Origin of the sequence: Endozoicomonas sp. (assembly GCF_965196975.1) — a bacterium.
GTDB lineage: Bacteria > Pseudomonadota > Gammaproteobacteria > Pseudomonadales > Endozoicomonadaceae > Endozoicomonas.
In genome coordinates this window covers 2,533,831-2,591,501 of the sequence record NZ_OZ239981.1, presented here as the reverse complement: position 1 = coordinate 2,591,501, position 57,671 = coordinate 2,533,831, and the positions used below count along the sequence as shown (strand labels likewise).

Below are 57,671 nucleotides of genomic sequence, written 5' to 3'. Positions count from 1 at the left end.
CAGAGCGAAAATGCAGTCAAAATCCAAGTGCTCTCAGCCATGATAGTCTACCTGTTGCTGAGGCTTACCCAGATCACAACACACTGTAAATTATCACTACAGCAAATAGCCCGCAGAGTCGGCCTGAACCTAACCAGTCGCTGCTCGTTGTTAGAGTTATTCACCGATCCGCCAGAGAAAAACAAAGTCAATTTACACCATAATCAGGGGAGCCTGGAGCTGGTTTATGCTTAACCGGACAGTAGTGGCTGGTGGTGGTGATTTATCTGCCGTTGTCGTCGTTGGTGGTACGTAAGGCTGGGCAGTGGGGCCAAGAGATTACCTGGTGAGTTAATAATGAGCCCGAAGATCCTATGGTCTTCGGGTTTACAAGGGGCAGCGGTTAGGCATCCATTGAGCAACTGAAATAAGACCCATTTAAAAAAGGAAGGAATGACATTTTAGGGAGCGTGTTAGGTGGGGCATACTTTATTCTAAGTGGCTTCTGAACTATTTCTTATTTGTATCAAAAATGCTGGATTACGGCGAATATGTTGTTGACTAATAGTCGTGTATTTTTAACAATTTAATTGTTTATTGTTGCATTGCAGCATAAAAGATTTTCAGGAGAGATGTTATGCTTGAGCAGATCACTGAGCAGTATCAAAAATCCATGAAACCAATGAGCGAGCTGGCTGATATTAATGCCAAGGTGTGTGAGCAGTTGTTGCAGAAGCAGACAGGCCTAATAACCCGAATGATCAAAGGCTATGTTAATTATGCTCAGTCTGCGGGTCATCCTGACGATGTGTCTGGAGTTATGGAGGCTCAAAAAGCATACGTTGAGAGCCTGCAGGATAATATTGTCACCACTGCGAAAGATACCTATGCCGTGATAACTGAAGCTCAGGAAAAAGTAGGTGAATTGATGAAAGACGCTTTCACCGAAGCTAAGGAATCTGTTGCTGATGTGACATCCAAAGCCTCCAAAGCTTCACTCAAAACTACTGCTGCTACGAATCTTAAGGTATTCGAACAGCTAATGAAGCAGCAAGCCGATTGGCTGACAGGGATGGTTAAAGACAGTGCTAGCTTTGCTCAGTCTCTGGGGCGTCATGAAGATATGTCAGGAGTCATGGAGGCTCAGAAGGAATACACTGAGAATCTGCAGGAAAAAATGGTGAACACTGCAAAAAACACCTACGCAGTCATGTCTGAAGCCCAGGAAAAAGTGGGTGAAATGATGAAAAGTGCTTTCACTGAGGCCAATAAATCGGCGGTTGATGTGAGGGCTAAAGCGGCCAAGTCTACGACAAAAACTTCAGCGGCTACCAATAAGTAGTAAAGATCACCGTAGCTCTTCTCTGAAGGGCTTTTTAACTGGCTTCAAGCTGTTATGCCTGTCTAATAAAGGGTGACCTATGAGATACGAGGCATACGATTTCTATAATAAAAGTGCCAGCGCCATGCACAATATATATGGCCTTATACTGGATATTGGCACCCACCCACTCAATCCATACAGTCATACTCCCATTGGGCGAACGACCAACGCTGCGTTGGAGTTTGCAATGCGCCTGACCAAGAGTTATGAAAAGCTTGATTTTGATATTGATAGCGTGTTGATCAATGATAAAACTGTTCGCGTCCGAGAGGAGGTTGTGCTCTCAAAATCCTTTTGCGAGTTAGTCCATTTCAAGCGAGTAGGAAGGGAAGATAAAAACAAGGTCCTACTGGTAGCACCGTTGTCAGGCCATCACGCCACGCTGTTGAAGGGCACGGTGGAAGGACTCTTGCCCGATCATGAGGTCTACGTTACTGACTGGTTAGACGCTCGGGAAGTACCTTTAGATGAAGGAGCATTTACCTTTGACCTTCATGTCAGTTATCTGATCGATTTTCTTCAGTTCCTTGGTCAGGACGTTCATTTGGTTGCCATCTGTCAGCCAGCGGTGCAGGCACTGATTGCCACTGCCGTGATGGCGGAAGAAAAAAGTACCTCTACACCAAAAACCTTGACGCTAATGGCGGGCCCCATTGATGTCAGTAAAAATCCTACCCGTGTTAATAAATATTCCCAAGAGCACAGTATGGATTGGTTTCGTGGATTTGCCATTATGACGGTGCCGCCAGGTTACCCCGGTGAAGGACGCGAAGTCTACCCAGGCTTCCTGCAGTTGGGCGGTTTTTTATCGATGAATCTTGACATGCATATTTCTAAGTACCTGGGTTTTTTTCAGAACTTGCTTGAGGGCGATGAGGAAGACGCTGATTGTTTCCGAGCCTTCTACGATGAATATATGGCCGTATTAGACATCCCCGCAGAATTTTATTTGGAAACTATAGAACGTGTTTTTAAAGCTAATGCGTTGGCTCGCAACTCCATCACCTACAATGGCAAGTCCGTCAATTTTGGGGCGATCAATAATACGGCTCTACTGACGGTTGAAGGTGCTAGTGATGATGTCTGTGGCATAGGACAAACGCAAGCGGCGCACGCTCTGTGTAAAAACATACCCGAGACAATGCGCTGTCATCACTTGCAGGAGGGGGCTGGCCACTATGGGATTTTCAGCGGCTCCAGGTTTCGAAAGTATGTACGTCCTTTGGTGACTGAATTTATTCACGATTACAGTTGAGGGTGGAATAAACTCATGAGTTTGAGTGAGCAACACGCGAATAGGCCTGTCGCACTGGTGACCGGTGGGGCAAGTGGTATAGGTGCCGCTATTGCCAGAGAGCTAGCCCGCGATGGTTTTTATGTAGTGATCAGCGATATCGACCTGAAGGCAGCAGAGAGTATAGTCGCAACTATATGTGAGCATGGCGGTAGTGCATCAGCTTTGTATTTAGATGTTACCCATCAAGAAAGTATCGATGCTTGTAGAAAAAACATCAAGGGAGAATTTACTCGACTTGATGTGTTGGTCAATAACGCGGGCATTCAGCATGTGGCAAAGTTGGAAGAATTTCCTGTCGATAAATGGCAGCTGGTTATCGATGTGCTATTGGTAGGACCTGCCATGTTGACCCGCGCTTTTTTGCCAATGATGAAAGAACAAAAATATGGGCGCATTGTGAATATAGGCTCAATTCACGGTTTGATCGCATCACCCTATAAGAGCGCCTATATCGCAGCGAAGCACGGTCTGCTCGGTTTTAGTAAAACCATTGCGTTAGAAGTGGCCGAGTACGACATCACCATTAACACTATTTGTCCAGCCTATGTAAAAACGCCGCTAGTGGAAAAGCAGATTGCTGACCAGGCTAAGTACTACGGTATCAGCGAAGATGAAGTGATCAGTAAGATTATGCTGGCCCCGATGCCGAAGCAAAGTTTTATTTCTTTGGAAGAGGTTACTGGTAGCGTTTTGTTTTTGTTGAACCCAGTGAGCCGAAATATGACGGGGCAGACAATAGTGTTGGATGGAGCCTGGACCGCCCGCTAATTCATCGGCTTATTTTTCCTCATTATCTGAGTCTTGGTGGGTGAATTTTTGCCAAGTGTCGAGGTTTTGTTCCATGATTTTACTGATCATGCCGATAGGACCAGCATCAATCATATTTTTAAGCAAGCCTTGCATCGTATCCTGTTGCTTGAGGAAGTGGTTCAGACTCTGCTCCAGGTATTGACGTAAAAAAACTTGCATATCATCGCCGTAAAAACGAATCAGTTGTTTCAGCAACGTATCTGTAAGCAATGATTGCTCGTTACTACTCTCCTGTTCACTGATGATCTGCAGGAGAATGCTCTTGGTGATGTCATCGCCAGTTTTAGAATCAACTACTGCAAAGTCAATATGCTCCAGAGTTAATAATTTTACATAGTCAAGATTAACGTACTGACTCTGAGATGTGTCGTACAATCGTCGGTTGGGATACTTTTTGATTGTGATCAAAGCCAGCTCCTACATGGTGAAGGTTGAAGAAAACATTAAGGGAGCAGGTAACTTCAAAGTAGCGGTTCCCTCAATATCCCGTTGGAGGATAAATTCACAGCATAAAAAACCACGATTATGATGGATCGTGGCATTAATGAGAATACTGATTGGTCAATAATTACAGGCGATATCAATCTTGATATTGTTTTAAATCCGCACTTTTACATAGCTACCAGGAGCGGGTTCCAGCGCTGGAAAATCTGGATGTATCCCAACTTTCTGAGCATCGACTTTGTCACCTGAAAGGCCTGCCAGCCAATGATACCAGTCGCACCACCAGGAGCCCTCCACCTTGGTGGCCTCGTTTAGCCAAGCGTGGGGATCTTCCGGTAAACCTTCATTGCCGACACTGCTGTCGCAGGCCCAGTAAGGGTATTTACCCGATTCAGCGGGGTTGATAATGCCAGCAATATGGCCGGAGCCAGCTAAGATGAAGCGCTTCATGGCTGCCTGGCGGCTGATTCCGTCGCCAAGACGGCGAGCACTTTGGTAGGCGCTTTCCCAAAGAACAATGTGATCAGCTTTAGGGGCTACAAAGTAAGTGGGTAGGTTTATCGTAGACAGATTGATGGGTACCTCATTGAGGATCACGCTACCGGCCTCAACAAAGCAGTTGTTGAGATAGGCGTTGCGAATATAGAAGTTAAAGGTATTGGCGGGCAAGTTGGTTGCATCGCTGTTCCAGTATAAGATATCAAATGCGGAGGGTGTTTCCCCTTTGAGATAGTTGTTAATATAAAATGGCCAGTAGAGGTTATTTTCACGCAAAAGACTAAAGCTCATACCCAGAATACGACCATCCAGCACACCATGAGTGCCAGTCTCTTTTTCTAAATGGGATAATATTTGTTCGGAGATAAAATTTCCTATTTCTCCTGGCTCATCGTAGTCGAGAAGGGTCGTGAAAAATGTCATGCTGTTGATACGTTCGTCGCCAATATTTTGCAGGTAAGATTGCGTAGTGGCCAGCAGCATACCACCAACGCAATAACCAGCGGTGTTGATCTTATTCTCTCCCGTGATAGCTTCCACTGCATCAAGAGCTGCCACCGGACCTTGAAGCATGTAATCGTCAAACTGCTTATCAGCCATTTGCGCCGATGGATTGACCCAGGAAATCATAAAGACGGTGAAACCCTGTTTAACGAGCCAGTGCACCATCGATTTTTTATGATCGAGGTCAAGAATGTAGTACTTGTTGATAAACGGTGGCACAAACAACAGTGGTCGCTGTAGGCATTTTTTGGTATCCGGAGTGTATTGAATTAACTGCATCAGGTCATTTTGGTAGATCACTTCACCTGGTGTGGCGGCAAGATTTGTACCGAGTTCAAAAGCCTCAAGATCCGTTTGCAAAATATTCAAAGCATCGGCTGGGCTTTGTTTGAGGTCACGAACTAGATTTTCCATGCCTTTTAGTAAGTTGGAGCCCTTGCTTTTGAGGATTTCGCGGCAAACTTCCGGGTTACTGTATGCGAAGTTCGCAGGTGAAAGAGCACTGACAAACTGACGGGTGAAGAACTTCGTTTGTTGCTTGAATTGGGGATCTTTAAATTCAAACTGCTCGACGAGATCTTCCAGCATTTTTGCGTTTAACAGATAGGCTTGTTTTAAGAAGTAAAACACAGGCTCTGTGTTCCAGTCACTATCCTGAAAACGAGGGTCGCGCTCGCCCTCGTCAGTAAATTGAGACAGGGTCTGTTTTTTAAAAAAAGCCTGGCCAACTTGTTGCCAAAGCTGCCGCTGATTTTCCATAAAATCCATCTGAAGCTTAATCAGTTGAGCTGCGTCCATTTGTACGGGTTGCTCTCGCCACTGTTTAATCAGATTTTCGAGGATAGCCTTGGGGGTTAACCGGTCGTGCCGGTTTCGCATGGCATGGGAGAGACTATTATCCAGAAGGTTTAAGAACCCTTCAGCTACTTCTTTCACTAGGGGGCTGCTGAATAGCTGCTCGAAGTGATCACTCTGGTTTACCAACCTTACCTCCTCCCAATTAATGCCCCCCAAAGTATTGAGGTACTTAGGTGTCAGCGAATCAATAAGTATCGACTGTCGATTAGTACATGTGTTGGCCGCCGTTAACAGAGAGTGTAGAACCGGTGATAAAACCAGCGTCATCGCTGACTAAGAAGGCCGCTGCTCGGGCAATATCTTTAGGTGTACCCAGTCGACCAACGGGAATACTATCGGTGATTTTTTCCAAGATGGCTTCAGGTAACGCGCGAACCATATCGGTGTCAACATAACCCGGGGTGATGGCGTTGACGGTGATGCCTTTGGCCGCACTTTCAAGCGCCAGTGCTTTGGTGAAGCCCTGTATACCGGATTTTGCAGCGGCGTAATTGACTTGGCCGTATTGGCCTGACTGCCCATTGACTGAACCAATATTGACAATACGACCAAAATTCCTGGAACGCATATTTTCGATCACGGCCTTACAGGTATTGAAGCAAGAGGCAAGGTTGGTTTGAATGACGGCGTCCCACTGTTCGACGTCCATTCGGTGCATGGTTTTATCGCGTGTAATGCCTGCGTTGTTGATAAGGATATCAGTAGGGCCGAAGTCTACTTCGATCTGCGAGATACCCTTTTGGGTGGCTGCAAAGTTACTTACATCAAACTTAATAACAGGGATACCGGTACGATCCATAAATGCTTGTGCTGCTTGATCATTGCTTACGTAATTTGCAATAACGGTGTAACCTAGGTCTTTGAGGTGAGTACTGATTGTTTCACCAATTCCTCGAGTACCACCTGTCACGATCGCTATTTTGCTCAATTGTATCGCCTCCAAATCACGATAATAAATATCAAGTATTTATAGATAAAGCCAAATGCTATAAGCAAGTTTGCAATAAATCGGTTTAAGCGTGTTTTCGCCTATCCCTCTCTAGGGAGTTAACCAAGTAAAATCATATTTTCTAATTGAGTAAGGCTGGCTCACATATACAATTTCAGTTGGTTGTACATATTCTGTCAGTCCAGTGTACAAGCATTAACCAGTAAAAAATTCGTACTAAAAAATTATAGACGTCTTTAATCGTTTAGGTTCTATTTGATATACTTTCATATATATACTTACGCGATGTGCGACTTTGTCTGAAACTATCTCAAATTACTAGCCCGGATATTTCATAAACTGCCCCGAATCTCGGGCAGGACTTTGTCGCCCTAAGGGATTTTGTGAGGGAGTGCCGTACCGGGGAGTACGGTCGACCGAGCAAAACTCCCTTAGGGCGGCAAAGGACAAGCGAGAACGGGAGCACGTTTATGAAATATCCGGGCTAGCATGATGGTAAGTCCAAGTTGTATCTTCAAAATCACGCAATTATTTGCTTTCCGTTTTTTAATCTTCGGAAATAAGGTTCTCAAACTGTATTGCAGGACGACCAGCAATTATATTCAGATAAGAACCAATATTATGTGCCAGTAACTTCCGAGCGATACGTGATGTCATATGCCATCTATCTCGACAATGGCACTTTTCTATTTCAAAGCGCTCTGTCAATTGACCTATCACTGTTTCTATTCTCCGTCGTACCCGTAATACCAGCTTTACAAACGACTTCGGACGTTCATCTTGCATGTTTTTTCTCAGTGGCGTCTGAAGATCAATACCTAATTCCTGACAATCAGCTTTAAACTCAGGCCTTATATAGCCCTTATCGCCAAGCAAGAGGCCAGAAATGGTCTCGAGCATGTCATAGGCTGCATCACGCTCATCTACGTTCGCTGCGGTCAGAGTAAAACCCACAGGAATCCCTCGTGCTTCAACCAGCAAATGCCCCTGAAAGCCATAGAACTTCTTGTCCTTGGAAGCGCAGTAACCATAACCAGCCTCAGCTTTAAAGATACGGCTCTGTGGTGCACGGGTTCTGACGACAACATCAATCGGAAAACCATCGATTAAATGGATATCTGCATTATCTGCATGCATCATCTGGACTATACGAATTTGCAGTCGTTGTTTCACATGCCATAAGTTGGCGGCCTGTTTGACAAATGCCGAGCGTGAAGGAATGTCAGGAAACAGGTGTCGCCAGTGTCGGGTAAAATACTTCCAAATCTCAGTGTCCTTATGATGCCCAAGCCATTCACCGACAACTTCCATGGTGATCGCTTCACTATCAGTGAGCTTTGGTGGAAACCCTCGAAGTCGCAGTGGTACAGGAAAAAGCTCTTTTACCAAATCGTCGATCAAGCAGTAGACTGTAGTGATAAACTCTTCAACGGGCATGACTGAAACCTTCTTTGCTTTCTACTGCTTTTAATAGCAGAAAGCAGGATCAGTCATGTCTCCTTATGCAAACCTAAAAGTCGCACATGGCGTATATACTTACAATTTCTTTAAAAAAGTAGCATCTGGAATTTTCTGAAAATATCGAGAGAGTGAGTCTATAAAACAGAAGTCGGTAGTCGTATAAATAAAGTGCGAACAACCCAGTCCATTTCATAAGTTGATGGGTTAATCCTTTTCAAACTGGCCTGCTTCTCAGGTTTTGATGGAAAAGTCTCTAATATTCACACACAAATGGTAATATCTTACAGTTTTCGGGCGGGTCAACCCTATGCCCGAATCATTTGACCAAACCTGACGATATTCGCCAGCCCAAACAGTATTGCCAGCTTGTTGTCGTTTTTCTCAAGCCCTTTTTAGATGGCTTTCACAAAACCAAACTGGCATTTGATGATTCTGAAGGGATGCTCCAAAAATGCCCTGATACTGGCCTTGTTGTATTCCAATTTCAATGCATCATTATTCTTTCGAGGGTGCTTTTTCAGCTCTTTGAGCCGGGATGGAATTTCAGCGATAAACCACTCAGCAGACACATCCTGCAACTCGGGGCGTTGTTCTGCTCCATGGTAACCGGAATCACTGAATATAAACTGCTCAACCCATGGAGCAGTTCTCCTGTCTGATTGAGATCATGCTCATTGGCAGAAGTGGTTGTAAGACTATGAGTCAGCACGGTACAGGCATCAACGCCAATGTGAGCCTTCATACCGAAGTGCTACTGATTAACCTTTTTAGTCTGGTGCATATCAGGATCACGCTGCTTATCTTTATTTTTGGTCGACGTCGGTGCTTCGATAATGGTGGCATCCACCAGGGTGCCTTCTTTCAGGATGACACCAGAGTCCGTAAGCCAGTTATTAATCTCAGTAAAAATCGCTCGCCCCAGCTGGTGTTTTTCGAGCAAGTGCCGGAAGTTCATGATGGTTGTGCGATCAGGGATGGCTTTGTCCAGCGATAATCCGGCAAACAGACGCATGGATGAAATTTCGTGCAATGAATCTTCCATGCCCTCGTTGCTGAGACTGTACCACTGCTGGAGGTAATGAATACGAACCATCACCTCCAGTAGGTAAGGGCGACGACCATTACCAGGCTTTGGGTAATAAGGCTCAATGACACTGATAATTCTTTGCCATGGCACAAGCTTTTCCATTTTGGCAAAAAAGCGCTCTTTTCGGGTTGTTCTGCGTTTTTGCAAAAACTCACTATCTGAAAAACTGAGCTGACTCATTGATAGAAACCCAAGCTGGAAGCGGTAGAAATATTATCTCATGACCCGAGACTTATTCGCACTTTCCCTAACTTTATTCCTGATGCCGGTTCCAAAAATGATTTAACTCTATTTGCTACAATTAAGCGACAGATAATGAGTAAAGAGAGTAATTATGGCTATGAAAACTACTTATGAAAGCCCTGTTGCATTTGAAACCGACCTCTCTGCCGATTTGCTCAGCAAAGCCAGAGCGCTGCATGTGGATGTCCATGCCGTGATTCAACGAGCGGTGGCAGCACAAGCGAACCTTTCCGACATTGAACGACAGATCGCCCTTGCCTGTGAACAGCAGAGCAGTCAGATTTATCATCATTTGATTGACAGTTACCCCCTGAAAGAGGTCGGCATCAGGGACTGTTACCGAAAGAGCCGGTAACTTCATCAACATAGCCTGCGCCTCATTCAGTCACGGTATGCGTGCTGTACCGGTCTTTTTTGCTTCAAGTGATACCCAGGTTTGATTCGTTGATCATTTCACGGAGAGACTCGTTGATTGCCTTTCAGGCTACAGGCCTCGTGGGAGGCGTGCATTTGTATTCATGGAACCAAGGAGGCGGTTGTGTTGCCCTGCTGTCTGATCCGATCCGATGTCTTCTTTCTTCCTCTCTATCCATAACGGTGGGATGTCTACTATGTCCATTTTTGCGCAATACCAGCAACGGTATGAAGCGGTTCAACAGGAAGAGCTGAGTCTGCTGGACTATCTCAAACTCTGTAAAGAGGACCCGTCGGTCTATGCCAATGCGGCCGAGCGCATGCTGAAAGCCATTGGTGAGCCAGAAGTAATTGATACCGCCCGTGATCCGCGACTGAGCCGCATCTTCTCCAACAAGTTAATCAAACGCTACCCGGCGTTCAAAGAGTTTTACGGTATGGAAGAGGCCATTGAGCAGATGGTCTCTTATTTCAAACACGCGGCTCAGGGGCTGGAAGAGAAAAAACAGATACTCTACCTGCTTGGCCCGGTGGGAGGCGGCAAGTCTTCTCTGGCCGAAAAATTGAAGCAGTTAATGGAACGGGTACCGTTTTACGCCATCAAAGGCTCGCCGGTGTTTGAATCCCCGCTGGGGCTGTTCAATCCTGATGAGGATGGGGTTATTCTCAAGGAGGAATACGGCATTCCCGGTCGCTACCTCAATTACATCATGTCTCCCTGGGCGGTCAAACGCCTGAACGAATTTGGGGGCGACCTCACCCAGTTCCGGGTGGTTAAGCTCTACCCAAGCCGGCTGAATCAAATCGCTATTGCCAAAACCGAACCCGGTGATGAAAACAACCAGGATATTTCCAGCCTGGTGGGCAAGGTGGATATTCGCCAGCTGGAAGAGTATTCCCAGGACGATCCCGACGCCTACAGTTTTTCGGGGGCGTTGTGCCGGGCCAACCAGGGCATCATGGAATTCGTGGAGATGTTCAAGGCGCCCATCAAAGTGCTGCACCCGCTGCTGACCGCCACCCAGGAAGGCAACTACAACAGCACCGAAGGGTTGGGGGCGATTCCCTACGAGGGGATTCTGCTGGCGCACTCCAATGAGTCCGAATGGCAGTCCTTCCGGAACAACAAGACCAATGAAGCCTTCATCGATCGGGTCAACATCGTGAAGGTGCCGTACTGTGTCCGGGTCAGTGAGGAGGTGCACATTTACCAGAAGTTGCTGGAACACAGCTCGCTGAAGGCCGCGCCCTGTGCCCCGGATACCCTCAAGATGCTGGCCCAGTTTACCGTGCTGTCACGGATCAAGGAGCCGGAGAACTCTTCCATCTACTCCAAGATGAAAGTGTACGACGGCGATAACCTGAAGGACACCGACCCCAATGCCAAGCCATTGCAGGAATACCGGGATATGGCCGGGGTGGATGAAGGCATGAACGGGCTCTCTACCCGGTTTGCTTTCAAGATCCTGTCCAAAGTATTCAACTTCGATCCGACTGAAGTGGCGGCCAACCCGGTACACCTGCTTTATGTCCTGGAACAGCAGATTGAGCAGCACCAGTTTCCGGAAGAAATCCAGGACCGTTACCTCGCCTTTCTCAAAGAGTATCTGACCCCCAAATACATTGAGTTTCTTGGCAAGGAGATCCAGACCGCGTACCTTGAGTCATACTCCGAATACGGTCAGAACATCTTTGACCGCTACATTACCTACGCTGACTTCTGGATTCAGGATCAGGAATTCCGGGACCCGGATACCGGACATATTCTGGATCGGGGCGCCTTGAGCGAAGAGCTGGAAAAAATCGAAAAACCGGCGGGCATCGCCAATCCCAAGGATTTCCGCAACGAAGTGGTCAACTTTGTACTGCGGGCCCGGGCCAACCACGACGGCAAAAACCCCAGCTGGTTAAGCTACGAGAAGATGCGTACCGTCATTGAGAAGAAAATGTTTTCCAATACCGAAGACCTGTTGCCGGTCATCTCTTTCAATGCCAAAGGGTCGCAGGAAGACCAGCGAAAACACGCGGACTTCGTTTCCCGTATGGTGGTCCACGGTTATACCGAGAAACAGGTACGGCTGTTGTCAGAATGGTACATCCGGGTCCGGAAGTCTCAATGATTCCGCACTGACTGACCCGCCCTGTCGCGGACCCATCGCCAGCCCCTTCAGCGGGGCTGATCCACCGAGCACTGCAGCTATCGGGAGTGCGTTCATCATGAGCCTCATCATCGACCGGCGCCTCAATGGAAAAAAGAAGAGCACCGTGAACCGGCAGCGGTTTTTGAAGCGCTACCGGCATCATGTCAAAGCCGCCGTCCAGGATGCCATTGACCAGCGTTCCATCACCGACGTTGACAGTGGCAGTGACGTCACTATTCCCAGGAAAGACCTCAGTGAGCCGTTTTTTCACCACGCACAGGGGGGGCACTGCGGCCACGTGCATCCTGGCAACCACGAGTTCCACCGTGGAGACCGCATTCAGCGGCCACCGGGTGGCGATGGACAGGGCAGCGGTACGGGGCAGGCCAGTGATGGTGGCGAAGGGGCAGATGAGTTCGTCTTCCAGATCAACCGGGACGAGTTCCTGGAATATCTGTTTGATGACCTGGAGCTGCCCAACCTGCTGAGAAAAGAACTGAAAGACAGCACCGACTATCAACTCAAACGGGCCGGGTTTACCACCGCTGGTTCCCCGGACCGGCTGAATATTGTGCGCTCACTGCGGGCTGCCCATGCCCGTCGCATCGCCCTGTCCGGTAAAGACCGGAAAGTGATCCGAACCCTGAAGCGACAACTCAGGGCCATGGAAGTGAGTCCGGACCCTGCCGATCAGCAGCAGGCCACCGCTCTTCGGGAAGAGATCAAGTCGCTCAACAAGAAGCTCAAACGACTGCCGTTTATTGACGATTTTGACCTGCGCTTTAACAACATGACCAAGGTGCCCCAGCCCTCCAGCAAGGCGGTGATGTTTTGTGTCATGGATGTTTCCGGGTCCATGACGCAGGAGATCAAGGACATGGCTAAGCGCTTTTTCCTGCTGCTCTACCTGTTCCTGGAACGCAACTACGAAGCCGTGGAAGTGGTCTTTATCCGGCACCACAGTGAGGCGAGGGAGTGTGATGAGCACGACTTCTTCTACGCCCGGGAAACCGGGGGCACCATTGTCTCAAAAGCCCTGCTGCTCACCCATGACATCATTGAACGGCGGTACCCGCCCAGCCAGTGGAATATCTACATTGCCCAGGCCTCGGACGGGGATAACTGGGGCGAAGACTCCACAAAATGTTATGACATCATCCTGGACAAGCTGTTACCGGTTTGCCAATACTTCGCCTACGTAGAGATTACCGACCTGCACCACCAGAACCTCTGGTACGAGTACGCTACCATAGCCGAATCTTACCCGGATCACTTCGCCATGCAGCACATCCACAGCTATTCGGATATCTACCCGACCTTCCGGCGTCTGTTTGAAAAAAAGGAGGGCTCTCATGTTGGTCGCTGAAGCACCAGAAAAGCACACCATCCGGCGAAAACAACCGCTGTCCACCGGGTCTGAATGGACGTTCGAACTGCTGGACCTTTACGACCGCGAGTTTGCCCGGTTGGCGGATAAATTCCGGCTGGACACCTACCCCAACCAGATTGAAGTGATCAGCTCTGAACAGATGCTGGATGCCTACTCATCGGTGGGGATGCCCCTGATGTACAATCACTGGAGTTATGGGAAAACCTTTCTCAATAACCAACAGAACTATCAGCGGGGGCGGATGGGGCTGGCTTACGAAATCGTGATCAACTCCAACCCCTGCATTGCCTACCTGATGGAAGAGAACACCATGCCCATGCAGGCCCTGGTGATCGCCCACGCCTGCTACGGCCACAACTCCTTTTTTAAAGGCAACTACCTGTTCAGGCAGTGGACGGACGCCAGCGCCATCATTGATTACCTGCTGTTTGCCAAGCACTACATCGCCCAGTGCGAGGAGAAACATGGCGTTGCAGCGGTAGAGGAGATGCTGGACGCCTGCCATGCGCTGATGAACCAGGGTGTCAACCGCTATGTTCGCCCCGCCCCGGTCTCTGCAGAACAGGAACAGGCACGCTTGCGAGAGCGTGAAGCGTACATCCAGCGCAACCTGAACGATCTCTGGCGCACCATCCCGGTCAGCGAGCAATCACAGTCGCACCAAGATGAACGGTTTCCGAAAGACCCGGAAGAGAACCTGCTCTATTTCATCGAAAAAAACGCGCCGTTGCTGGAGACCTGGCAGCGGGAGATCATCCGCATCGTGCGTAAAGTGGCGCAGTATTTCTACCCGCAACGGCAAACCCAGGTCATGAACGAGGGCTGGGCAACGTTCTGGCACTATCACCTGATGCATGAAATGTACGATGAAGGGTTGATCACCGAAGGCTTTATCCTGGAATTTCTGCATTCACACTCCAGTGTCGTGTTCCAGCCGGCCTTTGATGATCCGCGGTACAGCGGGATAAACCCCTATGCTCTGGGGTTCAATATCTTTCGGGACATCCGCAGGATCTGCGAACAGCCCACGGAAGAGGACCGTGAATGGTTCCCCGATCTGGCGGGCAGTGACTGGCTGGACGCCGTGCACTTTGCCATGAAGAACTTCAAGGACGAGGGATTCATTCTTCAATACCTCTCCCCCAGGGTTATGCGGGACATGCGCCTATTCAGCATCGATGACAACGACATCAACCCCTATCTGGAAGTGGATGCCATCCATGACGAGCAGGGCTATCGGCAGTTGCGGGAAAACCTGGCCGCCTTGTACAACCTGGGCAACCGGGAGCCCAACATACAGGTGTACGACGTGGATGTCCGGGGTGACCGCTCATTGACCCTGCGCCATTACCTGCACCAGAATCGTCCGCTGGACAGGGACAGTACCCATGAACTGCTAAAACATCTGCACCGCCTGTGGGGGTTTGATGTCAAACTGGACTCGGTAGACCAGGATAACATCGTCCAGTACACCTTTATTACGAAAAACACCGGCAGCAAAGAACAGGTTAAGGTGACGTCAAAGAAGCGGATCAACCGCTAGAGCTCACAGGCAGGATGCGTCATAGTGGGGGGGGGTGCCCGGTGCAGGTTACACCGGGACTTGGTGCTCCAACGCAAAGGTATGTCGATGAACGACGGTAGAATCATAGTTCATCGACCAATAATCGCAACCCCGGTTCTCATACACCGTGCAACTTCCGAGATTGACCGGAGTTGGCACCGGGCAGACCAGTTCACAGGAGCGTAGCGATGCCTGAAGTTACCGCCAACATGCTGAGACATGCCGCCATGAACCTGATGGTGCAGAAAAATTACACTCACGACGAGCTGGCGCAAAAACTGTCTTATCTCTCTGATAACGATGAACTCATCCTTGATGTGCTTGACCGGCTGGAAAAAGAGCGGCTGTTGAGTAATGAGCGCTACGTGGAAGGCTTCATTCAGCACAGAGCGGCCAAAGGGCAAGGCCCTTCCCGCATTGCCCAGGATCTGGAAAAAAAAGGCATTGAGCCGGAGATGATTGTCGATGCCCTGAAAGCGTCCGGAATTAACTGGCAGGACCTGGCAAAATGGGCTCGTGAACAGAAGTTTGGTCACAAACACCCAGTATCCTCCCGGGAGATCAATGAGCAAAGAGAATTTTTGCACAGCCGGGGCTTCCCACCCGAACTGCTGGCCACCCTGTTTTGATGATCAAATGAGCAGTGTCGTTTTGTCTTGTCCGTCGACGAACACCGGGCATGATGCGCAGAAAACTGACTTAATACTTCCGGTTATGACAGGCCATGTTTTAGTAAAGCAATAATCTCAAAAAAAAAAAAAAATAATAAACGACATTGCTATAGTTAAATTCACTGGAATTACGATGGGATCGTGGTGTTATTCTGATGTCTCCGGTGGTCAACCTGCGATTTATCGGCGATGACCCACTTGGCGAGGGCCAGCGAGACCATCGGTGAGATCAGAAATAATGACCTGTCCATCGGATTCCGGTACCTAACGCTTGCCATTTGAGAGTATCGACATGACGGCCTCAACATTGAAAGAAGCGGCAACCGGCATCAAACCTGCCGAAAAAAACGAACTGGCCCAGAAACTGGTGGCTGCCTACAGTGAGCAGCAGGCTATTGTGAACCAGATCAAGGCGGCCCGGTGGAACAATCAGGGAGCTCGTGCTGCTGAGTTTGCGCAGCTGCTGGCGGCTGCGGCTCCGGAAGCGGCCTGCCAGCCCTCCCAATACCAGGCTCGACAAAACCAGACGGTACAACCCTTCCCACCATCGTATCAGATTGCTGAGCGTATCAGCGTGTTCGGGCGTCGTGTGCCGTCTGACTACAACGAATTGTTTGAGTACTCCCGTATTGAAGACCCTCAAACCCAGGAGACGTATCAGAACGCTGAAGCGATAGCGAAAGCCTGTGAAACGTTCGCTCAGACCGCCCGGCATACCATCAAGCTGGCCCAGCAGGCAGACGACCCGGTCACAGCGCAAGTCATGACGGCGCAACTGCAAACGGCCGAGCAGCTGGCGACGCAATTGAGACGATTTGAGTAATGACGGGTAAGACAGATTAGGGGTCAATATAGGTTCATAAGAGATTCCGGTGTTGGTCTGCAGTCCGCACCGGTTTTTTTTCCACCAAGGCGAATTGGCAAAAAACTCCAGATGCTCGGGGCGGGTCGTGTTGTACGCCCCTTTTTTATGTCTTTCCAATTTTCTCCCGCTATGCAAGTTCCTCGACTAGGTAAGACTTGGCGATGTGTTGGCTGGTATTGGCTTTTAAGCTTTGTATGTGGCTTGGCCGAGATGGCTCATGCCGCTTCACCTTTGACACCAGGCTACTTTAACAAGCAATTTAACCAGTTAATCCGAACCACCTACCCACACTGGTGGGGGAACTGGAATTTAAGCTCCAGCATAAAGGTGGGTGCCATCGGCATTATTGATGCCACAACGGGCACATTCAGGTATTCCGGTGTCGACATAGATGACCCTGAGATAGAGTCGATCCCACTGAATAAATCGTTGGTGCTGACCAAAGGTCACGTGCAGCAATCAGGCTTGAATCTGGGGGCTGAGCTTGACGCTGTTGAGGCTTCTGGTAACGCTCAGATGACCTGGGCATTTGCCAAACGCGGATCAATGGTTGCCCAGTGGGCACTTCAAGCTCAACAGGTGATGAGAAACCCTGTTGATACCCTGCATCGAGAAATGAACATACTGAAATCGGTGGCTCATAACAACAACATGCTGGTTGATAACGGAATTATTCAGGGGTTTGGTGTGATTACCAGTGTTATCATGGCCGACGCCGGACTGTCACTGGGCTCAGAATTGAATAACTCTGAATTTCAAATCAGCGGCAGTGCTGAACTACTCAAAGGACTAACAGGTCAGGGTAGTGTGTCTGCTGGTTATTATCAAACGCATGTGAGCGGGCAAGTTGTCAGTTTTATATGGCCTTCGGATCTGACCGATGTGGTTGAGGCTGTTCCCATCGCCTTCACCTTTTCATCCATTGATGGAGAGAGAGTCATCCCGAATTGGCTCAAGCCCATCTCATTTTTTGAAATTAAAGTTAATAACCACGGCAACTATTCCATTCACGCTGACCTTGATTATGAGTGTCCTGAGACTGGTAAAACGCATCGATCCGCCAGTATCTACGCCTATTCGGGGATAACTTTAGGTGAAATTCCATTGGATGCGACTAACGTTGATCTCATACTCAATTATCGAACCATATTTTAATAATTCGGAAACAAAAAAGCATTATTTCTGGAAATCTTTGTTGGGAATATGGCCTGTGGGCAACAAAGCTATCGATATCAGTGGGCACTGGCCGCATGATCTTGAATTTACCGAAAAATAGGCTGTCAATGCTTAGTTTAAGGTAACTAACGATAAACAACTGGGTGATTTGAAATGAACGTAACCTTGGTGTCTGGCATAGTGGCAACCAGTGCCATCCTGTATTCACTGACCGCTTCGTCCGCGGACTATCGTGTAGGTAACTTCAGTCGTTTATCAGGCATACAGGCTGAAGCCATGGATGTGAATGGCGGTTTGGATGCTTTGGAACTGGGACCCTATGATCGTCTTTATGTTGATCTTACCGGTGATGAAGACCCATATGCCGAAATCATGTCAGCCTTTAATGGTGGTGCAACAATCATTCTTTCCAGTCCGGACTTCGTTCAGGCAGGTCCTGCCTCCATACAGACCATGGAGCGGATACAAAATAAATTGATTCAGTTGACGGGGGTAGCGGTGAGTGCACCGTATGTCGTCCTCAGGTCGCAAAACGGTCAACCAGAGTTTAGACTGGCAAGCAGTTCTGAAGCCCTTCAGGCACTGATCGTTGATATGGAATCTGATCTACCCAGCGCCCTCACGCAAGCCAGAGACTACGAAATACCATTTTCCATGACATCTGCCAGGAGTGTTGGGAATCATGTCCCTTACATTCCCGAGAAAAATTTCAACCTCAAGTTAACTCGACGAAACATTCGCTGCAATTTGCACGACTCTAAAGACTTCAACGGAACCATGGATTATTGCCAAGGTGATGCCTCCATTGATGTCAATGTTAATGTATCCATGATCCGTTCAGTGGTTGCACCGAAACCCGATCACTCAGGTAACACACGAAATGTCAAACTGGTGAGATTTTCCGTTTCTGATGGGAATACCGGTGCCGGCATACATCTCAGGGATCGTTTACTTCAGGAGAATGCCTGGAAGCAAAGCAACATTCACAGACATACCCGTCTTGGCCCCTTTGCGCACTCTTATTCAATGAGCGTTGAGCCGGTCAGTGGTGTTCAACCGACAATTATGTCAGGGCTTCCAAGTAACGAAAATCCTGAGTATAACCACCAACAGGTCAGTACCGTCAGCATCGGTGTTAATGGTAAGGTCGGTGCTGAACTGAGTGCTGAAGGACCAAAAGGCTCTGCTGAAGTGGGTGCCTCCTTTGGACTCTCGATGTCACGATCGCTCTCCTGGGATACAAAGGAGTACCGAATCAGAAACAGCAGCAGTCAGAATAATTTTTCCGTTACTTGGGAGCGGAGTCTTGACGAATGTCAATTACTACTGAGGAATGAGTTGGGGTGCTATTTTACCGCCGGTATTGCCTGGGGCGGCAAGATGTGGGATGAAAACAAAATTAACCCTATAGCGTACAGCAACTTCGTACCTAACATGGACGTAGTGTATGAAGTATCGCCAGAGCAAAACGGCACCACCAAATTCCTTGTGACGGCGGCCACAAATATTAAGGCTCAGTTTGGCTATGTTGGCTGGGACTTTCTGTTTGGCTGGTACCAACCCGCAGGTGCTTCCAGCCTGACCCAGTCCACTCAGGCGTTTGTAACCGTTGATTGGTCTCACCCCATATTTGAGCCTGAAGCACATGTAAAACTTCGGTCACTGTATGCTGATAACCTTTGCCTGACAAACCAGAATGGACAGATTATCGCTAAGGCGTGCGTACCCAATAATCGCCATCAAACCTGGGGGCTTGATGCTAAAGAACGTTATAAAAGCCGAAGTGGCAACAACCAGTGTTTGGGTATAGATGATAATAACGGCCTTTATGTCGGCACCTGTAATGAAAATCTGAGTCAGAAGTGGTATTGGGAAGATGAAAAACTGGTCTCTCGTAAAATTGACGACCATGGTCATAATCTGGTTTTGCAATGGCACGGTGAAGAAAGCGATCAGATCGAAGTCATTTCTGAACCTTTGTCAGATGGCCTGAATTCGTCATGGCGAAATGAATTAAGTGTATTGATGTGACTGTGGCCTTTAACAAGTAGCTGGGCATATGGCATCGAATATTTCTGGTTATTTGATATGGTATTGTTTTTTGGGGTGAATGACCAAAAGAATAACTCTGTCTAATTTTTTGGCTCGTTCGTGTTTTCATTAATTATGGAAGTTAGGGGATAAAAAATTAGAGGCAACTGTCAAAACAGCGAATTAAACGGTAATGAATATAAGTTAACTTTTGGTGGGAATAATGCAGCTTCATAGTTATATAGGACTTTCGCATTGACAGGCAGCTGTAAAAATTGCTAGATCAGCAAAAAATAGCGGATGTCGTCGTGCGTAGAAAGATAACAAGACCTACAACAGCTGGGTGTGATTTGCCGAAATATACAGGGTTTCTATTGTGTGAGCCGAAATCAGCAACCTGTACTCGCCTTAGTGAGATCGGAGATATGTCACACCACAGCGTTAACCGTTTTCTACAACGTGAAGACTTTGCTCCCAATGACCTTTTCATGGAAGTAGCCGCAAGGCTGATTCTTGATGGGGGCACGCTATCGGTTGATGATACGGTGCTGGATAAGCCGTACAGTAACTACACGGCATTCATCGGCTATCATTACTCGGGCAAGCATCATAAAGCCGTCAAGGGCATTAATCTCATAACGCTCTATTACACCGATATCAAAGGCTATAGCCTTCCTGTCAATTTCCGTATCTATGACTCTGCGGACGGAAAGTCCAAAAATGATTATTTTCTCGAGATGCTGAAAGAAGTACTTGTATGGGGCTTACGACCTGCATTTGTTACGGGGGATTCCTGGTATAGCAGTGCCGCAAACCTGAAGACTGTGAAAAACAACGGTCTGGGTTTTATGTTTGCCGTTAAAAGCAACCGTACTGTTTCTATCCAAAAGGGTGACTACCAACAAGTGCAGAGCCTGGAGATTCCTGAAGAGGGAATAACCGTTTGGCTACGTAATTTTGGTTCTGTGCGTTTGTACCGGACGCGGCTAAAAAACGAGCTGCGCCATTACGTCGTCTACACACCCCATGCTGGATCAGAGGTATCACCACAGGTAGGCTTTAATGAACTTCACCTGCACCATTGGGCGATCGAAGAGTATCACCGGGCGCTGAAACAACTCTGCAGTATTGAGCGCTTTCAGGTGAGAGGAAAGCAGCAGGTCAGGAACCATATTTTTGCCTCTATCTTTGGGTATGCCTGCCTTCAGGCCAAGAAAGTATCTGAATCTCTCAGTAGCATCTATCGCGTTAAGAATGATGCGCTCAAGGATGCTATTTGGGACTTCATTAAGAGCTTCTCTGATGGTAAAGACTGGCTGAGACCATCTTTTATCAGAGCTGTCAATGCGTAAGTTCTATTATAGTCGCGCTGGTATGTCATCGTTTATAGATGGGCAATGCGAAACCACTCGCCTTGTGAAGACTGAGGATCGCCGCTTTCTTGGTAGGAGTTTAAGTACTAGGAGTCTGTCGGACTTTGCATAAATTTTGAGTACAATCCCAACATAACTTTTTCTGGCAGATACCCCATCAATGAAAAATTGGATTTTCAGGCCTATTGACCGAAATACTCCTGACTTATTCCCTGCCAGTGTTCAGGACTATCTGCCAGAAGTGCATCTTGCCCGCTTTGTTGTTGAGATTGTTGAACAGCTGGATCTCTCAGCTTTTACTCAGGCTTATAAAGGCGTAGGTTCGAAAGCCTGGCACCCATCCCTTATGCTGTCCTTGTTGTTTTATGGGTATGTGACAGGCGTCTTTTCCAGCCGCAAGCTTGAGAAGGCAACTTATGACTCCATCGCCTTTCGGTACATCTGCGCTAACGAACATCCGGATCATGATTGCATCAATACCTTTCGTAAACGGTTCCGTAAAGAAATCAGTTCTCTGTTTGTTCAGATATTACTGATTGCCCGCGAAGCCAACTGGTTGAAGATGGGTTCTATCAGTCTTGATGGCACCAAAATGAAAGCCAATGCCAGCAAACATAAGGCACTCAGTTATAAGCACGCATGCAAGCTTGAAGAACAACTAAAGGCAGAAGTAGAAGCGCTTCAAAAAATGGCGGATAAGGTCAATACCGAACAGCTGCCTGATGAATTATCCATTCCTGAAGAACTGAAACGCAGGGAAGATCGACTCAAGGTTATTGCCGATGCCAAGGCTGAAATTGAACGACGAGCCGAAGAGCGCTATCAGCAGGAACTTGCAGAACATAAGGAAAAAGTCGACCGTCGTGATGCCATCAGGGAAACGGGTAAAAAGCCACGAGGGAGAGAGCCCAAAGCCCCAACGCCCGGTCCCGGAGACAAAGACCAGGTTAACCTGACTGATTCGGAGTCGCGGATCATGCCGACCAGCAACGGTTATGTGCAGGCGTATAACGTACAGGCAGCAGTGGATACAGAGAGTGGTCTTATTGTTGAAAATCATGTTACTCAGGCGACGAATGACAAACAACAGATAGCGCCTGCTCTTGAAGTACTGGCTGCTCGATCAGAATGGATCGGCAAACCGGAAGCGTTACTTGCTGACACCGGATATTTCAGCAATTCGTCAGTAACTGCAGTGCATGACTTCGGTGCCATTCCCTACATTGCTGAAAAGCGGGATGCCCATAACAAGCCCTTACTGGAGCGTTTCAAGGCTGATGAACCGATGCCGGAAGGCGATGATGTGACGGCTCTGGATTTAATGCGCTGGCGTTTGCAGACGCGGGAAGGAAGGGCGATATATGCCTTGAGGAAAAGTACAATTGAGCCCACCTTTGGGATACAGAAAGAGGTGATGGGCTACCGTCAATTTCTAGTTCGCGGTCTTGAAGCAGTGTCTGCAGAATGGACACTTCTGTGTATGGCCTTTAACCTGAAGAAAATGTTTAGCCTAATGCTGAAAGACGCTCAGAAAATCTCTATTTCTATGGTTTTTTTAGCCATTAACAGGGTGTTTTTGATTCACATCTGGAATTGGGTCAAGAGGGCAAAAATCAAAAAAAGTTTCTGTTGAAGCCAGATTCGGAAAATTTCAGAATTTAAGCCCTGTTTCTCTTAGTTAGCCCCCAAAGTCCGACAGACTCCTAGAGGTGATTTTTTTCGATTTATTAGTGATTCTAGAAACAAAGGTTTGAAATTGGGAGATGTTGTCACCAGTGTACAGGGGCAAGGCATATTCGACAGAAAACTAAAAATACAGAAAGAAGATGGAGTTGATGAACTTGATTGTGTCGATGCTGCTATAAGACCAGCTGAATATAAAGCAGAAAATAGTGCTGGTTTCGGAAATGAAAGAGAATCGTTATTTCCCAGAATGGAAAGAGAACTGGATGAATTGAAGAATTTATTTACACGATTACTCGCATCGGAGAGTGTACATAGGCCGAGTGATGTGGGTGGGGTCATTGGTTTGACAGAATCCACTATACAGCAAGAAGGTGGACTTGATGGTGACGTTGCTACTGGAAGACCAGCTGAATATAAAGCAGAAAATAGTGCTGGTTTCGGCAATGAAATAGAACCGTTATTTACCAGAATGGAAGGAGATTTGGATGAATTGAAGAATTCATTTACACGATTATGCACATCGGAGGGTGAGCATAAAGCGAGTTATGTGGAAGGGGTTATTGATTTGGCAAAATCGACTGCGTCCACCTTGGATAATTTCAATTTAATAATAAGCTCTATTGATAGTAAGGATAGTAATAAAGAAAATATAAAATTTACGGAATCGATGATTGACTGTCTTGAGCGTATTTACAATACAGTTTTAAGTGATGCTGTAGTTGTTCTGGTTAAATTGAAATCTCTAGATGAAGACATTTCTCTTGTTGAAAAAGCTGAGGTTGATTTGCTAATTGGTAAATTAGAGAGTTTTAAACTTGATTCTTTATCCAGGCAATATAAGGATGGAAGAATAAGGAGAATTGCTTCCGCTTTGGAGCCATATAAGACACCTCTAATAGAAGCAGGCGTGTTGACTACTATGAGTACTGCCATTGCTGCAAATTATAAAGGGCTCGCCGACAGCCTTTCTAAATGTTTGGATCAGAGTAAGCGAGGTTGCGAAAATGAATATGCCCTGCTGTATGGTCCTCTTCTAATCCTTGGCTTTACTGTTCTAATTGTTATTATAGAAAGGTGTTGTAACTCAAAGTGCTTATCTAGAGATCGTCATTCGGGTAGAGATTACCCAAGAGATGGTTTAGAAGAAGTTTAAATATATTCAATTAGTGAAAAATTACTTTAGTCGTGATGTATGATGCTTATCAATGAAATATTTCCGGCGGTGGAATCAGCCAGCAGAGCGTGGCGAATGGCCTTTAATTCTGGTGATCTTATCGGATTTTCCGCTTTTTATGAAAAAAATGCAGTATTACATATTTCACCTTTTGGTTCTTATTCAGGTGTCGATGAAATCAAGGCGTTTTGGCAAAGTTTGATTGACCAAGATCTCAAGGTACTGGAGTATTTTGGTATTCAGATGACGAGGGTAGCTGGTGACCAAATCATATTGCGAGGTAGCTGGACGATGAATAAAGCAAGTGGTTTAATCCATAAAGAGTTGTGGGCTTTACAGGATAATGGTTATGTTTTAATGCGTGAAGCCGAATTAGAAGCGGTCGTCTAATGCGGTTATATATTTGGCTAGTTGGTAATGAGTATCGATGTGGACTCTCTCTGAATGATTGAAATAATAGAACTCTATTTTCACAGCTACTAACGCGAAGGCCGACTTTTCATAAGGCATGACTACACCTTAATCTGCGCTCTAAACAGATTGCTCATATAGCCGGTGACAGTCATGCCTGAAGAAGAGTTTATCATCAATGTCTTTTGTCTGATTGATGATTTATTCAATAAGCTTTTTCCCAGACCTTTACGTACTCGTGGCTATGAGCCCAAGCTCAGTGATAGCGAGGTTCTTACCATTGAAATAGTGGGCGAATGGCTTGGACATCACAAGGACAAGGATATCTGGAAATATTTTCGACGACACTGGCTACACTTTTTTCCAGGCATTCCCGCCAGAACCAAGCTGGCCTCACAGGGGGCGAACCTCTGGGCTGTAAAGCAAAAAATCACAGAGCGTCTGGTGCAGATATTGGGCGCTGACAGTGATGATGTTCACCTGATTGATGGTTTTCCCATAGAGGTGTGCAAGCGGGTTCGGGCAAAACGTCGGAAAATATTTAATGACGAAGTGGCTTATGGCTACTGTGCTTCAAAAGACAAGAAATTTTTTGGCTTTCAGGGGCATCTGTTAATTTCAATGACGGGCATTCCAGTTTCACTGAGCCTGACACCTGCGAACGTTGACGAGAGAGACGCAGCTTACGATTTGATAGAAACGATAGCCGGGTTGTTGTTGGGTGACAAAGGCTACATTAAGCCGATTTTCAAAGAAGATTGCGAAGCAATTGGTATCGACCTGCAAACGCCATTGAAAAAAACATGAAAGATAACCGGCCAAAAAAATTCGTCAAACTGATCATGCGGGTCAGGCGCAGAATCGAAACTGTCATTGGACAGTTGGCACATTATTTCGATATTGAGCACAGTGGCTGCCGTAATATGTGGCGCATGACGGCAAGAATAGCCCGCAAGTTACTGGCTTACAACGTAGGTGTATTCCTAAATGTACTGGCTGGTAAGCCTGCTATTCAGTTTGAGAGTTTAATAACTGCTTGAAAACACGGTTTTCGGGCATGACAGGCAGTGTGCATTCAAAATGGGTTTTCGGTCGGCCATGTAGTATTTATTTCTTGTTCTATAAGTCAAAAGTCGGTCTTCGCGTAGCTACTAGTAGCTACTATAGGAACACCTCTTATGATAGTTAACTGTCATGCCCGCTTCTGTTATTTCCAGCTCTACCAAAAGCATCGTTCTGCAAATTGAAGTTTCTATAGATTAAGGGAACATGCTGAATCTTGAAGATGGCTATGTTGTCGTTAGTGGTTGAGATATTCGTAATCTTTTATTCACTGCGCCCCATTATGGGAATTCGAGTATTAAGACCGATTATATTCGACGAAAACAGAAATAACCGGTTTAGCCATTATTCACTAAGCCTGATATTTTTACAGTTTATAAATATCATGGCTCACTGTACACAACAATTTTCATGAAGCCTTCTCCCACCTGACTTCAAATAGCAGCTCCACTGCTCCACATATTTCTTCCAGCCATTTATCAACGTGATGGAGAATTCTGGCAAGATAATCCAGTCCTGTACGGAAGATGGATTGCGCTTTTCGGCCATGACTTTTTAGCTTGACCGGGGTTGCATCGTTTATCCAATCTCCCGTCTTATATGCTCAGCAGAAGGCTAATGCCAAGGCACAGAGCAACTTTGATATTTTATCCCGATCCTTCAGGTGAGTTTCCTCAAGGTTAAAACCTCTGCCTTTCATAGCTTGAAACATGGTTTCTATTTGCAATCTTTGGAGATAATCTTCAATGGCACGCCAAGATTCAGTATTGCAAATGATCACCATTGGATCATTACCTTTTTTAGAGGCCGCAAGATAGACCATTTGCCCCCACACTTTTATTGGCTGTCTGATGGCCATGGTTTCACCGGTTGTCAGTAAAAATATTCTGGTCACCGGTAATAACCGGTTTTGGTGTTTATTGGGGACCAATGTGTTGCAGGGAACCCTGATGCAAAAAGGCCAGTTCCTATGAACCAGAAATTTCAACCAGCGCTTGCCCTTAAACTCCCTGTCCATGAGTAAACGCTGTATCGCTTGTTCAGGAAATATCTTTTGAAATTTCTGTAGCAGCTCAATGCGCTCCGCCGTATTCGAGCACCCCTTCTTGGGCAGGAGCGTCCATAAAATCGGGATAGCCATGCCCTTGTAGTTACTAGCCAGAAACAGGATGTTGATTTTGAAAATCCCAAACATCCAGTTAGTTCGATCCATGCTGAGTTGCCCTTTGCACTAAGGTGCAATCAGGCCAGCGATTATCCTGGCTGTAACAGCGTCCTCAAAAACCACTTCGAGAAAGAATCGCTGAATGCGGCGGTAACAGGATGCAGTCTGTGACTTTCCGGGAAAGGTGGTTGCAAGGTGTGTGAAGTTTACAATCTGCTTTTGCAGCAGACTCAGCACAAGATGGGCGAGGACGCTCAGTCGGCACTTGTTCCAGTTCAGATAGGTTCTACACTGCGTAATGAGTAAGTCGGCAGGTTCCATTGTCGAGAGGAGTTTTGTGGTAAAAACCTCAAGATAGAGGATCCCGCTGACACACTTCTGATTTTTGTCGTGTACAGTGTCCGGACATATTGAAAAGCGTGAGTTTGAATATAAGCGTCACGGGACTTAGGCCCTGCTGGCAGGAATGGATGTGGTAACGGGCAAGATTATTACTTTGGTAAGAGACACCCGGACGGAACAAGATTTTGCAGGCTGGCTTGATAGCATGCTGATGAGTGATCCAACTGCTACAGGTTGGCATTTTGTCATGGATCGTCTGAATACCCATATGTCAGAGGCTGCGTTCAGGGCGGTCGCCAGAATTGAAGGTACAGCAGAAAAAGAGCTGGGAGTTAAAAAGAAATCCGGCATTCTCAAGAACATGAAAACACGGGCTGCTTACTTGAGCGATGTGTCCCACAAGGTGGTGTTCCACTATACCCCGAAGCACGCATCATGGCTGAACCAGATAGAGATATGGTTTTCGATTCTGGTGAGGCGCTTTCTGAAACGAAACAGTTTTACATCGACCGCAGACCTGAAGGCTCGTCTCCAGCAGTTTGTGGACTTCTTCAATGAGAAAATGCCCAAGCCTTTTAAGTGGACAGTATTTTCCAATCCAGAAATGAGCTTAAAGGTAGGTAGTAACACCTATGCTTCAGCTTGTCGTTCATGAACTGATTTAAACAGTGTTTGCCGTGCTCGTTGAAGCTGTTCAGCAGCTTCATTATCGCTCATGGCTTCCGCTTCTGCCTTCAGCTGTTCCAGAGTGATTCCTTCTTTCAGATACTGCTCCGGTTGGTCAAGCGACAGGAATTTCTCATAGGGTGTCATCATGTTTTCATAACGGTAAACCTTCTTTTCCTTCCCTTTCTTATCGATTAGGGTTTCAGGGTAGAAGCAGGGGCGATGGTAGTTGATGTAAGGGTTCAGATACTTCTTATCAAACTCGTTAAACTGCTCCGCATGGTGTTGTGGTATATGTGCATGACCCAGCAGCTTTCTGATCACTGAACCATTCTTGCTTTCAACCAGTGCGTTGTCATTGCTGTGTCTGGATCGGGACTTGGACAAGGCAATATTGAGCTTGTTCAGCAGTGCCGCTACCTGATGATTAATGAACTCTGAGCCATTATCCGAGTGGAATTCCAGCAGCCTGAATGGAAAGCCTGCCAGCAGGCCTTCAAGCACTGGCACCAGGTATCGCTCGCTGATTTTCTCAACGGTGCATACCACTTCGTACTGGGTCACCTCATCAACCGCATTGATGTGATAAAGCCCCTTAACGCCGTCTTTATCGCCCTGGTGTACCGTGTCAACCCGGATATAGCGCGGTCGACCTTGAGGATCAGGCCTGCGACGCACACCAATCGCTCTTTGCGTTGAGCGTGTACTGTTTTTGTTCCCTCTGGTTCGTTCATAGGTCTTGGATTGCCTGAGGTTATAGAGATGAGAAATGGAGATGGTTGCCAGCCGTTCATACCGGCCATCTCCCTGCTGAAATGCTCGTTCACAAATTTTTTTGATGGCAGGCCCACTCAAGTCGCTGTGTAGCCGATCAGTGTGGGCAAGAAGGCGAATATCGGCTTTGGTATATCTTGTCCTGAAGCCATTGTTGGAAGAGTGATGCCGCTTAACAGTGCCTTTATTGGTGTACTGGTTAATAAGCCGGGTTACTTGAGCCGTCGAATAGCCGCTGGCTACGGTCAGGTAACGCCTGATAAGCCCCTTACCCTCTCTACCAAGAGAGCGGTATTTAAAGTGACTGAGGGTTTGCTCTATCCACTGATAGCATTCGTCTTTGGAGTCCCAGCCGGGCTCAAGACAAGCCTCTTGTGACAAGAGGGTTTTCACATCGTCAAGCGTTTTTATGAAGTGGGTGTTCATGATGATTTTCATGTCCTCATCATGAACGACTGTACAGAAAACTACAGGCTCATTTCGTGCTAGAAACAAGCCTGCCCTTCAGGCTCATTTCATATTGGAAGAGACTTGGACTCATAAAAGGTCGGCCATTACAGATATAATACTGTATGGGGGTTAGCGCTTGGCTGCACTAGCCGTGGCCGTTACTTCTTGACGGAAATTTGTCTGACCCATGCCCGTGGTTTTGTGTCGGTTGCACAGGACTCTCTTCCTTCCCCCTATTTCCCTCCTCAAGCTTGAGTGCTCCTTTCATACGGTTTTCTCCTATTTTTGAATAGCTTTTTGCAGTGATGCGGGCAGGTCAAATGCATCCCGGTTGGCGGCTCCATTGTCTGTGAATGTTTATCATGTCTCCGGTCTGTTTAAAAAGTGGTACAAAATTCAGCAAACAGTGTTGAAATCTTCAGGGTGAGTTAATACGATAAACATTCGGTAGGTAGTTTTCATAAACGAACTGCAGGACTTTCTACATGGACGTAGATGGCACACCGAACCTTCCTCTGGATCTCAACGAGATGAATCAGTCGCTGACCATCATCGTTACGGAGCTGGATAAACTGGACCGCCGTGGCGAAAAATGGCTGGTCATCGCACTGGATGTTATTCGCTGCCGTTATGGGCAGGAGGGCAGGCACCATGAATCACCCGGAGATGGCCAGACGGCTGCAACAGGCCATGGAGTTGGCAGCCATTTCCAGCGTACCCAAACTGGCCCGTAAAACGGGCATTGACCGGGGGTATCTTTACCGGTTATCCCAGGGCGAAATTCGTACCCCTCATAAGTACCTCGATACCCTGGCGGAAGCCATGGGGGTAAGCCCTCACTGGCTGGGCGCCGGAATTGGTGAACCGTACGACCATGAACGCACGGTTCCCCGGCATCGCCGCTACTTCAGAACGGTAACGGTCGTACCAAACGAAGGCGACAGTTACGATATCGAGGCGGAAGTACCGAATATTTTCAGCAGCCACCGGCATATACCGGTGGAGGAGGAGCGGTATCGGTACCTCTATGTTCCGGAGACCAATGACTATTTTCCGGCCTACACGCTGCTGACGGTAGAGCAGGAATCGCGCCCGGGCCCAGGTTTTTTTGTTGCCTGGATCAACGGGGAGGGGCGAAAGCGACTGGGCAGTTTTGTTGCCCATTACCAGGGAATGGATTGCGTGTATAGCAAAGATCCCGATATGGAGGTGATCGGCAGAGTGAGAAACATGGACTACTGGCAGGCAGAACCCAGTGAGGAGGTGATCAGAAAGTAAAAGGGGTGATGATGGACCATGAACAATAACAACAGGGCTGTTAACACTATGCGATTAATCGATTACGACCCGGAAAAGGATGAGGTGCTGGTCGTCAAGGCCGGTCTGACCACACACCGCAAAATCCGAACCTTCATAGAAACCGGTCAGGTGGATGAATTGAACCGACAGGATCGGGCCAGGCTCCACAAGATGTTGCAAGGCCATCCGTTTGTGTTCACCGATCATTGCACCTTCGGTGGACACTCCTTCTCAGTCTCCTCACAACATACCCTGCTGCGGGTATTGCGCCTGGCGTATATGGCGGTGGTCATTCTCTGCCCCCTGGCGTTTCTCGGGCAGACTGAGTTGCTGGGTGTTATCCTGACTGGCGGATCACTGTTTTTTTCGCTGTCCTTTACGTTTCTGGATTGTATTTCAGAACTCTATGGGTATCGCCGGGCCAGAGGCTTGGTAATCGATGTCTCTGCTGTGCTGATGGTGGTCGGTCTGCTGGGACAGTGGTGGGCTGAATGGATGGGGTTGGACCCGCTGATCAGGGAACTGACCGGTAATTTTATGGCCCTGGGATGTGCCCTGTTTGTGACCGATATGATCAATATCGGGATTTTCCATAAGCTTCGCAAAAAGATGCAGAACCGAGGCTTTGTGATTCGCTCGGCTTTATCGTCTGTGATTGCCATGGTGGTTTTTGCGCCCGTAGGCGGTTTTATTCGCTTTGGTGAATTTTGGCATAATGATGCAGTGAGCGAATTGATCAAGGACACCACGTTGTCAAAGATCATCCTGTCGCTCTGTTTTCTGGTTATCGGCACGGTGATTGTGTATGGAACCCGGCAGTGGCGTCGTGAATACGTGAAGTAGGGCTTCATTATAAACTGGTCGTGTACTCAACAGGCAGAGACCCGAGCGGTAAAGTGGGGCTAAATAGTCGCCGCAAGCCAGAGTCGGGTCAGTCGATCCTTTTGCAATAGGCAATCTGGCCCTGGTGATCTGGTTATCGTCAGCGGCTATTCAATGTCGGGCACACTGACCCGTTCAGACATTGGTTAATCAAGCTGACCGGGCACATCATCGAACGCTTCGATTTGTGGCTGATAGTATTGCCGTTCGATCCATTCCAGTGCCTTCTGAAAGGCCAGCGCACCGTATTTGGCACAGCTGAAACGACGGGTGTGAACGGTCTCCGATGTGTCGCCTTCCTCAAGCTGAAATCGTGCCTGCCAACCGGTTTGCCCATCCCGCAGTGTGTATTTTTCAATTTTTATCATGACTGGTGATGATTCCCTGTGTCGTGGGTTGCAGGTCTGGCGTCAGCCTGTCCTCCTGAAGGTGCGCGATTATTAACCACTTGGAAGGTGTAAGTATTGATACGTATCAATACTTATTGTTGCCACGTTTTGACAGGGGAGTCCATGGTTGAATCGTGTTGCAGATTAATAGCTTTCCAACTCTGATATGGCCATCTGTTTCCGTTCCGGGCTGGTGTGGAGGTATTTGGCGGTGACATCCAATGACTCATGGCCCATGAGCTCCTGGATGGTGACAAGATCCACTCGAAGCTCAGCAAGGCGGGTGCCGAAGGTATGCCGCAACCCATGGAAATCGATTTTGCCGGTCAGTCCAGCCGCTTCCCTGGCTTTATACCAACGGCGGTCAATGTACTTGTGACTGGCTCTCTGGCCAGAGCTATTTGGGAAGACCAGGTCGGTGTGGCCTGTTTGGTCGAGCCAGACTTTGAGTATGCTGGATGAAACATGATTCATCGGAATGTATCGGGTCTGGAGTGATTTGGTGCGTGCTTTCTTTTTTGGGTGGCTGTCGGAATGATCCCCCATACCCACCACGGTAATGACCCCGGACGAGAAATCAATGTCGTTTACTTTAAGGTTGAGCAATTCACCTTTGCGCATGCCGGTGTGGATGGCCACCATGACTAATGGCCGGAGCATATCGGCAAACTTGCCTTCGTACTGGTTATCCAGTTCCCGACGGTACTCGTCGTATTGATCCAGACCGGCCATGAGTTTTTTCTCATAGTCACGGGTCAGGTATTTGATCTTTTTGCTCTTGTCCTCTTTGAGCCGTTTGACTTCGGACATCGGGGTTTTCTCCAGATAGCCAGCCGCGACGGCTTTGGTCAGAATGCCCCGAAGATCGTTCATAATCCGGTTGCCACCCGTGGGGGCGCCGGGGTAATTGTTGAGCCACTTGCTCATATCAAAGGCGGTAATCTGGGACATGGGCTTATCAAGCCACTTTGCGAAATGACGTTTGATGTTTTTCTCGGCTTCGTCCGCCGTTACCTCAGGGGTGACGCTTCTGAAGTCGCCTTCAATAAAAGCCCGCAGGGTATTTTGTCGGTTTTTTTCAATCGCCTTGCGACGCTCTCGTTTTTGTTCCTGCGGGTCGTTACCCGTTGCCACATCCCCAGAAGCTGCTCTTGCCATTGTCCGGGCCTGTTCGACGGTAATCTCCCCATGCTTGCCAAGGGGGTGTTTTCGGTTGGTTCCGGTAACGGGGGATTTGTATTCGTAGTAGAAGTACTTGCCGGTTTTCTTTAACTGGCAGGAGAACCCACGGATCTCATTGTCCCTGAGGGCTTTCTCACCCATTTTTGATACACTGCTTTCAGTGATTTTCTTGATCATCTCCATCAACCCCAATCATTGCTCATTGATTCGGAATAGATTCGGACTCAGTCTGCCGAAACGGTATTGCAACTTTCTGGTATGATCTTACTAATTAGCTCAGAGTGCCAGATATATCAAGGGGTGTAGGGTTGTTCATTATTGGTGATATAGTACCTAATAGCAGGGTTTCTACGACCTTCCCTCTCCATGTGAGAGTAGGTCATCGCCAGGCACCAATTAGAGAACCCCGATAGAGCAATCCGTCGGGGTTTTTGCTGTGTGGTAAAAAAATATAGGAAGGGAAATTAGATCACGGCAAGCATTTTCAACATTAAATTAAGGCGGAATTCTGACGCTTTTGTTTGGGATTACATACTTTCTTAATAAATAACTTGTAAGTAGTTTACCGATTTTTCCATGAACTAACGTTGAAGTTATAACCTCCAGCAAGAGCTAACCCTTCGTGGAAAATCAAATACAAATAACAATAACCTTTCTTGTCTACTTTGTTGCCATGCTGGGTGTCGGCTATATAGCTTGGCAGAGAACGCAAAACTCCTCTGACTATTTTCTAGGTGGCCGTTCATTAGGGCCATGGTCAGCAGCACTAAGCGCTGGTGCTTCTGATATGAGTGGCTGGCTATTGCTTGGTCTACCGGGGTATGCATTTGCTGCTGGGTTTGAAGCAATCTGGCTAGGTTTAGGGCTGCTTGGAGGAACCTGGTTGAACTGGCTTCTGGTTGCGCGCCGCTTAAGAATATACAGTGCAGTGGCTAATGATTCGCTCACTCTTCCTGAGTTTTTCTCCAATCGTTTTTCTGATCTGAAATATATCCTGCAGCCAGTCAGTGCTGGTTTTATTTTAATTTTCTTTCTTTTTTACACCAGTTCAGGATTGGTAGCTGGCGGTAAACTCTTTGAGTCGGTTTTTGGTTTTGACTACGAGCTGGCTGTGATTCTTGGCATGCTCAGTGTGGTTTCTTACACACTGTTTGGCGGTTTTCTGGCGGTTTGCTGGACTGATCTGGTTCAGGGCCTACTGATGTCTGCGGCACTATTGATTGTTCCTGTGACGGTACTGGAGGTGACGGGTGGAGCAGAGCAGGTGTTTACTGAGATTGAACAATTGAACCCCCATCTGACCAATCTGTTCACAGATATTAATGGTGAAGCTCTTTCTGTGATTACTGTTTTGTCATTATTGGGCTGGGGACTGGGCTATTTTGGTCAACCACACATCATGGCCCGTTTTAAAGCAGTGCAGTCCAGCAACCAGTTAATACTTGCGCGGCGTATTGCGATTTCATGGACTGGGATCTGTATGTTGGGAGCGTTGCTGGTCGGGCTGACAGGTATCATTTATACCCAGCGACAGGGGTTAGTGTTAGACGACCCCGAAGCCATTTTCATGTTGATGGTTAATACTCTCTTTCATCCAGTGATAGCAGGTATTCTGCTGGCCGCTATCCTGGCGGCCATTATGAGCACGGCAGATTCCCAGTTGCTCGTATGCTCTACTGCAGTTGCAGAGGATTTTTATCGAAATATGCTGCGTCCCAATGCCTCTACAGGAGAATTGCTAATAGTTGGCCGTATTGCAGTTGTTGGTATTGCAGTATTGGCAACAGTACTGGCATTAAACCCGGACAGTTCTGTGCTGGAGATGGTTGCCTATGCTTGGGCTGGGTTTGGGGCAGCCTTTGGTCCTGCGCTACTTTTTTCACTTTACTGGAAAAGAATGAATGGGTTAGGAGCCCTTTCTGGTATTGTGGTGGGAGGGGTTACTGTAGTGATATGGCGCTCAATGAGCGGGGGTATTTTCGAGGTGTACGAGATTATTCCAGGGTTCATCGCTGCCTCAATCGCAATAGTGATGTTTAGCCTGATCGGAAAAGCACCTTCTGAAGAGGAGTCGGAAACCTTTCAGAAGGTACAGGCGCTTGTGAAATCACCATTGGGTCAGGACGAGCCGGTTGCTGGCTAGTTGTGGCGTGGATAACGCCAGAAATTAGGGCTGAAAGGCAGGGTCAGCGTTGTATCCTCGCCAGCAAGACAGGCTTCCGGATGGTACCTGCTCAGGTGGTAACGTACACGTTGTTCCTGCTGTTTTGATACATCTACCATAATCAGATGCTTACCTTTTACCAGGTCATCGTGGAATCGTGCTGTTTTGTAGTTCTCACGAGTGACACCGGCCAATCCACCGCTCCATGCGCCAAAGAGTGTAAAAACACCAGCGATCAGTAAAAGAGCGGGTAGAGGTATATCTACCCCAATCGGGTTCCACCACTCAATCAGCGTAGCCGCTAACAGGCCAATGACACCGCCAATTAGAGCACCCAGTTCTCCCGAGTGAAGTACATCGTTTTCCTGTAACATGTTGGCACTGTGAACCTGCCTGTGAAACAAGCCTGCTTCATTTCGGCTTAAAACATGGAGGTGCCAATCGGTGATACCATACCGGTGCAGGTCTTCAGTAATTTTGGTTACACTGTCAAGCGAGCCAGTCAGGTAGTAGAGACGTTTCATAGTAAACTCCTGCTTTACTGCGCGCAGAATCTATGAATAGAGTATAGATTATCCTGAAGGCTGCCTGAGAATAGATCACTCTGCTGAGTTGGCAGCAAACGTGTCTAAGTGTTCTGTTTTGTTTGGCGAATAGCGCATTATTCCTTTTATAAAACGTAATGCGTATCCTCAATGTTCTGCCATCCTCGCTAGGCGGCTGCTCTCAGGCAGCCTCCCAATGCCCCACGTTGTTTTAGGTGAATTGACGATGAAACAAATAAAAGTTGCAGTCAGAAAGAAGGGATCCAAGAGTACTCAGGAGTTCAGTGAAGCAGATAATGAGCTGAAACAGACACTGGAGAGACTGGCTAAAAAGGGACTGAATCCTATGCAGATGTGTCAGAAACTTATTGAGCATGACGTGAAACATCCCGGAGGTGGGGACTGGACTTATGACCGGGTCGTTGAGGAATGTGAGCGGTTAAAGGTGTGATACCCCGGCATTCAGCCGGTGAGGCAGTCTCTTTCTAGGCGTATTTAGAACAACCTCACCATTGACAGTATGGTTATTATTTTGTGGTCTTCAGCAGATCCTGGAACCGGCGCAGCTTCTCTTCCTGAGTCAGCTGAGGGGGGGGGGCGGATGGCTCCTGAATAAGCGGGCCGTAATCCAATATTGATGCTTCTTCTGCTGTTTCCTGTGGCGCGGCGCGCTCCTGAAGCCAGGCATCCATCACATCAAGGGCCTCTAACAACCCTTGATGTTCATCTGATTCATTCGGGTTATCAGTATCCGCCATCAGGTTTATTTTCTTTGCCAGATTACTGCGTATTTGGAGAATTCGCTCTTCTGAGATCTGCTCCCTGTTCTGTTCCAGCCATTTTCTGGCTGACTCCCCATTGGTGGCCATGATGAATAGTTACCCGTACTGATGAACAAGACTACCTGATGGAACTGATCAAGGATTCAGTTCTGTATGAAAGGTATGTGTTTCAGAGTTAAAAGAAACACAATGATAAAAAGTTAAGTTGAAAAATTCATCTACTATTACACTCAGTTGGCTATACCCGTAGGAAAGGTATGGCTTTTCTCGGTAAATACGATCCAGATACCGGTGGCCAATCTACGTACAATTACGTTATCTTACGATGCTTTATTTTTAACTATTTTTATTGGCAGGATGTCTTGACCAGTGTAATTCAGGCTCAGTTTGCATTTATGGTGGAACAGTTGGAAAAGCTGTTAACACAACCTTTGCCTGAAAAGCGGCTTGTTAGAATTGAGCTCCCTTTGCCAGCTATTCACCTTCAGGGGTTTCTGGCTGCGCAGGACTGTTCTGAAACAGCGCTCTGGAGGGATAGGGAAGGCGATCATACCATCGCGGTTCTCGGTTATAGCTGGTCAGAAAAATTATCCTGCCGGCAGGACCTGACCTCAGTATTTGCCAGTGTCCGAAAACTCCTGAATCATTTGCCAGAGCATGCAAGCAGTCACTGCCTATGCTACCTCTCTTTTGCGGATGATGAGTCTTCAATATGGTCAGCTTTTGGTTATGGAATGGTCATCTTGCCACTGTTGGAACTGCTACAGACTCGCAAGGGAATGGTGTTGGGGGTGAACCTCAGATCTGACAATGCTTTGGAATACCAGAACAGTATTCGTAAGGCTCTAGGGATTATCACAACACTTAACTACAGCCAGCAGTTGCCCGAGGCTGACTTTACTTTTCAGCTTGAAGGTTACCAGCCTGATTTGAATGTCTGGAGTCAACTTGTTGGCAAGGCTGAGCAGGCCTTTGTATCAGGAGTGCTGGATAAAGTGGTGTTGTCACGGGAAACGTGTCTGAAGCTTGAGGGGCAGCTCTCTCCATTCTCATTGCTTTATGCATGGCAGCAGGCGAACCCGCATTCTTATCAGTTTTTATTTCAGGGGGAGGGGCAAACGTTTTTTGGCTGCTCTCCTGAACGATTGGTTAAACGACTGGAAAATATTATTTCTACTGAGGCCCTGGCAGGAACAATTGTACGTGGTCAGAACCTGCTTGAAGATTCCCAGCTGGAAAGCCTGCTGATGAACGACAGTAAAAATATCCATGAAAACCGTCTGGTTCTGGATGATATCTGCCATAAGCTGCAACCACTCTGTCAGTCCCTGGAAGCGGATCGCAGTCACTCTATTGTTAAACTTCGCCATATCCAGCATTTGCGTTACCAGATTCGTGGAATATTGAACCGTGATGTGTGTGATGAACAGTTACTGGATGTGCTTCATCCGACCCCGGCAGTAGGGGGAACGCCAAGAGAAGAGGCATTGTCGTTTATTGAAGCAAATGAGCCCTATGCTCGTGGATTGTATGCCGGTGTTTGCGGGATTGTTGGTGTTCGAAAGAGTGATTTCAGTGTGGCGATTCGCAGCGCCCGTTTGGTTGATAATGCCCTGATGCTTTATTCCGGAGCGGGTATTGTGAAAGATTCTGTTGCTGAAGATGAATGGGTCGAGCTGAATAACAAAATTGCAACGGTACTGGATATTCTGGATCGTCAGAAGACATCAAAAGATGATTTCGCTGTATTGTCTGGTCAGGCAGGACAGCATGTTGCTAGTAACCATGATTTCGCAGCACTTTCTTAGGCCCTGCTAACCTACCTGCTGAAAACCCTGAAGCAGCGCAGTAGCAATGAAAATACTGTAATACTTCATTTATGGCTGGCTGTCAGAGCCGGTGAGTTTATTCATGACATTTAAAACCGACTACGCAAACATCAACGGCATCTGGTCTTCAGTGCTGATTGAAGAACTGTGGCGACTGGGTGTTCGGCATTGTTGTATTGCCCCTGGATCTCGCTCAGCACCATTGACATTTGCAGTGGCAGATCATGAAGGCATGACCCGCCACGTTCATTTTGATGAGCGTGGCCTTGGTTTCTTTGCCCTGGGGCTGGCCAAAGCCACCGGAGAACCAGTGGCCCTGATCACAACGTCAGGCACTGCTGTTGCCAATCTCTACCCGGCCATTATAGAAGCTCACCAGTCGGGTATTCCACTGGTCGTTCTGACAGCTGATCGTCCTCCCGAGTTGATTGACTGTGGGGCAAATCAGGCGATTGACCAGCTGAATATTTTTGGTAACTATACCGGATCGACGTTGGATTTACCAACGCCGGACCGCTCCATTTCCCTCCGATGGTTGCTGGGGAGTATTGATCAGGCCTATGCCCGCTCATCAGCACGGGGGCTGCCACTGCACATCAACTGCATGTTTCGGGAACCTCTCTACCCACATCAGGTGGAAGAAAGCACTCATATTGAAAATGAGGTCTATCTTGCCAGTATCCAACAATGGATATCATCTCTAACACCTAATACTGAGTACTTTGTTCCAGAGGCAACCCTGTTGCCAGATTTGGCTCGATGGCAGCATTTTACGGACGGCAAGGGCTTGATTGTTGCTGGGCGGGTGATGCCTGAGACTGATGTAAATGCAATTGTGCAGTTATCAGAGCGCCTGGGCTGGCCGTTAATAGCGGATGTTCAATCACAGCTCCACGGTCACCCACAAGCCATCAGGCATGCTGATCTTTTATTGGCCAGTTCAGCCTGTGAAAGCGTATTCAATGAGGTCGACCGTGTGCTCCAGATTGGCGGTTACCTGACGTCCAAGCGTTTGGATCAGTTTATTGGCCGGCACTATTGGAAAGAATACTGGATGCTTGACCCTGCTCCCAGAAGAGTCGATACAGGGCAACGGCAGAGTGTGCGCCTGATAGGTAATATTGATTCGGTTTGTCATCAACTGTTGCTCTGCAGTGAGGATATACAGGCTGACAGAGAATGGAGTTTGCCATTGACGGCGCGGGCAGAGAAACTTGGCGACGAGCTGAAAAGTCAACTGCCAAGCCAGCTTAATGAGCAATGGCTCGGTGCTTCTTTAGGAGAACTATTACCTCCTGAAAGCAGTTTGTTTCTTGGCAACAGCCTGCCTATACGCATGGTGGATATATTCTCAGTACACCATTTACCACGGGTTTATGCTAGTCGTGGCGTCAGTGGTATTGATGGGCTCATTGCTACCGCGGCTGGATGTGCTGAAGGAGATCAGGCGCCAATGGTTTTACTGATTGGGGACATCTCCTTCCTCCATGACCTTAACTCCCTGCAACTGGCAGCTCAGAGTAAAACGTCACTGGTTATTGTGCTGGTTAATAACGACGGTGGTGGTATTTTCTATGTGACCACCAAAGGCTGCAGCAATGATGCCGTCCAGGTGGCTAAAGATTATTTTGTGACACCCCATGGGCTTTCCGCACAGCATGCTGCTGAACTATTCAGTATTGATTATTCGGCGCCACAATCCATTGATGATTTTACATCGCAGTTTAATAGAGCATGTTCTAAAACTGGTTGTACCATTATTGAAGTTTTTACTGAGTCTGGTCTGGGGGCAAAAAGCATTGAGCAGGCCGTAAACATGGCTAAAACACTGTGAGCCTGTCCTACTATTGTTCTGGTGCTGCCAATGCGCCAGCCCTGGTATTACTGCATGGTTTTCTGGGCAGTGCAGGTGACTGGCAGCCCCTCTTGGCATTGCTGAAAGATGACTATCATCTGATTGCAGTTGATCTGCCGGGACATGGCTCAAGCCAGTGGGTAGAGGAGGATGCGCAGGGAGCGGACTATTTCTGCCATCGTCTGGAACAGACGATTCAAACCATTGAACAGATAGAAGGCATTAGTCTGAAACCTTTCAACCTGCTGGGCTACTCACTGGGCGGTCGTCTGGCCATGGCATATACCATTGCTTACCCGGAGCGAGTAGAGAAACTTTTACTGGAAGGTGCGCATCCAGGGCTGGTCAGTGAGCAGGAAAGAAGCGAGCGATACCAGTCAGATCTTCAGTGGGCAAGGCGCTTTCGAGAGGAGCCTGTGGCTGAAGTCCTTTGGGACTGGTATAAACAGCCGGTGTTTTCGGACCTGGATGATAGCCAGATTCGATCTTTGATTCATGAGCGCTCAAAAGGCAGTGGTTTGCTATTAGCCGACGCCTTGGTGTCATTCAGTTTATCGAAGCAGCCAAATTATCGTCAGGCACTCTGTCAGTTCAGAGCTGGTTCAGCACTGTCGCCATGTGTTCATTATTTTTATGGTGAAAATGATCACAAGTTTGGACAGCTTGGGCAGCATTTACTGGCAGAGCATGTGATTCACAGTGTCCACCCTGTAGCTGGGTGTGGGCACAATGTTCATCGGGAGCAACCAGAGGCCATGGCCCGGTTGCTTAGAACGCTATAAGGAGTTGGATATGAGCAAACAGCTGGATGCAGGTGTAATCTGGGAAAACCTCAGTGGTGATTATGAGGATATTCTGTACCACCGGGCAGAAGGTATGGCCAAAATTACCATTAACCGTCCGGAAAAGCGCAACGCGTTTCGCCCTCAGACTATTGTAGAAATCCAGAAGGCTCTGGAGTCTGCACGTTTTGATGAGTCGGTGGGTGTGGTGATTCTGACCGGTGCTGGCGATCTGGCTTTCTGCTCCGGTGGAGACCAGAGCGTGCGTGGAGATTCTGGCTATAAGGATGATAAGGGAACTCATCATCTGAATGTTCTCGATCTACAACGTCAGATCAGAACCTGTCCAAAGCCGGTTGTTGCCATGGTTGCCGGTTATGCCATCGGTGGTGGTCATGTCCTGCACCTGGTATGTGACCTTACTATTGCTGCGGATAATGCCCGCTTTGGTCAGACTGGTCCAAAAGTAGGTTCATTCGATGGCGGTTTTGGTGCCAGCTATCTGGCACGTATTGTCGGGCAGAAAAAAGCCCGGGAAATCTGGTTCCTATGTCGTCAGTACGATGCGAAGCAGGCTGAAGACATGGGGCTGGTTAATACCGTTGTGCCTTTGGAAGAGCTGGAACGTACAACCGTAGAATGGTGTCGTGAGATTCTGCAGCATTCCCCTCTGGCACTTCGTTGCTTGAAATCTGCCATGAATGCCGACTGTGACGGCCAAACTGGCCTGCAGGAGCTTGCAGGAAATGCAACGCTGCTGTTCTACATGAGTGAAGAAGCTCAGGAAGGGCGGGATGCTTTTCTGGAAAAACGCCAGCCAGACTTTAGCCGTTTTGGTCGCAATCCTTGATCGGTCACAGCGCCTGATCCCACTTTTTTATAAACCATCTATGAAACACTGCAAAGCCGATATCCTGAGGTATCGGCTGCCTTTAAAGCAGCCATTACAATTGAAGCATTTCTGCCTGAATGAGCGGGAAGGGCTGATTTTACGCTTGAGTATTGGTCATCGGTATGGTTATGGCGAAATAGCGCCACTGCCGGGGTTTAGCCGTGAGAACCTTTCAGAAGCTGGTGAACAACTTCAGGTGTACTGTCGGGCATTTAATGCTGGTGGTTTTAAGCCTTCATCTTTCAGTGATCTGGCTAACTGTGCTTCTCTCACTGAGACTCTGGGGGCACCGTCAATTCCATCAGTGTTATTTGGTATTGAATCCGCACTGTGGTGGCTGAGGCAGGATCATTGGTTTGTCCCTCCAGAAACAGGGCCTCTTTTGCAGGGCAGCACTGAGCATATTCTCCAGCGGCTTGATCAGTGGCAGGGGAACTGGCCGAATGAGTTCAAGCTGAAGATAGGGCGAGGTTCAATTGAAGACGACTGTGTCAGAATTAACCTGGTTCTGAAGGCATTGCCGAAGTCCGTTAATATCAAGTTGGATGCCAATCAGCAATGGACATTGGATCAAGCCATGCGGGTTGCTAATTCTATTGACGTAGAGCGAGTTAACTTTGTTGAAGAGCCAACAGCTAATGTGGCCGAATTTTCAGAACTGTACGAGAAGACCGGGCTTCACTTTGCTCTGGATGAAACGGTTCAGAACCCGGAATACCTTCTTCACCCCATGCAGGGGTTGGCTGCCATTGTTATAAAACCAACGCTGGTGGGTGGTTTCGAGCGTTGTCGGCAGCTGGTGACAATGGGCCGAAGCCTCGGTGTCAGGACTGTTTTCAGTTCTTCTTATGAGTCATCTATTGGTTTGCACATACTCGAGCAGCTCAGCGCTCAGTGGACACCAGAGGAACAACCGGGCCTGGACACCTCCTCTGCTTTTATCGACAGCCTGACCTCTGAAACGATTATTGCCGGTCAGCCGGTATCCATTAACCCTGCTTTTGTCAGCCTGGGAGATACAGGGCTGAAGAGAAGCCTGAAAGAAAGCAGTTGATGAAGACGATTTTCCCTGAATTGCAATACTGTCCAGTACGTCATCGAGCCATTAATCAGTCCACCTGTACAGCGATTCAGCTGGAGGAGGGCAGTGTCACTTTTCGCTTACTTGATGAATGGGTGGATGATTGTTGTCGTGTATACCGGGATAAGGGAATGAGACCTGGCAACCGTCTTCTGTTTGTCACCAGTAAACCACTGGATACTGTGATAGTTGCACTGGCCTGTCTTCGTTCCCAATGGGTTTTCTGCCCTGTAAACCCAGCCTTTCCAGAGGAGCAAAAGTCAGCCTATCGCGAGCGGATTGGTGCTACGTTGGTGGCAGACAGCGCGGGTGTTAGTTTTCATGGACGGCTTTGCCGGACGGAGGTGCGGCCTCGAGCCGAGAGTGGTCTTCAGTCTCTTGAGATCAGTCCTGAAGCCATTTACGACCTGATTGCAACATCTGGAACGACGGGCATCCCAAAGGCGGTAGCTCACAGTTATAAAAATCATTATTTCAGTGCGTTGGGCTCCATGCATACGTTGCCATTAACCTATGGCGATACCTGGTTATTGTCCTTGCCACTGTTTCACGTGGGTGGACTGGCTATTGTTCTGCGTTGTCTGCTGGCTGGTGCCACAATGGTGCTGTTTGAACGTAAACTGCCTCTGGATGAAATGCTGGCCAGGAAGCGGCTGACTCATCTTTCCCTGGTTAATACACAATTGTTCAGGTTAATCCAATCTGGCTTGTCTCTCTATGATGTGGGAGTACGTTATATTCTGCTGGGCGGAGGCGTTGTTTCCCCCAGGCTGGTGGAGGAGGTAGAAGCACAGGGCGTCACTGTTCTAACGACTTATGGTATGACCGAGATGGCTTCTCAGATTTGTACCGGAGAGCCGCTGTTTACCGACAGTGGTGTGACTTCCGGAGCGGTATTGCCATGGCGTGAGGTTCGTCTTTCTCAGGAAGGTGAGGTTCAGGTGCGCGGAGAAACCCTGGCAAAGGGGTACTTTCAAAATGGGCAAGTGACTCCATTGTCGGATGCTCGTGGATGGTTTTACACCGGTGATAAAGGACGTTGGTTTGGTGAACAGTTACAGATATGTGGCCGTATGGATAATATGTTGATCTCGGGAGGGGAGAACATTCACCCGGAAGAGATTGAGCAGGCCTTGCTGACCTTTCCTGAAATTGTCCAGGCTGTGGTCGTTTCAATGACGGACCCTGAGTATGGGAAGCGGCCTGTCGCTTATGTTCAGACTGTGGATGGTACCCTGAATGAATCATTTACAAAAGAGAGGCTGGCAGGCAAGATAGCTAAATTCAAAGTACCAGTACATATTCGTTTATTTCCTGAGCAGATAGCAGAATCAGGTATCAAGATTAATCGCCGCTTTTTTCAGGCACTTTTGGAATAATACTACGATACAGGCAGAATTCTGCCAGCAATGTACTAGACTAGGTTCAACAAACTTAGCCAGACCAAGTTGCAGGGTGCAGCTGGTCTGAATTTAGCAGTCAGACGTTGAAGTTAGAATAATATGAAAAATAATCACATTAGCTACAACGCCCCCAGTGACCTGACCTCCTATGATGAGACGCTGCCCCAGAACTCCCCGGTAAGAGCTTTTCTTGCAGTAAAGCTTCCTCTTGAACTTGCTGCAACGCTTCATAAGAAGGCTATTCATCGAGCCGGTGAAGGCCACGTTCATGACTTGCGCTGGGTCGCCCCCCAGCAGCAACACATTACCCTTAAGTTCCTGGGGAATAGCTCCCCCCGTCAATTACAGCAGTTAATTGGTAACCTTGAGAAGGTTCTGAACGATTACCATACTTTTGATAGTATGACTGGCTGTTTTCGCTTCTTTCCAAATGGAAGACAGCCCAGAGTGCTTGCATTGGAGATGCATTCAGGACAGGAATTGAAGCGGCTTTCGGATATTTGTGAACAGGCTGCTGTGCAATCTGGTTTCAGTGCAGAAACCCGGCATTTCCGACCACATGTCACATTAGGTCGATTCAAGCACCCTCGGCATGTAACCCATAGCCAGTATTTTAATCTACCCAGTTACCGCATGACAGTCGGTGAAATAGTATTGATGGAAAGTGAGAGCACTTCAGCTGGCACGAGATACAAAACTCTACACACTTTCCCGTTACAACCCTTTGCTATTAGTGCATAAGAAAAGCACTTGGTAGATAACTACTTAAGTATTGATGCCTATTCCATGAGTATCTGTTGATAAGCATCAAGTTGGTTTTTTGTTCAGCATGATATGCTGCAAAAAAACTACTGGATAATTCTATATGGAATTGGTGTGTCCTGCCGGTAACCTCCCCTCCCTCAAAGCAGCTGTTGATAATGGTGCTGATGCCGTATACATCGGCTTCCGGGATGAAACCAATGCCCGGCATTTTGCGGGTCTCAACTTTTCAGATCAGCGGGCAATGAAGGCGCTGGATTACGTTCACAGGAACCCCCGTGGCAAAAAGGTTCGACTGTTTGTTGCAGTCAACACCTATGCTCAGGCGACCAATTGGAGCCGCTGGAAAAAAGCAGTGGATATGTGTGCCGACTTCGGTGTCGACGCGCTGATCGCTGCCGATATTAGCGTGCTGGACTATGCCAGCAAGCGATATCCAGATCTGAATCTTCATCTTTCTGTCCAGGCTTCTGCCACCAATCAGGCCAGCCTGTCGTTTTATCATGACCATTTTGGTATCAAACGTGCGGTATTACCGAGGGTGCTGTCGTTAAAACAGGTTGAGCGACTGGCCCAGAAAAGTCCGGTGGAACTCGAGGTATTTGCCTTTGGTAGTCTTTGCATCATGGCGGAAGGGCGCTGCATTCTCTCTTCCTATGTCACAGGAGAATCACCTAACACAGCAGGTGCCTGTTCTCCCGCATCCGCTGTGCGCTGGCAGACAACAGCCAATGGTATGGAAACCCGACTGGGAGGTCTGTTAATCGACCATTTTGATAACGATGAACAGGCCGGGTATCCAACCCTTTGTAAGGGGCGCTTTAAGGTGAATGATAAAGTCAGTCATGCCATTGAAGAGCCTACCAGCCTCAATACACTGGATCTGATTCCTCAGCTCCATCAGGCCGGTATCAGTGCGGTCAAAATTGAGGGCCGCCAGCGAAGCCCGGCTTATGTGGCAGAAGTGGTGAGAATCTGGCGGGAAGCACTGGATCATTACAAGGCCAATCCAGGCTCTTTCATGACGAATGAACGCTGGATGAATGGCCTTTCTCGTCTATCAGAAGGTAGCCAGACAACACTGGGTGCTTATAACCGTCCCTGGCAGTAATTGTATTGTTGTCAGTACCTTGTGCTCTGATTGGACTTTTTTGAATCACAAAGGCACGAAGGCACAAAGAAGGCTTTTAACCCTTTGTGCCTTCGTGACTTTGTGTTGAGCAGATCGCGCTTCCGAGTAATTCCCGGAGCAGATATGGAATAAACTATGCAGATTACCCTTGGCCCATTACTGTTCTTCTGGCCGAAAAAAGAAGTTATTTCATTTTATGAAAAGGTTGCTGAGTCAGCTATTGATCGAGTCTACCTGGGAGAAGTCGTCTGCTCCAAAAGACGTGAGCTGAATCTGGGTGACTGGCTAGCCATAGCGAAATCATTGCAGTCAACAGGTAAGGAAGTCGTTCTGTCGACACTGACACTGATTGAAGCCGAATCTGAGCTGGCTCAGGTCAGTAAGGTTTGTGAGAACGGTGATTTTGCTGTAGAAGCCAATGACATGGCGGCTGTCCATTACCTTTCCAAAGCGGGTATCCCTTTTATTACCGGTCCCTCTGTGAATCTGTATAGTGCTGAAGCGTTGGAGGTTTTGCATCGAACGGGTTTAAAGCGCTGGGTACTCCCAGTGGAACTCTCTTTTGATCACCTGAAATTGATCATGAGCCGCCTGAAAGAGCTGGGTATTACTGATCTGGAAACAGAGGTATTCAGCTATGGCTATCTACCGCTGGCATACTCTGCCCGTTGCTTTACTGCGCGTACACATGAACTGAGCAAAGACAGCTGCGAGTTCAGCTGCATTAAGACATCTTCAGGAATCCCTCTGGCTACCCAGGAGGGCGATGCACTGTTTACGATTAATGGCATCCAGACGCTTTCTGGCAGCTGTCATAACATTCTGGATCAGTGGCGGGCAATGGAGAGTGCAGGGGTGATGGCCATGCGCCTTTCCGGGCATTCGGAAGATGTTCTGGAAGTGGCGAATGAATTAGCTATGGTCATTGGGCGGAGTAGTGACAATTCAATTACTGTTGAAAGCCAGCATTGTAATGGCTATTGGTTAGGAAAACCGGGAATCAAGAAGTAAGGAATAGACAGTCATTAAAATTATAAATTGTGCCATACTTTCGAGGGGATTTTTTGTATGTAAGCATATAAATTAAGGTGTTCTGTTGTTCCCTGAATTTAACAATACCATTAGTGATATATCATCAGCGTTTCAGCGATCTCATTTATAGGTTGCCCTTGGGTGGCAAGATATCATCAGTCGTTATCGACGCTCATCTCTTGGCCCTCTGTGGCTAACCATTAGTATGGTTGTCACAGTGACTGCCATGGGACCACTTTATGGTGTTTTATTTGGGTTTGACTTTGAAACCTTTATTCCTCATCTGGCACTTGGTCTCATTTTCTGGGGTTTTATATCTACATCGATTATTGAATTCGGCGATGCATTTTTTCTTTCCTCAAACTATTTGAAGCAGGCCAGTTTTCCACTGACAATTTTCATCCTGAGGGTTTGCTATCGAAATCTGATTATTCTTGGTCATAACATCGTAATTTATCCGATTATTATGTTAATTCTGGGAATAACACCTGACTGGTTAATGCTGCTTGCAGCACCTGCGCTTGTACTGGTTTTTGCGAACCTGTTCTGGATAGGTATGGTGCTGGCATTTTTCTGTACCCGGTATCGGGATATGGTTCCTATCATCTCCAGCCTGATGACGCTAATGTTTTTCATGACTCCGATTGTCTGGAAAGTAGAGCAACTGCCTGAGTCAAGGCAGTTCCTGGCTAAGTTGAACCCTTTTTCAGCTTATTTAGAACTGCTCAGGCAGCCATTATCGGGTAAAGCTCCTGAACTCTTTTACTGGTACTACTCTGGGGCCACACTCATTGTCGGTATTGTACTGGGAGTTATATTCATGACACGTTATCGCCATCGGGTGGCCTATTGGCTGTAAGGTTTCTTTTATGCATATTCAGCTGAACAATGTATCGGTTCGGTTTCCTATTTATGATGCTAAACATCGTTCAATCAAGCATAAAGTACTTAAGGCAGCCACTGGTGGTGCGATTATAGAATCGGGAAACCTCGTTGAGATTGAAGCCTTAAAAAATGTGACTCTGGAAATAGAAGAGGGCGAGCGTGTTGCACTAATCGGTCATAATGGTTCAGGAAAAACGACATTGCTTCGGGTCCTGGCAGGCGTCTATGCACCAATAACGGGTACGGTTTTGGTTAAGGGGCAGATAACAAGTTTGCTGGATGTAACGTTAGGAATGGATTTTGAGGCGACCGGTCTGGAGAATATTTATATCCGTGGTTTATTTATGGGCTTAAAACCGAAGGCTATCCGGCTTCTGGTGGATGAAATTGTAGGGTTTAGTGAGTTGGGAAGTTTCATTGATATGCCTGTACGAACCTATTCAAGTGGTATGGTTCTTAGATTGGCTTTTTCCATATCGACCAGTATTAAGCCAGAAATCTTATTAATGGATGAATGGATCAGCGTGGGAGATAGTGACTTTAAAGAGCGAGCAGAAGAGAGGCTGATGAGCTTTGTGAACCAAGCTGGAATTTTGGTGATGGCTACCCATGATAATGCCATGGCTAAACGTTTATGTTTCCGAAAACTGACTATCCAGCATGGAGAGATTATATAACACATATCAACTAATTTAATTTCTAACGCCTGATTGATAAAAAAATGTAGCGTCCTTTATCATAGAGCAGCTATCAATTTGTAGCAGTGAGTTATTAATGTTTTAGAATAGAGCAGGGTATAACCTTATTGCTTCATTTTTTGCATTTTTTGATGATTCACATAAGGGATCTGAGTCTATGATAGTATCTAAGATTTTTCTAGAATCTAATATGTTATTAAGTCTATACATGGATACGCTAAGCTGAATTATTACAGTATAAATTATCCCATTCTTAAGGCTTATTTTTCTGCGTATTGAATTCAGAACGTCTTCAAAAGATGAATACCCATTGTGGTATAAAATATCAATAAATAGATTGTGTGCTATAGAGTTGTTGCCTCGGTGAAGTTCGATCATTGCTATATGAAAGGGTGCTCTCTCTGAATGATTGAAACAATAGTGCTCTATTTTCACAGCTACTATGGGAACACCACTCATAATAGTTAACTGTCATGCCCGCTTCTGTTATTTCCAGCTCTACCAAAAGCATCGTTTTGCAAATTGAAGTTTCTATAGATTCAGGCAACATGCTGAATCTTGAAGATAGTTTACAGCGTGCACTCAATGAAGCCGGGCAGCTTGGAACAAAAGAGTTATTGGGGCTATTTGAATCACCCAATAAAGAACCTATCGTCGTTAATCAGCAGAAGTGGAACTACAAAGGAAAGGTTCTTAAGCACTATGAAACCTTATACGGTCGTATACCTTTGGAGCGCTCCGTATATCAGGGTGTCAGAGGTGGCAGTACTCTGGCAGCACTTGATCTTCGTGCCGGTATTATTGGTTCAGCTACCCCCAAATTTGCCAAGTCTATCGCCTGGAAATACAGCCAGATGCCAGCGCCTGCGGTAAAAGAAGATTTTGAGACCAACCATCAAAGGACGCTTTCAAATTCTTATATCAAGCATTTATCGGACAGAGTAGGTGCATTAATTGAAGACCAGCAAGACACTCACTACCACCTTCCTCCACTAAAAGAGCCTGTTGAAACAATAGCCATTGGTCTGGATGGAACCTGCATGCTGCTTTGTGAAGAAGGCTGGAGGGAAGCCATGTGTGGGACATTGAGCCTATATTCTGCAGATGGAGACAGGCTCCACACGATATATACAGCCAGTTCGCCAGAGTATGGTAAACAAAGCTTTATGAGCAAGCTCGACGAGGAGATTGCAGATCTAAAACGACTCTACCCAAATGCCACATACATCGGGGTAGCTGACGGGGCTAGAGAAAACTGGAGTTATTTGAAACAACATACCTCTGGGCAGATACTCGATTTTTATCATGCATCTGAATATTTAGCTGGAGCAGCGGAAGCACTGTTTCCAACCAGTAAGGCGAAGCGACACCAGTGGCTTGAAGACAGGCTACATAGTTTGAAAAACAAGCGTGGAGCAGCCAAAAAAATCCTTCAGGAAATTGAATCAGCCGAGCTCCCGAAAAAGACAATCGCACTGACAGAGAAGCGCTACAAAGCTGTGAGCTATTTTACAAACAATCACCAGTTAATGAATTATCATCAGGCGCTTAAACGCCATTGGCCAATAGGTTCAGGAGTTACTGAAGCGGCTTGTAAGACTCTGGTAAAGCAACGATTATGTGGTTCTGGAATGAGGTGGAAAGCAACAGGAGCGGAAGTGCTTTTGACAACAAGAGCACTGATCCAGAGTAAGGGGCGCTGGGAACAACTTTGGTCTGAGTTCATGACTGGAAAGGTTGAAGCTAACCTATGAGTCAGTTATCAAATTGAGAGAGCACCCATATGAAAATCAATTGCAGAAATTAAACCTTCTCCCTCCTGATTTATTGCCTTGGCTACTATATCGAATTTATGAATCCACTCTTTTGATAAATTCAGAAGAGTACTTGATGTGTTGTGATCTCCGCTGACGTAGTTTAGGAATCCTTTAAAATAAAGTAATGGACCTATGATAGAAAATCCTGAATTAATGATGCTGGATATATTTTTACATGATTTCAGACTATCAATATTTATATTTCTGATATCAATGTTATATTCATTAAATAGTATGTTTTCTATAGTATCCAGTGAATTTAGAGCAGAATTATATGCGCCAGTGTTAACTAATTCTTTAAATAATCTAAAGTTAAAACCAAGCCCAAGTGGGCCGCTTAAAAAAATATTTGATCTATATTTTAAGTAATCTAAATAATTTGATCTGTTTTTCACAAGTTCGATTTTTTTTACATCAAAATCATATGACAGAAATACTATTAGTCTTTCATTTTCCTTAAAAATTTTATAATTTCTAATCTTAAATTTGGAAAGTATCATTCTTATTGACTTTGGAGACATAACAAATGCATGAAAGCCTGGTGATAAAACAGATGTTGTAATAGCATCTTTGGCTCCTGGTACTACATATTCGGCATTTGGAGTCGTAAATGCAATAATACCGCCTTTGTTTAGATACTCAAGTTGTAAGCGCAAAAAGTTTTCAGGGTCACTTACGTGTTCAATTACTTCTGAACTATATATTAAGTCGTATTTTTCATTTTTTTTATTTTTAGAAACTAAATACTCATTGCTAATCGGTAGCTCAAGAGAAGAAGCCCCAACAGAACCATAATCAGCAGCCTCCATTCCCTTTAGATTTATTTTTTTATTATGAAATTTTAAGAAGTCTAGATTGAATCCAAAGCCGCAGCCTACTTCAAGGTAAGAATTTATATTTTTGATGTCAATGGTTGATATTATTGGAGTAAGCATAAAATCAATACCTGCTCCGCATTCAATGTAATGCCTTATAAAAGGGTTGTGTAATGACTCTGATATCGACTGATTATCATGCTTAGAGTTTTTTAAGTATATGTTTTCGTCAAAAAAATCAGATATTAACGAATTACAGAATTGGCATTTGTAATAATTAGTGCTGGTTTCATTGTTATTTCTGTATATATACAATGTTTCAGGGTTTATTGTGGTGAAAGGCTTTTCATTGTTTTTTGCAATTTTCTTACAAACTGGGCATCTAATTTTCATTCGTTAATGACTCTTAGGTAGGATTAAATATTAACTTAGGCCTAGGTGTATTTTGATTTTTTCTATTATTCTAAGGTCTTTATATACTCCATTTTTTAGAAGCTCATTTTGCATTGTTAAAAAAACACTTTCATTGTCAATGGTTTCTTTTAAGTAAGATAGGTAAGCAAAACAATCTGCTTTGTTTTTTCTTACTAAATCAAATTTGATGAAAGGTAATTTCTTGGCGTTGGCAAGGAAAAGGCCTAAATCATAAGCTATTACCATTCCTTTAAGCTCTGCTAATAGCTCTGTTTCAATATTATTGTTAATTATGGTTTTAGTTTTTTTGTCAATGGTTTGGTTGAATTGCTCTTTGTGATCTGTATAAATATTGTTGATGATGATTTTTAGAATATTTGTAACTATTCAGCACCCAGCAAAGGCGTATTGTTGTAATTTCGAACCGCTTTAAGAAGCGCCTGAAATATGTTCAACCCCTGCTTTTTAGCAGATGATAAATAGCTTCGGATTCGGGTAAACATGGTACCTCCGTCTTCGCTTCTGAAGCAGCCTGAGATCTTCTGCTTAAGTTTGGCCATCCTGGCATCACGTTCACTGCCATTGTTATCGAAGGGAATTGAAAAGTCCGACATGAAGCGCAACGTTTCAACCTTAAACTCAATAAGCCTTTTGAACAGGTTGTAGGCCTTGGTATTCCTGACCTTCTTACGTCCAAGCACCTGTCGTTGTTTTTCCATATAAGCGGTTTCCTTCGTGAGAGCCCTTTGAAGGATTTGGTCGTATATCGTCTCAATGCGAAGCTGTATTGCACCAGGCATTTGAGTCAGACCGGCTGCTTTGTATTTCTTGCAGAAGTGCAAGGAGAGCGTAAGCAATTTCATCAGCCGCAGAGCCAGCTTATTCGCATCCCTATCGACAACTCCCTGAAGCTCTCTCAGATGATGGGCATTACAAAGCACATGCACTGCCGCATAGGCAAAGTAGGACTTCCAATGATCGTGAACCAGAATGCCTGCAAAAGTCAGCAGGATGCCCATTGCATCCATTGCTTCACAACCTCGCCTTTCTGAGAGGTAGTAAAGCGTCCATTGGTCATCTCGCATAATGTGTAACCACCACAGTGAACCGTCAACCCGCATGCCAGTTTCATCCGCTCCTGCAACCGGACTTTCTTGTAAAGCATCGCGGATACTCTGCTCAGTAGAGGCCAGGTTCTCATGGGTATAGGCAACAAAATTGGCAACAGAGCCTGCGCTGACACTCATGCAATAAATAGTATTGAAATACTCAGACACCCGGTGATATGGGATGAAGTGATACTGGTTTAAATGAACAGCCATTGCCTGAGTCACTTCTCCGTATTGAGCAGCGGCTTTCACTCCTTGGGGAAACTCAGCGGTGTTCCGTTTACCACAAGGACATACTTTAACGTCTGCCCAGTACGCGGTAACTTCAAATTCTCCGGGTCTACCTGGATCAAAAACCTGTCGCTCAATGTATTTGGTGGGTTTAATATCGATAAGCGAAGACTGGCAACAGCAACATTTTTCAACCTTCAGATGCCTGACATAATCGGGTAAGGCGACACGTCTCAAACAAGAGCCTTGATGACCTTTCTGGCCACCTGGTTTATTGCCTGAAGATGGTCTAAGGCTTTTGGGGTTCGGTGTTTCCTGTGAGGAGCAGGGGGCTTCTTTGGAAGATGTATCACCTTTATCACTCCCTTTTTTACTGGGCTTTTGATAACCATCTGACGATGGTGGCTTACTACTGTTTTGACTGTTTTTATTAACCCTTTCTTCCAGTTCGCTGCAACGTTCCCGTAAAAGCGCATTCTCGGTCCGAAGCTCTTCATTCTCTTTAAGGAGAGCTTCGGTAAACGGAGTAGCTGGGAAGTCTGGTTCCATACTGGAGATTTGTTAGAAAAATTGAGTATAAGATGATGGTCGAAAAATCAGAAAATTCCAGATTTATATGAAGGGTGCTGAATAGTTACGAATATTTAAAGGAATCTTCTCGATGAATGAAGAGTATTCATTATCTTTTAGGGTGAAAATATTTAATGGATCATAATTGAAAATTGTCTCACAATTGGTAGATTGTATTGCTTTAAATAGACCTAGTTCTCCTTTGTAAACAGCATTATGTCTAGAATTCACTAATCGATAATATTTGAAAAACTCGTTGATTTCATGGCGCTTGAATAGGTTTATTGAAAAAGAGAAAAGAAAACTCTGACCGTGAAAATAAGGTGAGAGAGCATACGTACTACCATGATAGCTACACCCAAATAGTTCTATTTTAGAAAATAAATCTAGTAAATTTCTGTCAACTATTATTATTGAGTCATTTATAAATGTGATTTTTTTTAACGAAGCTAATGAATCAATTTTATTGTAGATATAGGAATACCCCTCTTTATAGGCTCCAATATCACGTCCGGAATTGTAGCGATTAATTATAACGCTGGCCTTCAAATCTTTTGTCAATTTGTGTGCTGTTTTGAAATCATCTGAGTTATTTATAAGTACAACTTCATCAAATATACTATTAAATATATTAAGGTGATAATTTATTATGTTTTTTTTATTCTCGGCAAGGTACGTAGCGTAGATTAAAATATGTGTGCTCTCACTTTTTAAATCTCCATTCATTAAATAAGATTTTGATATTTTAATATTTCTGATCTTAAAAAAAAGGTCTGAAATAATTGAATACAGTAAAGCTATTTTCTTTATGATCTCTTTGATTAGTAATAAAAAAAATCAGTGATCTTCATACACTTCGCTCACAGTAGCTTCATTTGATCTTTTTTCTATAAGACTCAAAACTTTTGAGTCATTCATTTGGTCTTTCCGGGGGGCAAATAAAGCTCTGCTTCTAGTTTCAACATTTGTAGCAGGTTTCTGCATGTAATACATGGCAATGCTTTTTCGGTACTTCCCTGATGGAAGCCTTAAAGGTTTTGACATGCCATGCCAGGAGTTTTGGGTTGTATCAAAAATTACGCATCTATTGAAGGCAGGAGTTATCTCCTTTATCAGTTTTCCATATATCTTACTTTTTGAACAGTGCTGCCAAAATCCTAGTTGCCCACCAAAGCTTTCCTTATAATCTTCCTCAATATAAACAATGATATTTATTTTTCTTTGTAACTTGGTTTTTGGGTGTAAAGAGTAATCTAAATGAGGGTTTAGATTTCCTCCATCACCATGAATATGCAAGCCAGCCCCATGAAGCCCTGGATCAGCAATTATATTGCAGCCACAAAGTTTAGATAATGAATTTACAAATTCTGAGCTATTCATTTCGGTAAAAATGTTATATTGGATATCATTGAAAATATTCCAATTATTAATTGTTTTTTTGTTTTCTATTGCATTGTTATAAATATGCCATATATCCTCATTGTAATCGGGGAAAGATCTGCATAATTTTTTTGCTGTTTTTTCTGTGAAAAAATTATCTATAATTAGGTGCCTGAATGGTTTGGCATTATGGTAATTCATGATTTTAGATTTTGTTAACTCTAAAGTTTTTACATATTGCATGGGTGCTCTCTCTGAATGATTGAAACAATAGTGCTCTATTTTCACAGCTACTATGGGAACACCACTCATAATAGTTAACTGTCATGCCCGCTTCTGTTATTTCCAGCTCTACCAAAAGCATCGTTTTGCAAATTGAAGTTTCTATAGATTCAGGCAACATGCTGAATCTTGAAGATAGTTTACAGCGTGCACTCAATGAAGCCGGGCAGCTTGGAACAAAAGAGTTATTGGGGCTATTTGAATCACCCAATAAAGAACCTATCGTCGTTAATCAGCAGAAGTGGAACTACAAAGGAAAGGTTCTTAAGCACTATGAAACCTTATACGGTCGTATACCTTTGGAGCGCTCCGTATATCAGGGTGTCAGAGGTGGCAGTACTCTGGCAGCACTTGATCTTCGTGCCGGTATTATTGGTTCAGCTACCCCCAAATTTGCCAAGTCTATCGCCTGGAAATACAGCCAGATGCCAGCGCCTGCGGTAAAAGAAGATTTTGAGACCAACCATCAAAGGACGCTTTCAAATTCTTATATCAAGCATTTATCGGACAGAGTAGGTGCATTAATTGAAGACCAGCAAGACACTCACTACCACCTTCCTCCACTAAAAGAGCCTGTTGAAACAATAGCCATTGGTCTGGATGGAACCTGCATGCTGCTTTGTGAAGAAGGCTGGAGGGAAGCCATGTGTGGGACATTGAGCCTATATTCTGCAGATGGAGACAGGCTCCACACGATATATACAGCCAGTTCGCCAGAGTATGGTAAACAAAGCTTTATGAGCAAGCTCGACGAGGAGATTGCAGATCTAAAACGACTCTACCCAAATGCCACATACATCGGGGTAGCTGACGGGGCTAGAGAAAACTGGAGTTATTTGAAACAACATACCTCTGGGCAGATACTCGATTTTTATCATGCATCTGAATATTTAGCTGGAGCAGCGGAAGCACTGTTTCCAACCAGTAAGGCGAAGCGACACCAGTGGCTTGAAGACAGGCTACATAGTTTGAAAAACAAGCGTGGAGCAGCCAAAAAAATCCTTCAGGAAATTGAATCAGCCGAGCTCCCGAAAAAGACAATCGCACTGACAGAGAAGCGCTACAAAGCTGTGAGCTATTTTACAAACAATCACCAGTTAATGAATTATCATCAGGCGCTTAAACGCCATTGGCCAATAGGTTCAGGAGTTACTGAAGCGGCTTGTAAGACTCTGGTAAAGCAACGATTATGTGGTTCTGGAATGAGGTGGAAAGCAACAGGAGCGGAAGTGCTTTTGACAACAAGAGCACTGATCCAGAGTAAGGGGCGCTGGGAACAACTTTGGTCTGAGTTCATGACTGGAAAGGTTGAAGCTAACCTATGAGTCAGTTATCAAATTGAGAGAGCACCCTATTGCATGTGTGCACCATGTCCATTTTATTGGAATAGAAACGAGGTTCTGGGCGGGGGTTGAGGTCTTTGAACATTGATCGCGGGCTGTGATTGTTGAATATGTCAGGTAAGCAGGAGTCGTCTACATCCTTAATATTTGGGATTTCATAGAATTAATGATTCTAAACTTTGTTGATGGTTATACCTAAGAGTAATCCAAGGTTGCCTAAAAGTGTCTGCCTATAGATTCCAGAACGAATAAATAAAAGAAGTCTTCTGAAAAAACTTGAGTTACGGGCTTTTATAAAATTCTCAAGATTAGCCTGATTTTGACGGGTGAGCAGTGCCTTGTTTTTTACAAGCGCTGAAATATTTATGTCATTCCAGTCGCGGAACCGACCTTTCAGCAAACCGTGTAAGCGAATAATACGTGACTTCCAACTCATGTTTGCACCAACTAGATTTTTCGAGTGCTGCCTATACTTCAGGCAAGGCTCTCTATCGTAAATAACGGTACCTCCAGCCCCCGATATGATTTGGTAACACCACCAATCATGTGACACAATCTCTGTATTATATGACGACTCGACTATAAGGTCACGAGCTGCTTTGTTAAACACCATAGTATTACCCCCAGCGATACTCTGCACAAGAGCATTGGCAAATGAAGGAGGTTTTGTAAATAGGGGAGAGTTTCCAACGGTTATATTACACGTTTCTTCGGTTATTTCTGTTCTTGCACAATAGAGTGTGGGGTGATCATGGGGGTATTTTTTACGCCATGTGCGACTTTTAGGTTTGCATAAGGAGACATGACTGATCCTGCTTTCTGCTATTAAAAGCAGTAGAAAGCAAAGAAGGTTTCAGTCATGCCCGTTGAAGAGTTTATCACTACAGTCTACTGCTTGATCGACGATTTGGTAAAAGAGCTTTTTCCTGTACCACTGCGACTTCGAGGGTTTCCACCAAAGCTCACTGATAGTGAAGCGATCACCATGGAAGTTGTCGGTGAATGGCTTGGGCATCATAAGGACACTGAGATTTGGAAGTATTTTACCCGACACTGGCGACACCTGTTTCCTGACATTCCTTCACGCTCGGCATTTGTCAAACAGGCCGCCAACTTATGGCATGTGAAACAACGACTGCAAATTCGTATAGTCCAGATGATGCATGCAGATAATGCAGATATCCATTTAATCGATGGTTTTCCGATTGATGTTGTCGTCAGAACCCGTGCACCACAGAGCCGTATCT

The 57,671-nt window shown here is 46.2% G+C and carries 52 protein-coding genes and 2 pseudogenes (1 of these 54 running past the window's edge); 37 read left to right on the top strand and 17 right to left on the bottom strand.

The window, feature by feature from the left end; all coding sequences use genetic code 11:
* Nucleotides 1-616: 616 nt before the first annotated feature.
* From ACOCLE_RS11565 to ACOCLE_RS11555, 3 genes are all read left to right on the top strand, one after another.
* Nucleotides 617-1,321 (top strand): phasin family protein, encoded by a 705-nt coding sequence (locus ACOCLE_RS11565; RefSeq protein ID WP_419533933.1) that lies wholly within the window; start codon nt 617-619, stop codon nt 1,319-1,321.
* 79 nt (nt 1,322-1,400) lie between these two features.
* The gene (locus ACOCLE_RS11560; protein WP_256493248.1) at nt 1,401-2,618 is read left to right on the top strand and encodes a polyhydroxyalkanoate depolymerase; all 1,218 of its coding nucleotides are present in this window, start codon (nt 1,401-1,403) and stop codon (nt 2,616-2,618) included.
* 15 nt (nt 2,619-2,633) lie between these two features.
* Nucleotides 2,634-3,428, top strand: coding sequence for a 3-hydroxybutyrate dehydrogenase (locus ACOCLE_RS11555; protein ID WP_419533932.1), 795 nt, complete (start codon nt 2,634-2,636; stop codon nt 3,426-3,428).
* A gap of 9 nt (nt 3,429-3,437) precedes the next feature.
* Here the strand turns inward: ACOCLE_RS11555 and phaR are convergent, their stop codons facing one another.
* The 5 genes and pseudogenes from phaR to ACOCLE_RS11530 all read right to left on the bottom strand — a co-directional run bounded on the left by phaR (nt 3,438) and on the right by ACOCLE_RS11530 (nt 9,451).
* Nucleotides 3,438-3,878 carry a polyhydroxyalkanoate synthesis repressor PhaR gene (gene phaR / locus ACOCLE_RS11550; protein ID WP_066016645.1) on the bottom strand — a complete coding sequence of 147 codons (441 nt, stop codon included), beginning with the start codon at nt 3,876-3,878 and terminating at the stop codon, nt 3,438-3,440.
* A 189-nt stretch (nt 3,879-4,067) separates the two neighbouring features.
* Nucleotides 4,068-5,900, bottom strand: a complete 1,833-nt coding sequence (gene phaC, locus ACOCLE_RS11545; RefSeq protein ID WP_419533931.1) for a class I poly(R)-hydroxyalkanoic acid synthase — start codon at nt 5,898-5,900, stop codon at nt 4,068-4,070.
* Between the two features lie 79 nt (nt 5,901-5,979).
* Nucleotides 5,980-6,702 (bottom strand): acetoacetyl-CoA reductase, encoded by a 723-nt coding sequence (phbB, locus tag ACOCLE_RS11540; RefSeq protein ID WP_419533930.1) that lies wholly within the window; start codon nt 6,700-6,702, stop codon nt 5,980-5,982.
* A gap of 567 nt (nt 6,703-7,269) precedes the next feature.
* Complete coding sequence (locus tag ACOCLE_RS11535) at nt 7,270-8,160, bottom strand: IS982 family transposase (RefSeq protein ID WP_419533099.1); 891 nt, start codon at nt 8,158-8,160, stop codon at nt 7,270-7,272.
* Between the two features lie 329 nt (nt 8,161-8,489).
* A pseudogene (locus ACOCLE_RS11530) lies at nt 8,490-9,451 on the bottom strand (IS5 family transposase).
* A 154-nt stretch (nt 9,452-9,605) separates the two neighbouring features.
* Here ACOCLE_RS11530 and ACOCLE_RS11525 point away from each other — a divergent pair.
* From ACOCLE_RS11525 to ACOCLE_RS11460, 14 genes and pseudogenes are all read left to right on the top strand, one after another.
* On the top strand, nt 9,606-9,869 hold the full coding sequence (locus ACOCLE_RS11525; protein ID WP_419533929.1) for a hypothetical protein: 264 nt from the start codon (nt 9,606-9,608) through the stop codon (nt 9,867-9,869).
* A gap of 256 nt (nt 9,870-10,125) precedes the next feature.
* Nucleotides 10,126-12,048, top strand: coding sequence for a PrkA family serine protein kinase (locus tag ACOCLE_RS11520; RefSeq protein WP_066017856.1), 1,923 nt, complete (start codon nt 10,126-10,128; stop codon nt 12,046-12,048).
* A gap of 97 nt (nt 12,049-12,145) precedes the next feature.
* Nucleotides 12,146-13,435: a YeaH/YhbH family protein gene (locus ACOCLE_RS11515; protein WP_419533928.1), complete on the top strand. Its 1,290-nt coding sequence runs from the start codon at nt 12,146-12,148 to the stop codon at nt 13,433-13,435.
* Complete coding sequence (locus tag ACOCLE_RS11510) at nt 13,422-15,002, top strand: SpoVR family protein (RefSeq protein WP_419533927.1); 1,581 nt, start codon at nt 13,422-13,424, stop codon at nt 15,000-15,002. The genes ACOCLE_RS11515 and ACOCLE_RS11510 overlap by 14 nt, the downstream gene beginning before the upstream one ends.
* 209 nt (nt 15,003-15,211) lie before the next feature.
* Nucleotides 15,212-15,652 carry a regulatory protein RecX gene (locus tag ACOCLE_RS11505; protein ID WP_066017859.1) on the top strand — a complete coding sequence of 147 codons (441 nt, stop codon included), beginning with the start codon at nt 15,212-15,214 and terminating at the stop codon, nt 15,650-15,652.
* A 313-nt stretch (nt 15,653-15,965) separates the two neighbouring features.
* Nucleotides 15,966-16,517: a hypothetical protein gene (locus tag ACOCLE_RS11500; protein ID WP_139117616.1), complete on the top strand. Its 552-nt coding sequence runs from the start codon at nt 15,966-15,968 to the stop codon at nt 16,515-16,517.
* Nucleotides 16,518-16,760: 243 nt separating this feature from the next.
* Nucleotides 16,761-17,714, top strand: a complete 954-nt coding sequence (locus ACOCLE_RS11495; protein WP_419533926.1) for a hypothetical protein — start codon at nt 16,761-16,763, stop codon at nt 17,712-17,714.
* Nucleotides 17,715-18,011: 297 nt separating this feature from the next.
* Nucleotides 18,012-19,766 carry a leukocidin family pore-forming toxin gene (locus ACOCLE_RS11490; RefSeq protein WP_419533925.1) on the top strand — a complete coding sequence of 585 codons (1,755 nt, stop codon included), beginning with the start codon at nt 18,012-18,014 and terminating at the stop codon, nt 19,764-19,766.
* A gap of 308 nt (nt 19,767-20,074) precedes the next feature.
* The gene (locus ACOCLE_RS11485; protein WP_419533005.1) at nt 20,075-21,118 is read left to right on the top strand and encodes a transposase; all 1,044 of its coding nucleotides are present in this window, start codon (nt 20,075-20,077) and stop codon (nt 21,116-21,118) included.
* 181 nt (nt 21,119-21,299) lie between these two features.
* Nucleotides 21,300-22,643: pseudogene (locus ACOCLE_RS11480) on the top strand (IS1182 family transposase); the annotation flags it as partial.
* A 252-nt stretch (nt 22,644-22,895) separates the two neighbouring features.
* On the top strand, nt 22,896-23,978 hold the full coding sequence (locus tag ACOCLE_RS11475) for a hypothetical protein (protein ID WP_419536798.1): 1,083 nt from the start codon (nt 22,896-22,898) through the stop codon (nt 23,976-23,978).
* 39 nt (nt 23,979-24,017) lie between these two features.
* A complete protein-coding gene (locus ACOCLE_RS11470; RefSeq protein ID WP_419533922.1) occupies nt 24,018-24,389 on the top strand; it encodes a YybH family protein in 372 nt (123 codons plus the stop codon).
* Between the two features lie 174 nt (nt 24,390-24,563).
* On the top strand, nt 24,564-25,217 hold the full coding sequence (locus ACOCLE_RS11465) for an IS982 family transposase (protein WP_419533921.1): 654 nt from the start codon (nt 24,564-24,566) through the stop codon (nt 25,215-25,217).
* Complete coding sequence (locus ACOCLE_RS11460) at nt 25,214-25,450, top strand: transposase (RefSeq protein WP_419533920.1); 237 nt, start codon at nt 25,214-25,216, stop codon at nt 25,448-25,450. The genes ACOCLE_RS11465 and ACOCLE_RS11460 overlap by 4 nt, the downstream gene beginning before the upstream one ends.
* A gap of 626 nt (nt 25,451-26,076) precedes the next feature.
* Here ACOCLE_RS11460 and ACOCLE_RS11455 read toward each other — a convergent pair.
* Nucleotides 26,077-26,685, bottom strand: a complete 609-nt coding sequence (locus ACOCLE_RS11455) for an IS4 family transposase (RefSeq protein WP_419533919.1) — start codon at nt 26,683-26,685, stop codon at nt 26,077-26,079.
* Nucleotides 26,686-27,109: 424 nt separating this feature from the next.
* Between ACOCLE_RS11455 and ACOCLE_RS11450 the strand changes: the two genes are divergently transcribed.
* Entirely contained in the window at nt 27,110-27,634 is a 525-nt protein-coding gene (locus ACOCLE_RS11450) for a transposase (RefSeq protein ID WP_419533918.1), read from the top strand.
* Here the strand turns inward: ACOCLE_RS11450 and ACOCLE_RS11445 are convergent.
* Nucleotides 27,610-28,845, bottom strand: a complete 1,236-nt coding sequence (locus tag ACOCLE_RS11445; protein ID WP_419533917.1) for a hypothetical protein — start codon at nt 28,843-28,845, stop codon at nt 27,610-27,612. The genes ACOCLE_RS11450 and ACOCLE_RS11445 overlap by 25 nt on opposite strands.
* Nucleotides 28,846-29,354: 509 nt before the next feature.
* Between ACOCLE_RS11445 and ACOCLE_RS11440 the strand changes: the two genes are divergently transcribed.
* From ACOCLE_RS11440 to ACOCLE_RS11430, 3 genes are read left to right on the top strand one after another with little or no spacing between them, the layout of a single operon-like run.
* Nucleotides 29,355-29,603, top strand: a complete 249-nt coding sequence (locus tag ACOCLE_RS11440) for a hypothetical protein (RefSeq protein WP_419533916.1) — start codon at nt 29,355-29,357, stop codon at nt 29,601-29,603.
* Complete coding sequence (locus tag ACOCLE_RS11435; RefSeq protein WP_419533915.1) at nt 29,521-30,147, top strand: helix-turn-helix domain-containing protein; 627 nt, start codon at nt 29,521-29,523, stop codon at nt 30,145-30,147. Before ACOCLE_RS11440 ends, ACOCLE_RS11435 begins: the two co-directional genes overlap by 83 nt.
* 18 nt (nt 30,148-30,165) lie before the next feature.
* A complete protein-coding gene (locus ACOCLE_RS11430) occupies nt 30,166-31,011 on the top strand; it encodes a VUT family protein (RefSeq protein WP_419533914.1) in 846 nt (281 codons plus the stop codon).
* A gap of 185 nt (nt 31,012-31,196) precedes the next feature.
* On the opposite strand, the gene ACOCLE_RS11425 is transcribed toward ACOCLE_RS11430, so the two are convergent.
* Nucleotides 31,197-31,418, bottom strand: a complete 222-nt coding sequence (locus ACOCLE_RS11425; RefSeq protein ID WP_419533913.1) for a hypothetical protein — start codon at nt 31,416-31,418, stop codon at nt 31,197-31,199.
* A 165-nt stretch (nt 31,419-31,583) separates the two neighbouring features.
* Nucleotides 31,584-32,804, bottom strand: coding sequence for a tyrosine-type recombinase/integrase (locus ACOCLE_RS11420; RefSeq protein WP_419533912.1), 1,221 nt, complete (start codon nt 32,802-32,804; stop codon nt 31,584-31,586).
* 490 nt (nt 32,805-33,294) lie between these two features.
* Here ACOCLE_RS11420 and putP point away from each other — a divergent pair, with 490 nt between their 5' ends.
* Complete coding sequence (putP, locus tag ACOCLE_RS11415; protein ID WP_419537201.1) at nt 33,295-34,764, top strand: sodium/proline symporter PutP; 1,470 nt, start codon at nt 33,295-33,297, stop codon at nt 34,762-34,764.
* On the opposite strand, the gene ACOCLE_RS11410 is transcribed toward putP, so the two are convergent.
* Nucleotides 34,761-35,309: a hypothetical protein gene (locus tag ACOCLE_RS11410; protein WP_419536797.1), complete on the bottom strand. Its 549-nt coding sequence runs from the start codon at nt 35,307-35,309 to the stop codon at nt 34,761-34,763. The genes putP and ACOCLE_RS11410 overlap by 4 nt on opposite strands.
* Nucleotides 35,310-35,526: 217 nt before the next feature.
* Here ACOCLE_RS11410 and ACOCLE_RS11405 point away from each other — a divergent pair, with 217 nt between their 5' ends.
* Complete coding sequence (locus ACOCLE_RS11405) at nt 35,527-35,781, top strand: hypothetical protein (RefSeq protein ID WP_419536796.1); 255 nt, start codon at nt 35,527-35,529, stop codon at nt 35,779-35,781.
* 76 nt (nt 35,782-35,857) lie between these two features.
* Here ACOCLE_RS11405 and ACOCLE_RS11400 read toward each other — a convergent pair whose 3' ends face one another.
* Nucleotides 35,858-36,199, bottom strand: a complete 342-nt coding sequence (locus ACOCLE_RS11400; RefSeq protein WP_419536795.1) for a hypothetical protein — start codon at nt 36,197-36,199, stop codon at nt 35,858-35,860.
* 275 nt (nt 36,200-36,474) lie between these two features.
* Here ACOCLE_RS11400 and ACOCLE_RS11395 point away from each other — a divergent pair, with 275 nt between their 5' ends.
* From ACOCLE_RS11395 to ACOCLE_RS11340, 12 genes are all read left to right on the top strand, one after another.
* Nucleotides 36,475-37,920 carry an isochorismate synthase gene (locus tag ACOCLE_RS11395; protein ID WP_419536794.1) on the top strand — a complete coding sequence of 482 codons (1,446 nt, stop codon included), beginning with the start codon at nt 36,475-36,477 and terminating at the stop codon, nt 37,918-37,920.
* A gap of 103 nt (nt 37,921-38,023) precedes the next feature.
* Complete coding sequence (gene menD, locus ACOCLE_RS11390; protein WP_419536793.1) at nt 38,024-39,775, top strand: 2-succinyl-5-enolpyruvyl-6-hydroxy-3-cyclohexene-1-carboxylic-acid synthase; 1,752 nt, start codon at nt 38,024-38,026, stop codon at nt 39,773-39,775.
* The gene (gene menH / locus ACOCLE_RS11385) at nt 39,772-40,578 is read left to right on the top strand and encodes a 2-succinyl-6-hydroxy-2,4-cyclohexadiene-1-carboxylate synthase (RefSeq protein ID WP_419536792.1); all 807 of its coding nucleotides are present in this window, start codon (nt 39,772-39,774) and stop codon (nt 40,576-40,578) included. The genes menD and menH overlap by 4 nt, the downstream gene beginning before the upstream one ends.
* Nucleotides 40,579-40,588: 10 nt before the next feature.
* A complete protein-coding gene (menB, locus tag ACOCLE_RS11380; RefSeq protein WP_066015985.1) occupies nt 40,589-41,428 on the top strand; it encodes a 1,4-dihydroxy-2-naphthoyl-CoA synthase in 840 nt (279 codons plus the stop codon).
* 40 nt (nt 41,429-41,468) lie between these two features.
* Complete coding sequence (menC, locus tag ACOCLE_RS11375) at nt 41,469-42,524, top strand: o-succinylbenzoate synthase (protein ID WP_419536791.1); 1,056 nt, start codon at nt 41,469-41,471, stop codon at nt 42,522-42,524.
* Nucleotides 42,524-43,930, top strand: a complete 1,407-nt coding sequence (gene menE / locus ACOCLE_RS11370; RefSeq protein ID WP_419536790.1) for an o-succinylbenzoate--CoA ligase — start codon at nt 42,524-42,526, stop codon at nt 43,928-43,930. Before menC ends, menE begins: the two co-directional genes overlap by 1 nt.
* A gap of 123 nt (nt 43,931-44,053) precedes the next feature.
* Nucleotides 44,054-44,695: an RNA 2',3'-cyclic phosphodiesterase gene (thpR, locus tag ACOCLE_RS11365; protein WP_419536789.1), complete on the top strand. Its 642-nt coding sequence runs from the start codon at nt 44,054-44,056 to the stop codon at nt 44,693-44,695.
* A 124-nt stretch (nt 44,696-44,819) separates the two neighbouring features.
* On the top strand, nt 44,820-45,827 hold the full coding sequence (gene ubiU, locus ACOCLE_RS11360) for a ubiquinone anaerobic biosynthesis protein UbiU (RefSeq protein WP_419536788.1): 1,008 nt from the start codon (nt 44,820-44,822) through the stop codon (nt 45,825-45,827).
* Between the two features lie 156 nt (nt 45,828-45,983).
* The gene (locus tag ACOCLE_RS11355) at nt 45,984-46,859 is read left to right on the top strand and encodes a U32 family peptidase (protein WP_419536787.1); all 876 of its coding nucleotides are present in this window, start codon (nt 45,984-45,986) and stop codon (nt 46,857-46,859) included.
* 172 nt (nt 46,860-47,031) lie between these two features.
* Nucleotides 47,032-47,739, top strand: coding sequence for an ABC transporter permease (locus ACOCLE_RS11350; RefSeq protein WP_419537200.1), 708 nt, complete (start codon nt 47,032-47,034; stop codon nt 47,737-47,739).
* 10 nt (nt 47,740-47,749) lie between these two features.
* The gene (locus ACOCLE_RS11345; protein WP_419536786.1) at nt 47,750-48,442 is read left to right on the top strand and encodes an ABC transporter ATP-binding protein; all 693 of its coding nucleotides are present in this window, start codon (nt 47,750-47,752) and stop codon (nt 48,440-48,442) included.
* Nucleotides 48,443-48,936: 494 nt separating this feature from the next.
* The gene (locus ACOCLE_RS11340) at nt 48,937-50,217 is read left to right on the top strand and encodes an ISKra4 family transposase (RefSeq protein WP_419532972.1); all 1,281 of its coding nucleotides are present in this window, start codon (nt 48,937-48,939) and stop codon (nt 50,215-50,217) included.
* An 8-nt stretch (nt 50,218-50,225) separates the two neighbouring features.
* Here the strand turns inward: ACOCLE_RS11340 and ACOCLE_RS11335 are convergent, their stop codons facing one another.
* The 5 genes from ACOCLE_RS11335 to ACOCLE_RS11315 form a co-directional block, all read right to left on the bottom strand.
* Nucleotides 50,226-51,488: a class I SAM-dependent methyltransferase gene (locus ACOCLE_RS11335; protein ID WP_419536785.1), complete on the bottom strand. Its 1,263-nt coding sequence runs from the start codon at nt 51,486-51,488 to the stop codon at nt 50,226-50,228.
* A gap of 30 nt (nt 51,489-51,518) precedes the next feature.
* Nucleotides 51,519-51,755, bottom strand: coding sequence for a hypothetical protein (locus ACOCLE_RS11330; protein ID WP_419536784.1), 237 nt, complete (start codon nt 51,753-51,755; stop codon nt 51,519-51,521).
* Between the two features lie 137 nt (nt 51,756-51,892).
* Nucleotides 51,893-53,398: an IS66 family transposase gene (gene tnpC / locus ACOCLE_RS11325; protein WP_419536783.1), complete on the bottom strand. Its 1,506-nt coding sequence runs from the start codon at nt 53,396-53,398 to the stop codon at nt 51,893-51,895.
* Nucleotides 53,399-53,461: 63 nt separating this feature from the next.
* On the bottom strand, nt 53,462-54,145 hold the full coding sequence (locus ACOCLE_RS11320) for a hypothetical protein (protein ID WP_419536782.1): 684 nt from the start codon (nt 54,143-54,145) through the stop codon (nt 53,462-53,464).
* Between the two features lie 111 nt (nt 54,146-54,256).
* Nucleotides 54,257-55,111 carry a 2OG-Fe(II) oxygenase gene (locus ACOCLE_RS11315; RefSeq protein ID WP_419536781.1) on the bottom strand — a complete coding sequence of 285 codons (855 nt, stop codon included), beginning with the start codon at nt 55,109-55,111 and terminating at the stop codon, nt 54,257-54,259.
* 14 nt (nt 55,112-55,125) lie between these two features.
* Between ACOCLE_RS11315 and ACOCLE_RS11310 the strand changes: the two genes are divergently transcribed.
* Entirely contained in the window at nt 55,126-56,406 is a 1,281-nt protein-coding gene (locus ACOCLE_RS11310) for an ISKra4 family transposase (protein WP_419532972.1), read from the top strand.
* A gap of 190 nt (nt 56,407-56,596) precedes the next feature.
* Here ACOCLE_RS11310 and ACOCLE_RS11305 read toward each other — a convergent pair whose 3' ends face one another.
* Nucleotides 56,597-56,860: a hypothetical protein gene (locus tag ACOCLE_RS11305; RefSeq protein ID WP_419536780.1), complete on the bottom strand. Its 264-nt coding sequence runs from the start codon at nt 56,858-56,860 to the stop codon at nt 56,597-56,599.
* Between the two features lie 423 nt (nt 56,861-57,283).
* Between ACOCLE_RS11305 and ACOCLE_RS11300 the strand changes: the two genes are divergently transcribed.
* A protein-coding gene (locus tag ACOCLE_RS11300; RefSeq protein WP_419536779.1) for an IS982 family transposase crosses the window boundary here: on the top strand, nt 57,284-57,671 show its beginning. It continues 503 nt past the right edge of the window; 388 of the gene's 891 nt are visible here — the first part of the coding sequence; it begins with the start codon at nt 57,284-57,286; the stop codon falls past the right edge of the window.

What these genes read in the sequence shown, in the direction of transcription:
- ACOCLE_RS11465 (WP_419533921.1), top strand. Translation starts at nt 24,564, where the DNA reads ATGCCTGAAGAAGAGTTTATCATCAATGTCTTTTGTCTGATTGATGAT.
- ACOCLE_RS11355 (WP_419536787.1), top strand. Translation starts at nt 45,984, where the DNA reads ATGCAGATTACCCTTGGCCCATTACTGTTCTTCTGGCCGAAAAAAGAA.
- ACOCLE_RS11420 (WP_419533912.1), bottom strand. Translation starts at nt 32,804, where the DNA reads ATGGAGATGATCAAGAAAATCACTGAAAGCAGTGTATCAAAAATGGGT.
- ACOCLE_RS11320 (WP_419536782.1), bottom strand. Translation starts at nt 54,145, where the DNA reads ATGAATGGAGATTTAAAAAGTGAGAGCACACATATTTTAATCTACGCT.
- menB (WP_066015985.1), top strand. Translation starts at nt 40,589, where the DNA reads ATGAGCAAACAGCTGGATGCAGGTGTAATCTGGGAAAACCTCAGTGGT.
- ACOCLE_RS11445 (WP_419533917.1), bottom strand. Translation starts at nt 28,845, where the DNA reads ATGAACACCCACTTCATAAAAACGCTTGACGATGTGAAAACCCTCTTG.
- ACOCLE_RS11335 (WP_419536785.1), bottom strand. Translation starts at nt 51,488, where the DNA reads ATGAAAATTAGATGCCCAGTTTGTAAGAAAATTGCAAAAAACAATGAA.
- ACOCLE_RS11400 (WP_419536795.1), bottom strand. Translation starts at nt 36,199, where the DNA reads ATGGCCACCAATGGGGAGTCAGCCAGAAAATGGCTGGAACAGAACAGG.
- ACOCLE_RS11525 (WP_419533929.1), top strand. Translation starts at nt 9,606, where the DNA reads ATGGCTATGAAAACTACTTATGAAAGCCCTGTTGCATTTGAAACCGAC.
- ACOCLE_RS11425 (WP_419533913.1), bottom strand. Translation starts at nt 31,418, where the DNA reads ATGATAAAAATTGAAAAATACACACTGCGGGATGGGCAAACCGGTTGG.
- ACOCLE_RS11305 (WP_419536780.1), bottom strand. Translation starts at nt 56,860, where the DNA reads ATGAGTTGGAAGTCACGTATTATTCGCTTACACGGTTTGCTGAAAGGT.
- ACOCLE_RS11515 (WP_419533928.1), top strand. Translation starts at nt 12,146, where the DNA reads ATGAGCCTCATCATCGACCGGCGCCTCAATGGAAAAAAGAAGAGCACC.
- ACOCLE_RS11345 (WP_419536786.1), top strand. Translation starts at nt 47,750, where the DNA reads ATGCATATTCAGCTGAACAATGTATCGGTTCGGTTTCCTATTTATGAT.
- thpR (WP_419536789.1), top strand. Translation starts at nt 44,054, where the DNA reads ATGAAAAATAATCACATTAGCTACAACGCCCCCAGTGACCTGACCTCC.
- ACOCLE_RS11455 (WP_419533919.1), bottom strand. Translation starts at nt 26,685, where the DNA reads ATGGATCGAACTAACTGGATGTTTGGGATTTTCAAAATCAACATCCTG.
- ACOCLE_RS11565 (WP_419533933.1), top strand. Translation starts at nt 617, where the DNA reads ATGCTTGAGCAGATCACTGAGCAGTATCAAAAATCCATGAAACCAATG.
- ACOCLE_RS11535 (WP_419533099.1), bottom strand. Translation starts at nt 8,160, where the DNA reads ATGCCCGTTGAAGAGTTTATCACTACAGTCTACTGCTTGATCGACGAT.
- ACOCLE_RS11440 (WP_419533916.1), top strand. Translation starts at nt 29,355, where the DNA reads ATGGACGTAGATGGCACACCGAACCTTCCTCTGGATCTCAACGAGATG.
- ACOCLE_RS11520 (WP_066017856.1), top strand. Translation starts at nt 10,126, where the DNA reads ATGTCCATTTTTGCGCAATACCAGCAACGGTATGAAGCGGTTCAACAG.
- menE (WP_419536790.1), top strand. Translation starts at nt 42,524, where the DNA reads ATGAAGACGATTTTCCCTGAATTGCAATACTGTCCAGTACGTCATCGA.
- ACOCLE_RS11460 (WP_419533920.1), top strand. Translation starts at nt 25,214, where the DNA reads ATGAAAGATAACCGGCCAAAAAAATTCGTCAAACTGATCATGCGGGTC.
- ACOCLE_RS11470 (WP_419533922.1), top strand. Translation starts at nt 24,018, where the DNA reads ATGATGCTTATCAATGAAATATTTCCGGCGGTGGAATCAGCCAGCAGA.
- menC (WP_419536791.1), top strand. Translation starts at nt 41,469, where the DNA reads ATGAAACACTGCAAAGCCGATATCCTGAGGTATCGGCTGCCTTTAAAG.
- ACOCLE_RS11405 (WP_419536796.1), top strand. Translation starts at nt 35,527, where the DNA reads ATGCCCCACGTTGTTTTAGGTGAATTGACGATGAAACAAATAAAAGTT.
- ACOCLE_RS11510 (WP_419533927.1), top strand. Translation starts at nt 13,422, where the DNA reads ATGTTGGTCGCTGAAGCACCAGAAAAGCACACCATCCGGCGAAAACAA.
- ACOCLE_RS11340 (WP_419532972.1), top strand. Translation starts at nt 48,937, where the DNA reads ATGCCCGCTTCTGTTATTTCCAGCTCTACCAAAAGCATCGTTTTGCAA.
- ACOCLE_RS11505 (WP_066017859.1), top strand. Translation starts at nt 15,212, where the DNA reads ATGCCTGAAGTTACCGCCAACATGCTGAGACATGCCGCCATGAACCTG.
- menD (WP_419536793.1), top strand. Translation starts at nt 38,024, where the DNA reads ATGACATTTAAAACCGACTACGCAAACATCAACGGCATCTGGTCTTCA.
- ubiU (WP_419536788.1), top strand. Translation starts at nt 44,820, where the DNA reads ATGGAATTGGTGTGTCCTGCCGGTAACCTCCCCTCCCTCAAAGCAGCT.
- tnpC (WP_419536783.1), bottom strand. Translation starts at nt 53,398, where the DNA reads ATGGAACCAGACTTCCCAGCTACTCCGTTTACCGAAGCTCTCCTTAAA.
- ACOCLE_RS11560 (WP_256493248.1), top strand. Translation starts at nt 1,401, where the DNA reads ATGAGATACGAGGCATACGATTTCTATAATAAAAGTGCCAGCGCCATG.
- ACOCLE_RS11330 (WP_419536784.1), bottom strand. Translation starts at nt 51,755, where the DNA reads ATGGTAATAGCTTATGATTTAGGCCTTTTCCTTGCCAACGCCAAGAAA.
- ACOCLE_RS11555 (WP_419533932.1), top strand. Translation starts at nt 2,634, where the DNA reads ATGAGTTTGAGTGAGCAACACGCGAATAGGCCTGTCGCACTGGTGACC.
- ACOCLE_RS11430 (WP_419533914.1), top strand. Translation starts at nt 30,166, where the DNA reads ATGAACAATAACAACAGGGCTGTTAACACTATGCGATTAATCGATTAC.
- putP (WP_419537201.1), top strand. Translation starts at nt 33,295, where the DNA reads ATGCTGGGTGTCGGCTATATAGCTTGGCAGAGAACGCAAAACTCCTCT.
- ACOCLE_RS11315 (WP_419536781.1), bottom strand. Translation starts at nt 55,111, where the DNA reads ATGAGTGGTGTTCCCATAGTAGCTGTGAAAATAGAGCACTATTGTTTC.
- ACOCLE_RS11410 (WP_419536797.1), bottom strand. Translation starts at nt 35,309, where the DNA reads ATGAAACGTCTCTACTACCTGACTGGCTCGCTTGACAGTGTAACCAAA.
- ACOCLE_RS11490 (WP_419533925.1), top strand. Translation starts at nt 18,012, where the DNA reads ATGGATGTGAATGGCGGTTTGGATGCTTTGGAACTGGGACCCTATGAT.
- ACOCLE_RS11435 (WP_419533915.1), top strand. Translation starts at nt 29,521, where the DNA reads ATGAATCACCCGGAGATGGCCAGACGGCTGCAACAGGCCATGGAGTTG.
- ACOCLE_RS11310 (WP_419532972.1), top strand. Translation starts at nt 55,126, where the DNA reads ATGCCCGCTTCTGTTATTTCCAGCTCTACCAAAAGCATCGTTTTGCAA.